This window comes from Citricoccus sp. NPDC079358, assembly GCF_040702545.1.
Classification (GTDB): Bacteria; Actinomycetota; Actinomycetes; order Actinomycetales; family Micrococcaceae; genus Citricoccus.
On the sequence record NZ_JBFBLI010000002.1, the window covers coordinates 1 to 57,141 of the forward strand.

A 57,141-nucleotide genomic window follows, 5' to 3' on the forward strand; every position below is an offset into this window, starting at 1 on the left:
GCATCTCTCATACACGCTTCAAAGGGTATGAGAGGGCCAGATGCGTAGCGTCCACTATGCGGTTGCGGAACAACAACCAACCGAACCACCACCCCCACCCGGGGCGATACCACACTCTTCGCGGAGTGCGTGTCCGTCCCTGGGTGGTACGGGGTGAAACTAAACTGAACAGTGCAACAAGGTAAGTTGTAACCCCTTGTAACCACACACCAGCATCCACCCCGGGCCCCGTCCCAGGAGAGGTACGGTGGTGTGGGGAGGGAACTGAGACTACCCCCGACCGAACACCAACCCCTCCCGGGGGTTGTAGGTGTCGACAGTGGTGGTAACAGGGTTACGGCGGTCATAGCGTGGGGGAAACGCCCGGTCCCATTCCGAACCCGGAAGCTAAGGCCCACTGCGCCGATGGTACTGCATCCGGGAGGATGTGGGAGAGTAGGACGCCGCCGGACAACCATTGAGGGAAGGGCCCCGCACACGAGTGCGGGGCCCTTCTTGTTTAACCCGGTCGGCTAGGATTGTGAAGCTGACCGTCGGCGTACGCCACGTCGTGCTGCCGCCGTCATCAAGACCGAGGAGAGGATCATCAGGATGTCCGAGAACGAGGAACATTCCGGCTCGTCTGACCGTCCGCGCCGTCACGGCGGTGGACGGCCTGAGCGGGGATCCGGTTCCGGGTCCCGTGGTGGTGACGGTGGATCCGGCCGCGGGGGCAGGTTCTCCGGCGGCGGGGAGCGGTCTTCCGGTCAGTCCTCCGGCCGCGATGATCGACGTGCTGGCACGGGCGCGGGTCGCCGGGAGGACGGCCGCACCGGACGGGGCGATGGGCCTCGCCGGGACGGTGTCCGTGGTGACGGCCCCCGCCGGGAAGGCCGGCCCGAGCGTGGGGGTGGGCGCCATGACCGCCGTGGCTCCCGCGACGGTGGCCCGCGTTCCGAGAATCGGGGTTCGACGCACAACCCGGGGGACCTGCGCAGTTCCAATCGCCCGGACCGCGCCAAATCCCCGGAGATCGATGAGGACGTGACCGGCAAGGAGCTCGATCGCGCGACGAGCCGTGAGCTGGACACCCTCGACGAACGCAATCGTCCGTGGGTGGCGCGCCACCTGGTGATGGCCGGCCGGCTGCTCGACATCGATCCGCAACTGGCCTTTGAGCACGCCCTGGCCGCTAGCCGGCGCGGCGGGCGCCTCGGCTGCGTCCGGGAGGCCGTTGGCCTGACCGCCTATGGAGCTGGTCAGTACGCGGAGGCGCTGCGGGAGTTCCGGACCTACCGCCGCATCACCGGGGACAACACCCACCTGCCCGAGATGGTGGACAGTGAACGTGCCCTCGGTCGGCATGACAAGGCGCTGGAACTCGCGGGCGATGTCGACCACACGACTCTGGAGAAGTCCATCCGGGCAGAGTTGGCCATGGTGCTCTCTGGAATCCATCGCGACGTGGGAGACATCGATTCTGCTCTGACCGTGCTGCAGATTCCCGAGCTCGATCGACGTCGCGGTTTCTCGTTCAGCCCCCGACTGTTCCGTGCGTATGCGGAGGTGCTGACCGAGGCCGGTCGTGGTGAAGAGGCCACGGCCTGGCGCCGGCAGGCCAGTGTGGCCGAACGGGCGCTGGGCATCGGTGACTTCGAGGATCCGGAGATCATCGACTTCGGACTGGACGATGACGGCTCCGAAGACCGGCCCCGTGCCCGCGACCTGGTGCCCCCGGGGGCATCCACGGACGGCCAGGAGAACGGCCTGGAGAACGACCAGGCGACGAGCGGACAGCTGGACGACGAGGATCTCGGCTCCATGGTGACTTCTGATCGGGGAGAGAACCAGGATCCGGAGGGGGAGGCCGAAGGGCCGCCGGCGTCACAGGACCTCGAGGCTGACGCCGCCGAGGATCAGGGCAGCGGAGACCGCTGACCCATGACGGACGCGGTGTTCTTCGGAGGCCATGACGCCGTCCTGTGTGACCTGGACGGCGTCGTGTACGCCGGGACTGAGGCCATCGACGGTGCCGTGCCGACCCTGCGTGAACTGGGGCGGCGCGGGGTTCCCGTCGTATACGTGACCAACAATGCGTCGAGGTCTCCGGAGTCTGTGGCCGATCATCTGCGTGGTTTCGGTCTCGAGGTCACCGGGGACCAGGTCTTCGGATCGGCGGCGGCGGGGGTGACCCTGCTGAACCGGGAACTGGCCCGGGCCGGAACGCGTCCGACGTCGGAGGTGGCGTCCTCCGGTGGTCCTCCGACCCCGGCGAAGGTGCTGGTCGTCGGCTCGGATTATCTGCGTGACCTGGTGTCCGAGGCCGGACATCAGGTGGTGGCGACGGCGGCCGAGCGCCCCGACGCGGTGATCCAGGGATTCGATCCCTCGGTGTCCTGGATCGACTTGGCGCAGGCATCCTATGCCCTCCACGCAGGCGCCCTCTGGATTGCGACCAATACGGACCTGACCATTCCCCGTGCGGAGGGGATCGCCCCCGGCAACGGCGCCCTGATCGACGCGGTGTCCCAGGCAACGGGGGCCCGGCCCCTGGCGGCGGGCAAGCCCGAGCCCCTGCTGTTCCGTCTGGCCGCCCACGCTGTCGGCGCCCGGCGTCCACTGGTGGTCGGCGACCGGCTGGACACGGACATCCTCGGAGGCAATCGGGCTGGTTTCGACACCGCCCTCGTGCTGACCGGCGTGGACACCGAAGCCACTGCAGCAGCTGCGCCAGCGGACCACCAGCCCACGTTGATCATCCCCTCGCTGCCAACGCTCCTGGCCGAACCCGCCGTGGGAGCGACCGCCCTCCAACCCAGGAGGAGCGGCAGCCATGACCGAGTCGTCTGAACCGTTCGAGCCATCCCAACCGGCCGAGTGGACTCCGGCCAGCACCGGTGACCCGGCCGCCGACCAGATCCTTTCTGGCCTGATCGGAGCCGGGGAGCTGAGCCCCGACGAGGAGATCGCGGCGTACCGTGAGGCCCTGGACGCCTTGGCGCAACTGCTGGAGGAACAACCTCGGCTCCCTGGACTGTCATGAGCAGCCCGAGGACCACGGGCAGCGGTGACCGAACCCGCCTCGACATCGCCTTGGCGGATCGGGGCCTGGCCCGTTCCCGCAGCGAGGCGGCCGGCCTCATCAGCGCGGGCGAGGTGATCGTCAACGGCGTCGTCGCCACCAAGGCGTCCCTGCGGTGCGCGCCCGATGATGTGGTGGCACTGCGCCCCCACGGACCACGATACGTCTCCCGGGCCGGACACAAACTGGCTGGAGCGTTGGAGTTGTTCGCCGACGTCACTGCAGCAGGTCGGAGGTGCCTGGACGCCGGGGCGTCCACGGGCGGGTTCACGGATGTCCTGCTCCGGGCGGGGGCCCAGCAGGTGGTCGCAGTGGATGTCGGGCATGACCAACTGGTCGAGACGCTGCGTGTCGATCACCGCGTCGACGTCCACGAGGGGTGCAACGTCCGCGACCTCACGCCGGAGCACCTCGGCGGAACGGTGGACCTGGTGGTCTCGGATCTCTCCTTCATCTCCCTGCGCCTGGTGATGTCACCGCTGGCCGGGGTGTGCCGGCCGGGCGCCGACCTGGTCCTCATGGTCAAACCGCAGTTCGAGGTCGGACGGCGAGCCCTGCCCAAGACCGGCGTCGTGCTTGATCCGGAACAGCGACGCCGGGCGGTCACCGCAGTGCTGGACACCGCTCTGGACGCAGGGCTGCGGCCCCGCGGCATCGCCCGGTCTCCGCTGCCGGGGCAGGACGGCAATGTGGAGTTCTTCCTGTGGCTCGACCACCCCGGAGGGACAGTGGAGGCGATCACCGACGCGACGGCAACCGGCACCGGTGACGAGTGGCTCGGCTCGCAGACGGTCGACTGGGCCTGAAGTAGCCGCCCTTGTCCCCAGCCCGGCAGGTGCGGCCGGGCCCCCGGCCTGGACGTGGGTATCCTTGGGGCCATGCCCCGTTCAATCCTGGTCCTTGCCCATACCGGCCGCGAGGACGCCATCCGGGCAGCCGTCCACACCTGCGCCAAACTGCAGGAGGCCGGGCTGGTCCCGGTGCTCATGGCCCGTGACGTGACGGCGATCCGCGAGGCCGAACGGGCCGGCGTCGTGCCCCCGCTGGTGTCCGTCCCGCGGACCCTGGACGTGGACTGTTCCCTGAGCGAGGTCTCCCTGGGTGTGGTCCTCGGCGGGGACGGCTCCGTGCTGCGCGCTGCGGAGCTCGTCCGTGATTCCGGCCTGCCGCTGCTCGCCGTCAACCTGGGCCACGTGGGCTTCCTGGCCGAATCCGAGCGCACCGATCTCTCCCGCACCGTCGAGGCCGTGGTGGCGCAGGACTACAGCGTCGAGGAGCGGATGGCGATCGACGTCAGGGTCTTCCAGGGGGAGGAACTCGTGGCCCGCACCTGGGCGTTGAACGAGGCCAGCGTGGAGAAGTCCAACCGTGAGCGCATGCTCGAGGTCGTGACCGCCGTGGACGGCAGCCCCATCTCCACGTACGGCTGCGACGGTGTGGTGATGGCCACGCCCACGGGGTCCACGGCGTACGCCTTCTCGGCCGGCGGCCCCGTGGTGTGGCCGGAGGTCCAGGCCATGCTCATGGTGCCCATCAGTGCCCACGCCCTGTTCGCCAAGCCCCTCGTCGTGTCTCCGGACTCGGTGCTCACCGTCGAGGTGCTGCCGCGCACCAACGAGCCGGGCGTGCTCTGGTGCGACGGCCGCCGCACGGTGGACCTGCCCCTCGGCTCCCGCGTCGAGGTCACCCGCTCACCGCAACCGGTGCGGATCGCCCGGTTGTCCCGCACTCCCTTCACCGAGCGGCTGGTGCGCAAGTTCAACCTGCCCACCAAGGGATGGCGCGGTCCCGTCACCGAACAGGACCGCGCCGAGGCCGCCGCCCGAGAGGCCCGGACCGCGTCCCGCCGGCCCGAGGGGGATCCCACCTCCCGCGGAGTCTCCATCGTGGAACCCCATCACCTGGCGCCCCGCCCCGGAGTCGTGCCGCCGGCCACGGCCGCCCTGCCCGTCGTGTCGACACGGGACGAGCGCCTGGGGATCGCGCGGTCGGGGATCACCCCGGACGAGGGCAGCGGCGAGCCGGACACGCACAGCGGAGGAGCCGACCAGGCATGATCGAATACCTGTCCATCAACGGTCTGGGCGTCATCGGCGACGCCGCCGTCGAGCTGGATCCCGGCTTCACCGTGGTGACCGGCGAGACCGGTGCCGGCAAGACCATGGTCGTCACGGCCCTCAACCTCTTGCTGGGCGCCCGCGCGGATGCCGGCGCCGTCCGGCACGGGGCCTCCCGGGCCACCGTGGAGGCCGGCTTCCTGCTGGACGCCGGCCATGCCGCCGTCGGGATCGCGACCGAGGCCGGAGCCGTGCTGGACGAAGAAGCTCCAGAACTGGGCGCCGGCGCGGCGGCCTCACCCGGCGTCGGCGCACCGGCAGGGGACCGCGGGGACGTGGCACTCGTGGTCACGCGGTCCGTGGGGGCCGCCGGATCCTCGGGACGCTCGCGTGCCTCGGCCGGAGGGCGCGGCGTGCCCGTAGCCCTGCTGGGCGAGCTCGGAGAACATCTCGTCGCCGTCCATGGCCAGACCGACCAGCTGAGGTTGAAGTCCCCGGCCGCCCAGCGCCATGCCCTGGATTCGTTCGCCGGGCCGGACCTGGCTGGGGCCCTGGCCACCTACCAGCAGGACTTCGAGGCCTGGAGGAGGGCGGCCGCGGAGCTCGACGAGATCACCAGCAACGAGCAGGACCGTGCCCGGGAGGCCGAGAACCTGCAGCGCTCCCTCGAGGAGATCGACAACGCCGCGGTCCGGGAGGGGGAGGACGAGGAGGTCAGGGCCCTCATCCAACGACTGGAGAACGTCGAGGAGCTGCGCACGGCCTCCCTGGGTGCCCACACCCACCTGGCTGGCGGGGATGCGGCCGACGCGGTGGAGATCCCGTCGGCGGAGGCCCTCATCGAGGCCGCCCGCCAGTCCCTGGTGCAAGCCCCGGGCCAGGATGACGAACTCACCGGGCTGTCCCAGCGCCTCGCCGAGGTGGGGATCCTGCTGGCCGATGTCTCCGGGGACCTCGCCGGCTATGCGGCCCGCCTGGATGACGACGCCGCCTCCGACCTGGACAGCGCCCAGTCCCGGCTGGCCGAACTGATCCGGTTGATGCGCCTCTACGGACCCGAGCTCTCCGATGTGATCCGGTGGGCGGAGAGCCACCGGCCGCGCCTCGACGCCCTGCAGGGGGACTCCGGGCGCATCGAGGAGCTCACCGCCGAGGTCGCACGCCTCGAACAACGCGTCATGGCCGGCGCGAGTGAACTGACCCGGCTGCGGACGGCCGGCGCGGCCACCCTTTCCGGGCTGGTCAGCGAGGAACTGCACGCCCTGTCGATGCCGGACGCCATGTTCCACACCACCGTCACCGCCGGGGGCCGGCCGGGGCCCCACGGGGTTGACGAGGTCCAACTGCTCCTCCAGCCCCATGCCGGCGCCGATCCGCGGCCCCTGGGCAAGGGCGCCTCCGGCGGTGAGCTCTCCCGCGTCATGCTGGCGCTGGAGGTGGTCCTGGCCGCCACGGACCCGGTCCCCACCTTCGTGTTCGACGAGGTCGACGCCGGCGTCGGCGGCGAGGCCGCCGTCCAGATCGGCCGGCGGCTGGCCCGGTTGGCCCGGCACGTCCAGGTCATCGTGGTCACCCACCTGCCGCAGGTGGCGGCGTTCGCGGATCGGCACCTGAAGGTCACGAAGAACTCGGACGGCGATGCCGGGTTCACCACCTCGGACGTCGCGACTCTCGAGGGCGAGAAGCGGGTGGGGGAGCTGGCCAGGATGCTGGCCGGCCGCGCCGACTCCGGGGCAGCCCGCGATCACGCCCGCGAACTCCTCGATGCCTCGCACGCCTGAACGGGTGCTACGATCGAACTCCGTGGTGCATAAATCTTCTCGATTCCAGAAAACGCCCAACGCGACCCGCCAGATCTTCGTGACCGGTGGCGTGGCCTCTTCCCTCGGAAAGGGGCTCACGGCGTCCTCCCTGGGTCATCTCCTGAGGGCACGAGGCCTCTCCGTGACCATGCAGAAGCTGGATCCGTACCTGAACGTCGATCCCGGCACCATGAACCCCTTCCAGCACGGCGAGGTCTTCGTCACGGAGGACGGGGCCGAGACCGACTTGGACATCGGCCACTACGAGCGGTTCCTGGATGAGAACCTCGACGGCCTGAACAACGTCACCACCGGACAGGTGTACTCGACCGTCATCGAGAAGGAACGCCGCGGGGACTATCTCGGGGACACCGTCCAGGTCATCCCGCACATCACGGACGAGATCAAGCGCCGCATGCGCCTGCCCGCGACCGAGGACGCCACCGTGGGCGGGGGCCCGCAGGATCGGGCCGCCACGGACCGTCCGGCACCGGACGTGATCATCACGGAGATCGGAGGGACGGTCGGCGATATCGAGTCGCAGCCGTTCCTGGAGGCCGCACGCCAGGTCCGCCAGGACATCGGACGGGACAACGTGTTCTTCGTGCACGTGTCCCTGGTGCCCTACATCGGTCCCTCCCATGAGCTGAAGACCAAGCCCACCCAGCACTCGGTGGCGGCGCTGCGCTCTATCGGCATCCAGCCGGACGCCATCGTCATCCGGTCGGACCGTGAGGTCCCGGCCGACGTGCGGGACAAGATCGCCCGCATGTGCGACGTGGACACGGATGCGGTCATCAACTGCGCCGATGCCCCCTCCATCTATGACATCCCCAAGGTCATCCACGCCCAGGGCCTCGACGCCTACGTGGTCCAGGCCCTGGACCTGAAGTTCAAGGATGTCGACTGGTCCACCTGGGACCGTCTGATCGGCGTGGTCCACCACCCACGGCATGCGCTGGAGATCGCCCTGGTCGGCAAGTACATCGACCTGCCCGACTCCTACCTCTCCGTCACGGAGGCCCTGCGGGCCGGCGGCTTCGGCAATGACGCGACGGTCTCCATCCGCTGGGTGCCCTCGGACGACTGCCAGACCGAGGCCGGCGCACGGCGGGCCCTGGACGGCGTCGACGCCATCTGTGTCCCGGGGGGCTTCGGGGTCCGCGGTCTCGACGGCAAGATCGGCGCGCTGCGCCATGCCCGCGAGAACGGCATCCCGACCCTCGGTTTGTGCCTGGGGCTGCAGACCATGGTCATGGAGTACGCCCGCAACGTGCTGGGACTCGCCCAGGCCTCCTCCACGGAGTTCGAACCGGACACCGAGCACCCCGTGATCGCCACGATGGCGGAGCAGGAGCAATTCATCTCCGGGGGCGGCGACCTCGGCGGCACCATGCGCCTGGGCTCCTACCCCGCCACCCTGAGGGAGGGCTCGGCCGTCGCCCGGGCCTACGGTGCCACCGAGGTCACCGAGCGGCACCGCCACCGCTACGAGGTCAACAACGAGTACCGCGACCGCTTGGAGGAGGCGGGACTGGTCATCTCCGGCACCTCCCCGGACGGCACGCTCGTGGAGTTCGTGGAGCTGCCGGCGGACGTCCACCCGTACTACGTCTCCACCCAGGCCCATCCGGAGTTCAAGTCCCGGCCGACCCGCCCGCATCCGCTGTTCGCCGGGCTCGTGGCCGCAGGCCTGGAACGCCGGAACGCCCGCGCCGCGGGCTGATCAGCAGGGACACCGCCACCCATGACACACCTGACTCCTCCTCCCGCCCCGTACGCCGAGCACGACGGCGGCCCGCTCGCGGACGTGCCAGCCGCGCGGCCCGCGATCCGCACCGAGACGGCCTTCGCGGGTGCGGTGTGGGACGTCACCCGCGAAGCCTTCCTGATGGCGCCGGGCGCGGCACCGGGGGAGGACACCGCAGGGCCGGACGTCGGTGGCCCGGACCTGCTGGTCCGGGAGTTCGTCCGTCACCCCGGGGCCGTGGCGGTGGTGGCCCTGGACGATCATGGCCGGGTCCGGATGATCCGCCAGTACCGGCACCCCGTGGGCGAGGAGCTGTGGGAGATCCCCGCCGGACTGCTCGACGTCCCGGGGGAGCCCCTGATCGAGGCCGCCCGCCGCGAACTTGCCGAGGAAGCCGACCTGCGCGCGGACCGGTGGGAGGTCCTCGCCGACTTCTACACCACCCCCGGGTCCTCCTCGGAGGGCATCCGGGTCTTCCTGGCGCGCGAGCTGTCCCCCGTCCCGGTGGGGGAACGCCACGAACGCACCGGTGAGGAGGCCGGCATGCCGCTGGCCTGCGTGCCCGTGGCGGACGCCGTTCAAGCCGTGCTGGCCGGCCGGCTGCGCAACCCCTCCTCCGTGGTGGGACTCCTCGCCCTCGTCGCGCACCGGGACGGCGGCTTCACCGACCTGCGCCCCGCGGACGCGCCCTGGCACGGCCGTCCCCTCGGCGCGTGAGCGACCAGCCATGAGTGACCGGTCATGAGTGCCGAGGCCGCGGAGGGCCCGCCGCGCACGCTCGCCCGTCCGGCTGAGGCATACCTGGACCACCTGACCGTAGAGCGGGGGATGTCCCCCCATACCCTGGCAGCCTACCGCCGTGACGTGAGCCGTTACTTGGCGTGGCTGCAGGCACAGGGGGTGGATGAGCCCCGCCAGGTGGAGCGCCGGCACGTGACCGGCTTCCTCCAGGCCCTGGCCACCGGTGCCGATGGCGGACACCCGCTCGCCCCGCGGTCCGCCGCTCGGACCATCGTCGCCATCCGTGGCCTGCACCGCTTCTGGACCCTGGAACAGGTCACCGAGACGGACCCGGCACAGGATGTCACCCCGCCCCGCCCCGCCCAGGAGCTGCCCAAGGCGATCCGGGTGGACCAGGTGACCGCCCTGCTGGAGGCCATGCCCACGGACACCCCGGCCGGCCTGCGGGACCGGGCGCTGCTCGAGTTCCTCTATGCGACGGGCGCCCGCATCTCCGAGGCGGTCGGACTCGACGTCGACGACGTGGTCGGAGCCGTCCGCGGTCCTCGGGATGGCGCCGGCCTCCAGGGGAACCGAGCCGAGACCGGGGCGACGGATCCGGAGGAGCCCGGCACCGCCGTCGTACGCCTGTTCGGGAAGGGCTCCAAGGAGCGCATCGTCCCGCTGGGTTCCTACGCCGCCGCCGCCCTGGAAGCCTGGTTGGTCCGCGGTCGTCCCACGCTGGTCGGCCAGTCCGGGGCCGGGGGCCCCGCGCTGTTCCTCAACCAGCGCGGTGGACGGCTCTCCCGCCAGTCGGCGTGGACGATCCTCAAGAAGGCGGCGGAACGGGCCCACATCGAGGGCGAAGTCTCCCCGCACACGCTGCGGCACTCGTTCGCCACCCACCTGCTGGAGGGCGGGGCGGACGTGCGCGTGGTGCAGGAGTTGCTCGGGCACGCCTCCGTCACCACCACGCAGGTCTACACCCTGGTCACGGCGGACACGTTGCGCGAGGTCTACGCCGCGGCGCACCCCCGCGCGCTCCACTAAGTCGGGCCAAGAGGCATCACGATCCCACAACGTCGGGCCGGACGGTCATGACATTGATCACGCGGTGATGGTCAGATGGTGAGAGCCGGACGACGTCCCACCGGACGGACCACGGCCGGACCACCACGGGACGACCACCGGTCCACCACCCGCCGAAGCGGTGCCGAACGGAGCACCTCGAGGCAGACGAGGGGATCATGATGACCAGCAACGCCGAGCGGCCCTTCCCGGCCGGGCGACGTGCCCCAGCAACAGCCCGAAAGCGGCGCCTGGCAGCCGCCGTGGGACTCGGGCTCAGTGCCGGGCTGGTGCTGAGCGCCTGCGGCACCGGTGACGGGCCCGCGGAATCGCCCGCCGCCACGACCGATCCCAACTCGAGCCCGGTCGAGACCGTCACGGAGACCGCGAGTCCGAGGGACACGGCGACCGCGAGCGCCACCGTCACCGAGACGGCCTCCGCCGCACCGACCGCCAGCGGGTCCGGAGAGCAGGCCACGGGGCTCCCCCAGACCTACACCTCCGAGTCGGGGGCCTTCACGTGGAGGTTCCCGGAGACCTGGAGTGCGAGCCAGGAGGACTACAACGAGGATCTGCTGGACTATCTGGGCGTGCCCTACGAGGTGGTGCTCTTCCAGAACCCCGAGGGCACCGTGGAGTACCGGACCACCACCGGGGTCGGCCCCACGGACAACGACGGTCCCAAGCTGGACGTGGTGGAGGTCCTGGAGGCCGAGGAACTGCCGGACGTCCCGGTCAACGAGTCGCCGGAATCCGCAGGCTCCGGGACCGTCTGGTACCGGGCCTCCCTCTACCGGGCCAGCGAGGACTGGCTGGACCCTCAGAGCTTCGAGGGCGGGGAATTCCTGCTGTCGGTGCAGGTGGTCAACGTGGCCGAGGACCTCGACCCCGAGGCGAGCGATGACTCCTACTGGTCCTCGTGGTTCTACGAGCAGCCCCCGGCCGAGGGCTTCGAGGCCGGGGCCGCCGCGATCCTGTCCGGCAGCGTCACCCAGGACACGGCGGAGGAGGTCACCGGCCTCGAAGGCGAGGAGGCCATGAGGGCGTTCCTCGAGACCGAGGAGTACGGCCAGCTGCGATCCGTGGCGACCTCCATGGAGGTGACCGCACCCTGATCCGGATGCCGGTACCACCGGCGCTGGACAACGAGCCGGGCGGGGAGGGAACGTGAGTGTTCCTTCCCCGCCCGGGTCGTCGTCGTGCGGTGCAGTCAGGCTCAGGCGCCCGGCACGTGCCGTTCGTCCGGGCCGTTGTAGGCGGACAGCGGACGGATCAGCGAATTGCTGGCGCGCTGCTCCATGATGTGCGCGGTCCACCCGGTGATGCGGGCGGCGATGAACAACGGGGTGAACAGCTCGGTGTCGAAGCCCATCAGGTGATACGTGGGACCGGCGGGGTAGTCGAGGTTCGGCTTGATGGCCTTGGCCTCGTCCATGGCCTGCTCGAGCCCGTTGTACAGCCCCAGGACCTCGTGGCGGCCGAAGTGCTCGATCATCGCGTCGAGTGCCTTCTTCATCGTCGGCACGCGCGAGTCACCGTGCTTGTACACGCGGTGGCCGAATCCCATGACCTTCTTCTTCTGGGTCAGGGCCTCCTCCATCCAGGCCTTGGCGCGGTCCTTGGCCTCCTCCTCGGACTCGTCCGGCCGGATCCCGATCTCGTCGAAGGTGTGCATGACGGCCTCGTTGGCCCCGCCGTGCAGGGAACCCTTGAGCGCGCCGATGGCACCGGTGACCGCCGAATGCAGATCGGACAGGGTGGAGGTGATGACGCGTGCGGTGAAAGTGGAGGCATTGAAGGAATGCTCCGCATAGAGCACCATCGAGACGCGGAACGCATCGACGACAGCGGGATCCGCCTCCTCGCCGAAGGTCATCCACAGAAAGTTCTGCGAGTAGTCGAGGTCTTCCCGGGGCGCCACGGGCTCGGTGGGGCCACCGGCGGTGCGCCGGCGCTGCTCATAGGCGACGACGGCGGGCAGCTGGGCGAACAGGGTCGTCGCCTTCTCCATCTCGGCCTCCGGGGAGGAGTCCTCCGACTTGGGGTGCTGGGCACCCAGGATGGACACGGCAGTCCGGACGGAGTCCATCGGGTGGCAGTCCACCGGCAGCATGTCCAGGGCGGCCTTGACATCCGGGGAGAGGGCCCGGGTGGAGCGCTCGTGGTCCGTGAACGCGGCCAGCTGGGCATCCGTGGGCAGCTCACCGTTCCACAGCAGGTAGGCCACGGCCTCGAACGGCAACGACGCGGCGAGCTCCTGCACGGGATAGCCACGGTAGAGCAGAGAATTGGTGTCCGGGTTGACCTTGGAGATGGCGGTGTAGTCCGCCACCACCCCGGCGAGGCCCTTCTTGATCTCAGTGTCAGTCATGGGAGTGTCCTTTCGGGACGGGGTTCGGGTCGGGTTCAGGCGTCTGTGCCGGAGTCCGTCCGGGTCTCCAGCCCCGGAACCGGGAAGTTGAAGACGGAGGAATCGAAGCCGTTGTAGCCCTCGTAGTCCACGAGCTCGTAGAGGCGTGCCCTGGTCAGCATCTCACTGACCGCGCCCTGCTGGGTACCCTCCGAGCGGATGGTGGACAAGGTTCGTTCCATGGCGCCGAGCGCCGAGCGCAGCAGCGTCACGGGGTAGATCACCAGGGCCACGCCGGCGGAGGCCAACTGTTCGCGGGTGAACAGCTCCGACTTGCCGAACTCGGTCATGTTGGCCAGAACGGGCACATCCACGGCGTTGCAGACCGCCTCGAACTCGGACAGGTCCTTCAGGGCCTCCGGGAAGATGGAATCCGCGCCGGCGTCCGCCAACGCCTTGGCCCGGTCGATGGCCCCGTTCAGCCCGCCGGCGCCGTCCACCCCACGGATATCGGTGCGGGCCATGATCAGGAAGTTCTCATCCCGGCGGGCGCTCGCGGCCGCCGCCACCCGCTGGGTGGCCGTGGCCAGGTCCACCACGGCCTTGTTGTCCAGGTGGCCGCAGCGCTTGGGGTTGATCTGGTCCTCGATGTGACATCCGGCGAGCCCGGCGTTCTCCAGTTCCTGGACGGTCCGGGCCACGTTCATCGGCTCTCCGAAGCCGGTGTCCGCGTCCACGATGGCCGGCAGGTCCGTGACGCGGGCGATCTGCCCGGCCCGCTGGGCCACCTCCGTCAGCGTGGTCAGGCCGATGTCCGGCAGGGCCAACTCGTTGGCCAGCACCGCACCGGAGATGTACAGCCCCTGGAACCCCTGCTCCTCCACCAGTTTGCCGGAGAGGGGCGTGTAGGCCCCGGGGAATTGCACGGCGGCGCCGGGCTGCAGCAGTTGCCGCAGGCGGACTCGCTTCTCGGCGGCGGTCAGTGACGAATACAGCATCAGAAGAGTCCCTTCGGGGCAGCGGCCAGGTCGATGACTCCGGGTGCCGCGGTGATGTTCAGCTGGTCCAGCTCACCGGCGCCGAGGGACGCGGTGCGCTGGGCGGCGTCGAGGAAGCGCTCGATCTCCTCCGGGGACACGAGGCCTTCGGCCAGGGTGCGGAACTTGTGGATGTACTGCTCCCGGGCGAACGGGCGGGCGCCCAGCGGGTGGGCATCGGCCACCGCGATCTCGTCCGTGATGGTCTCGCCGGAGGCGGTGGTGATGACGACCCGGCCGCCGAAGGCCTTCTCCGAGATGTCCAGGGAGTGGTACCGACGGGTCCACTCCTGGTCCTCCTCCGTGGTGACCTTGTGCCACAGCTCCACGGTGTCCGGCCGTCCGGCCCGCTCCGGGGAGTAGGAGTCCACGTGGTGCCACGCGCCGTCCTGCAGGGCCACCGTGAAGATGTAAGGGATGGAGTGGTCGAGGGTCTCGCGGGAGGCCTTCGGGTCATACTTCTGCGGGTCGTTCGCGCCGGAGCCGATCACGTAGTGCGTGTGGTGCGAGGTGTGGATGACGATCGAGGCGACGTTGGCGGGATCGGCCAGCTCGGGATGCTCGCCGTGCAGCTTGCGCGCGAGGTCGATCCAGGCCTGGGCCTGGTACTCGGCGGAGTGCTCCTTCGTGTAGGTGTCCAGGATGGCGCGCTTGGCCTCGCCGGGCGCCGGCAGGGGCACCGTGTACTGCGCGTCCGGTCCGTCCAGCATCCAGGCGATGACCCCGTCCTCGCCCTCGTAGATCGGCACGGGCGAGGTCTGGCCGCGCATGGCGCGGTCGGCGGATTCGACGGCCATCTTGCCGGCGAAGGCCGGGGCGTGGGCCTTCCACGTGGAGATCTCGCCCTTGCGGGACTGGCGGGTCGCCGTCGTCGTGTGCAGGCCCTGGCCGATGGCCTGGAAGATCGTCTCGGTGTCCAGGCCCAGCAGGGTCCCGATGCCGGCCGAGGCGGAGGGGCCGAGGTGGGCCACATGGTCGATCTTGTGGGCGTGCAGGCAGATGGCCTTGACCAGGTCCACCTGGAGCTCGTAGCCGGTGGCGATGCCCCGGATCAGGGCGGCGCCGCTGGCACCGCTGTGCTGGGCGACCGCCAGGATCGGCGGGATGTTGTCCCCGGGGTGGGAGTACTCGGCGGCCAGGAAGGTGTCATGGTAGTCCAGCTCGCGTACGGCCACGCCGTTGGCCCAGGCGGCCCATTCCGGGGAGGCCTTCTCGGTGATGCCGAAGACGGAGGCTCCCTGTCCGCCGGACGTGGGCGCGTGGGTCAGGGCCTGGGCGCGGGCGGCAACGATCGGTCCGCGGTTCAGGGAGGCGATGGCCACCGAGGCGTTGTCGATGATCCGGTTGATGACCATCTCCTCCACCTCGGGGTCGATGGCCACGGTGTCGGTGGCGACCTCGGCCATCTTCCAGGCGAGCTGGTCCTGGCGCTGCAGGTTTTCTTCGGAACGGTAGACGCGGACGTCGTGGTTGATCATGGGGTCCTCTCCAAGGTGGATGTGTGGTGGTCGGGGGTGGTTCCGGCCGGTCCGGTCTGGCGGTTCTGGTGGGCCTGGTGTGTCTGGGTGCCGGTGGGCTGGTGTGACTGCAGGTGTGCCAGGGCGTGGTGCAGGTGCAGGGTGGTGGTCGCGGCGGCCAGTTCGGGGTTCCGATCGGCCAGGGCCCGGGCGATGGAGGCATGCTCCGTGGCCGAGGCCGCCAGCCGCGCCGGGTCGTTCCGGGAGAAGCGGCGCAGCCGCGCGAGGTGAACGCGCAGGGACCGCAGGTGCTGGGCCAGGTAGGCGTTGGCACAGGCGGCATCCACTGCAGCGTCCAGCTCCGTGGTCAACTCGTAGTAGGACTCCGGATCCTCTCCGCGGCGCAGTGGTTCCACGGCGGACTCGAAGCGTGCGGCCAGTTGGGCGAAGACCTCCGGGTCGGCGTGCACGGCGGCCCGACGCGCGGCCAGCCCCTCGAGCACCGTGCGCAGGTCGAACAGGTCGTCGGCCTCATCCAGGGAGACCTCCGTGACCACGGTCCCGCGCCCGCTGGAGGGGGCCGCCAGGCCTTCGGAGACCAGGCGTCCGATGGCCTCGCGCAACGGCGTGCGGGACAGGCCCAGGCGGGCCGACTGCTCGACCTCGCCCAGGATCGACCCGGGAGGCAGCTGACCTTCGATGATCTCCTGCCGCAGCGTCCGGTATGCACGTTCACTGGCTCTCACAGGTCCTAGCGTATACACAAGTATCTGAATATGGGCGATTCGGGGGAGAATCTGACCAAATGCGGCCCAACTTTCGGCCTTGAACCTCTTTTGCGTATACACAGGGTGGACGTGGCGTGACTCACGTTCTAGATTGGCCCCATGTCCTCAACGTCCTCAATGCGTGAGCCCACCCCGCCCTCCGAGCCCTCTGCACCCTCAGAGTCGTACGAGTCCATCTACCGCAGGTCCATCGAGGACCCGGAAGGATTCTGGCTGGAGGCCGCCGGCGCCATCGACTGGACCGAGCCGCCCACCCGAGCCCTGGACGACGCGGCGGCCCCGATCTACCGGTGGTTCCCAGGGGCCCGGTTGAACACGGCGGTGAACTGTCTGGACCGGCACGTGGCGGCCGGCCACGGCGAGCGCACCGCGATCATCTACGACTCGGCGGTGCTCGGCACCGTGGAGCACATCAGCTACGCGGACCTGACCGACCGGGTGTCCCGCTTCGCGGGGGTACTGGTGTCCCTGGGCGTCGGCCGGGGGGACCGTGTGGTCATCTACCTGCCGATGACGCCGGAGGCGCACGTCGCCATACTGGCCTGCGCCCGGATCGGTGCGGTGCACTCCGTGGTGTTCGGCGGATTCGCCGCCCGGGAGCTGGCAGCGCGCATCGACGACGCGAAGCCGACGGCGATCGTGACCTCCTCCGGGGGCATCGAGCCGAGTCGGCGGGTGGAGTACCTGCCCGCGGTGGCCGAGGCCGTGGCCCTGGCGCAGCATCGGGTCGAGGCTGTGGTGGCCAAGCACCGCGAGGGTTTCGAGACCAGCTTGGAGTGGGCGCGGGCCAGTGTGCGGGACGGCGTCGGGAATGAGGCCGGGAACGCATCCGAGGCTGGAACCCGGTGGATCGACTGGGACGAGGCCGTGGCCGAGGCCGAGCCGGCGGCGCCCGTGGACGTGGCCGCCACGGATCCGCTGTACATCCTCTACACGTCAGGGACCACCGGCTCGCCCAAGGGCGTGGTCCGGGACCATGGCGGGCATGCGGTCGCCTTGGCCTGGACCATGGCGAACATCTACGACGTCGGTCCCGGGCAGACGATGTTCACCGCCTCGGACGTCGGCTGGGTGGTGGGGCATTCCTATATCGTCTACGCGCCGCTGCTGGTCGGGGCCACCACCGTGCTCTACGAGGGCAAGCCCGTAGGGACCCCGGACGCCGGGGCGTTCTGGCGGGTGGCCGCCCAGCACGGGGTGCGCTCACTGTTCACGGCACCGACCGCCCTGCGGGCCATCCGCAAGGTGGACCCGGAAGGAGCCCTGGCCGGGGACCATGATTTGTCGGCCCTCCAGACGCTGTTCGCGGCGGGGGAACGTCTGGATCCGGAGACCCAGGGCTGGATCGGTGACCTGCTGGGGGTGCCGATCGTGGACAACTGGTGGCAGACCGAGACGGGCTGGCCGATCGGCGCCAACCCGGTGGGACTGGAGTCGCTGCCCGTCAAGACCGGCTCCTGCACCCGGCCCACTCCGGGCTACGCGGTGGAGATCCTGGACGGGAGCGGGCAACCCGTGGAGGCCGGGATCGAGGGCAACATCTGTCTCCGGTTGCCCCTGCCGCCGGGGACCCTGACCACGTTGTGGGGCAACGACCAGCGCTTCATCGACTCCTACCTCAGCGCCTTCGAGGGGTACTACGCCACGGGCGACTCGGGGCTGGTGGACGAGGAGGGCTACCTCTTCGTGATGGGCCGGACGGACGACGTCATCAACGTGGCCGGCCACCGGCTCTCCGCGGGCGCCCTCGAGCAGGCGCTCGCCGCCCACCCGGCGGTGGCCGAGTGCGCGGTGATCGGATTGGCGGACCCGCTCAAAGGCCAGCGGGCCTCCGGCTACGTGGTGCTCAAATCCGGGGTGGAGGTCGAGGGTGCCGCCGGGATGGAGGAGCTGCTGGCCGAGCTGCGCGCCACCGTCCGCACCTCGGTGGGCGCCGTGGCCGACTTCAAGCAGGTGGCCGTGGTGGACGCGCTGCCGAAGACCCGGTCCGGGAAGATCCTGCGCAAGACCATGCGGCAGATGGCCGATGGCGAGGAGTACGTGGTGCCCTCCACCATCGAGGACCGTTCCGTGCTCGACGCCCTCGCGTCGACCCTCCGCACCGGCCCGTAGGCTATCCGGGCGTGGAGCCGCGGCCGGACCAGCGGTACTCGTTCTCCGGCCGTCCCGGCGTGCCGTAGCGGGGCGAGCGGTCCACCAGTCCCTGCCGGAAGAGGTGCTCCAGGTAGCGCCGTGCCGTCACCCGGGACGTCCCGACGGCGGCCCCCACCTCACCGGCGCTGCGTCCGGCCGCCGGGCCGGCCTCGGAGGGCCCGCTGCCTGAGCTGTTGCCGGAGCTGCTGCCGGAGTCCGGGGCAGGCCCGGTGACCGCAGCCGGGGCGGAGCGGAGCAGATCCACGATGGCGTCGAGGGTGCCCTCGGTCAGCCCCTTGGGCAGGGCGGCCGGGCCGGTGCTGCCGCGATGGCGGAACGCCCGGTCCACTTCCGCCTGGCTGCGGACCGACCCGGTTCCGGCGAGGCCGGTGGACAACTCCCGTGCCGCTCGCAGGCGTTCGGCGAATTCGGGATAGCCGAAGGGCTTCACCAGGTACTGGACCACGCCCAGGGCCATGGCCTGGCGGATGGTGGGTACGTCGGTGGCCGCGGTCATGGCCACCACTGCCCCGGCGAATCCCGCCGATCGCATCCGGCGGAGCACCTCCAAGCCGTGTCCGTCCGGAAGGTTCATGTCCAGCAGCACCAGGTCCACGCCGAAAGAGCCGTGTTCGCGCCACTGGGTGGACAGGAACCGCACCGCGTCGGCCAGGGTGGGGGAGAGATGCACCTGCCGGTAGCCGCCGGCCTGGGCCAGGTACTCCCCGTAGGTGTCTGCCGCCAGGACCTCGTCCTCCACGATCAGCACGCGCTCACCGGTCATGATGGTCTCCTTCCGTCCTCGTGGGTGGCGTGTTGTCCGCCGGCCGCCGTGGTGGGTGGACGACGTCCGCCGGCAGGGGCAGCTCCACGGTGAACACGGTGCCGGAATCCAGGGCCAGCTCCACGTCCCCGCCCAGCGAGAGCGCCGTCTGCCGGACCAGGGCGAGGCCGATGCCCCGGCCGGCGGAACCTGCGGGCTTGGTGGAGAAACCCAGGTCGAACACGTGTCCGCGGTCCTCCGGGGAGGGGCCGGAGCCGCCGTCGGCCACCTGCAGGACCAGCCAGCCGGCGTCGGTGTGGGCCTCCGCCTCCACCCAGCGGTCCTCCGCCGGCCGTGCTGGCTCCGCTGCCGCGTCGATCGCGTTGTCCACCAGGTTGCCGAGGATCGTCACCAGATCCTGTGCGGAGAATCCGGTGGGGGAGTCCACCTCGATCCGGTAGTCCATCCGCACCCCGCGCTCGCGGGCCTGGGCGGCCTTGGCCGCCAGCAGGGCCTGTACCGCCGGTTCGCCGGTGGGATCCAGCGGGCCCGGTTGGGCGGTGCCGGCCGCCACACCGGAGGCCAACAGGTCGCGAGCCTGATCGATTCGGCCCAGTTCCACGAGGGACAGCACCGTGTGCAACCGGTTGCCGTGCTCATGTGTCTGGGCACGCAGGGCATCGGTCAGGGACCGGGTGCTCTCCAGCTCTCGGTTCATCTCCTGCACCTCCGTGCGGTCGTACAACGTCACCACCGTGCCCCCGTCGGTGCCGGCCGGGGCCGGCTGTCTCCGTCCACGCCGCCACGCAACCGGTGTCCGGAGCCGCGCCGGTGGGCCGGCCGGGCGGGTGCGGTGCTGGTTGACCACCAGGATGCGGCCGGGGACGGCGAACAGCTCGTCCTGGGTATCCCGGCCGGACTCCAGCAGTCCGGCCAGTGGGCGTGGCAGGTCGAGATCCGTGAGCGAGACGGTCCCCGGTGTGTGGTCTGGCCGGTGGCCGAAGGGCGGGAGGCCGAGCAGGACGGCCGCGCGGTCGTTGTACAGGCTCAGCTCGCCGGTGCCGGAGACCAGCACCATGCCCTCGTTGATGTTGTGCAGGGCGGTGTCCAGCACAGTGAACCGATGGGCCAGCTCCTCCGGGCCGAGCCCGTGGGTGGTCCGGCGGATATAGCGGCCCAGGGCGATGGAGCCGGCCAGCCCGAGGGCGGCGACGAGTCCCATGCCCAGCAGGATGCGCGGGATCTGGGCGGTCGCCGCGATGTCCAGTTCGGAGACGCGGTGGCCCACGCCGACAATGCCGACCACCTCGGCCCCGGGGGTATCCGAGGACAGGACGGGGACCAGGGCGCGGAGGGAGAGGCCGGCGGGCCCGGTGGCCACCGTGTCGACCTGGTCCCGGCCAACCAGGACGGCAGAGAGGTCGTCCGGGTACCGGGTGCCGTTCTGGGCCGGGTCCCGGTGGGCGACCCGGGCGTAGTCGGTGCCGAAGAACGTCACCCAGTCCACCTGGGCCTGTGCGGCCAACTCCGTGGTGAGCGGTTGGAGTGCCGTGCTGGGGTCGGCAGACAGGAAGCCGTCACGGATCCGCTCCTCGTCCGCGATCAGGCGCGCCGTGGAGAGCACATTGTCCCGCTCCAGCCCGTAGACGGTCCGCTTGGTCTGCTGGTAGCTGACGGCCACCAGGGCGACGGTGAGCACCAGGAGGCCGAGCAACTGGGCCACCGCCAGCCGACGGGCGATGCTCCACGGACGCCGGGAGGCTCTGGACGTGTCGTGGCGGGAGCGCAGGCGTCGCTCGTCCACTCCGCCTCCCGTCGTCGATCCCGCCGTCCTGCCCACCGTGATTCCTCGCTCTTCGCCATGAACTTTATGACCGCAAGGGTGATGTGACGCACATCCCACGGTGATGATCGTCCCAACGAAGAGACCGTGCGTCACCGGCCACCACTGTAGAGGACACCCCCATGACGAACCCATCTGACCAGGCCGCGACGCGGCACGCCCCCGTCGGCCCACCGGCGTCGGGTCCCGCAGCAGACCGGATGCCGGCCAAGCCGGCGAAGAAGAAGGACCGCACACACTGGCTCTACATCCTGGTGATCGCCTCGGTGATCCTGGGGGCCGCCGTCGGGCTGATGTTCCCGGAGTTCGGCAAGTCCCTCAAGCCGCTGGGCGACGGCTTCGTCTCGCTCATCAAGATGATGATCGGCCCGGTCATCTTCTGCACCATCGTGCTCGGCATCGGGTCCATCGCGAAGGCCGCCACCGTGGGCAAGGTGGGCGGCCTGGCGCTGCTGTACTTCATGGCCATGTCCACCTTCGCCCTGGGCCTCGGACTCGTGGTCGGCAACCTCGTCCACCCGGGTGAGGGCCTGGCCCTGACCCCCTACGATCCTGACGCCGCCCAGGCGGACCTGGATCCGACCGTCGCGTTCCTGCTGGACATCATCCCAGGGTCGGTGCCGGTGCTGCCGGTGCTGTTCGTCGCCCTGCTGGTGGGCTTTGCCCTCCAGGGCATGGGTGAGTCCGGAAAGCCGCTGCTCAAGGGCCTCACCCTGATCCAGGGTGTGGTGTTCCGCATCCTGATGATGATCATGTGGATCGCGCCGGTCGGCGCCTTCGGTGCCATCGCCGCCGTCGTGGGCTCCACCGGTTGGTCCGCCATCGGTGCCATGGCCCTGCTGATGGGTGCCTTCTACGCCACCTGCATCGTGTTCATCGTGGTGGTGCTCGGCACCCTGCTCCGTCTCGTCACCGGCGTGAGCATCTTCAAGCTGATGAAGTACCTGGGCCGCGAGTACCTGCTCATCTTCGCGACCTCCTCCTCTGAGTCCGCCCTGCCGCGCCTGATCGCCAAGATGGAGCACGCCGGAGTGCACAAGTCCGTGGTGGGTGTCACCGTGCCCACCGGGTACTCCTTCAACCTGGACGGGACGGCCATCTATCTCACCATGGCGGCCCTGTTCGTCTCCAACGCCATGGGCCTGGAGATGAGCCTCGGCGAGCAGATCGGCCTGCTGGTGTTCATGATCATCGCTTCCAAGGGCGCCGCCGGTGTCACCGGCGCCGGCCTGGCCACCCTGGCTGCAGGTCTCCAGGCACACCAGCCGCAGCTGCTCGGCGGCATGGGCGTGATCGTGGGCATCGACAAGTTCATGTCCGAGGCCCGCGCCCTGACCAACTTCACCGGCAATGCCGTGGCCACCATGCTCATCGGCAAGTGGGTCGGAGAATTCGACCCGGTCAAGGCTGACAACGTGCTTTCCGGGCGGGACAAGTTCGACGAGGAGATGGTGGTCGGGCATGGCCTGGGCGACTACTCCGACGATCGTTCTGCCGAGCGCTCCGCGGAACGTGGGCAGCCAGGCGCCGGTCAGGGTGCACCCGAGTCCGGGAACCAGGGGCGCCCCTTCGACCCGCTCGAGTCGCCGACCGCTGCCGAGCAGGCCTTCGAGGGCCACCCGGAGTCCAGCCTCAACGTGGTCGGCTCGGCCCCGCAGCGTTGAGACCCCGGCGACATATCACCTTCAGGCTTCGGTTGAACGTCAAGGCTCGCCGTCAAGGACGGGGAATTTTCCGGGCGGACGCCGATCCGGACTAGGGTGTATCCATGCCGCAGCAGCTTACGTTGTTCAGCGTGGGCGACCTCACAGCACGGCGGACACATGGACCTACGGCAGGAGACGGCAGCATCGTGAACCAGGAAGAGCCCACGCCAGTCCTCATGATCACCGGTGACCCGGTCATCGGACCCACGGGACGGCCCAAGCATGGATTCCCGGAGCCGGTGCAGTTGGAAACCCACGGTCCAGCGCGCGTGATCTCCATGGTCAACCAGAAGGGCGGGGTCGGCAAGACGACCTCCACCATCAACCTCGGTGCCGCTTTGGCCAGCTACGGCCGGCGAGTGCTCATGGTCGACTTCGACCCCCAGGGAGCCCTCTCCGCCGGCCTCGGGGTCAGCCCTCATGAACTCGACACCACCGTGTACAACGTCATGATGGAACGGTCCGTCACCGCCCGGGATGCCATCGTGGAGACCGAGTTCGAGGGCATCGACCTCCTGCCGGCCAACATCGATCTCTCGGCGGCGGAGGTCCAGCTCGTGAACGAGGTGGCCCGGGAACAGGTCCTGGAACGGTCCCTGCGCCAGGTCCGAGACGACTATGACGTCATCCTCGTGGACTGCCAGCCGTCCCTGGGCCTGCTGACCGTCAACGCCCTGACCGCCTCCCACGGCGTGATCATCCCGCTGACAGCCGAGTTCTTCGCCCTGCGCGCCGTGGCGCTGCTCGTGGAGACGATCGAGAAGATCCAGGACCGCATCAACCCGGACCTCGAGATCGACGGCGTGCTGGCCACCATGTTCGATGCCCGGACCCTCCACTCGAAAGAGGTCGTCAGCCGCCTCGTCGAGGCCTTCGGTGACCGGGTCTTCGAGACCGTGATCAAACGCTCCATCAAGTTCGCCGATGCCACCGTGGCCGCCGAACCCATGACCACGTTCGCCCAGAACCATGAGGGCGCCAAGGCCTACCGCACACTGGCCCGCGAACTGATCTGGCGCGGCGGGGCGCCGTGACCCCAGGCGCCGGGGCAGCCGCCCCGGACGTCGCCAGGAACCTGGCCGGCGGCCTGTCCGAGAACCTGGACGCCGAGGACGGTGTCCCCTCCGGGTTCTCCGTCACCCTGACCAACTTCGCCGGACCCTTTGACCTGCTGCTCTCCCTCATCGCCCGCCGGCAGATGGACATCACCGAGGTGGCGCTGGCCGAGGTGACGGACGAGTTCATCGCCTACGTGAGGACCCTCCGGCATGACGCCGGTGCCGGGCTGGACCCCGAGCTGGATCCCGGCCGGGCCGAAGGGCAACGAGGCCGGCCGGACCTGGCCGCCTTGGATGCCTCCAGCGCCTTCCTCGTGGTCGCGGCCACCCTGCTCGACCTGAAGACGGCTCGGCTGCTTCCTGCCGGCACCACGGACGCGGAGGAGGACGTGGCCCTGCTCGAGGCCCGCGACCTGCTGTTCGCCCGACTGCTGCAGTACAAGGCCTTCCGCGACATCTCCACGCTCCTGAGCGAGAAGATGCGGGCCGAGGCCCGTCGCTTCCCGCGCCAGGCCACGCTGGATCCACGTTTCGCGTCCCTGCTGCCGGAGTTGGTGTGGACGCTGAGCCCCGAGCAATTCGGCGCGCTGGCCGAGGACGTCCTCGCCCGGACCCCGAAGCCGGCGGAACAGGTGAGCCTGGAGCACCTGCACGCCCCAGCCGTCTCGGTCCGCGAACAGACAGGCCTGCTGGCCGCCCGGTTACGCGAGGCCGGCCGGCTCGCCTTCCGCGAGTTGGTGTCCGACGCCGGCTCCACCCTCGTGATCGTCGCCCGTTTCCTCGCGCTGTTGGAGATGTTCCGGGATCGCGCCATCACCTTCGACCAGGAGGTCCCGTTGGGGGAACTGGTGGTCCGGTGGGACCCGGATGCCCCCGACGAGAGGCCGGAACCCGGTCCCGATGACGACGAGGAGTGGTCATGAGCGAGCTCGAGGATGTGCGCGGACAACTCGAGGCCGTGCTGATGGTCGTGGACGAGCCCGTCACCGTGGCTCAACTGGCCGAGGCGACCGGTGCAGACGCCCGGCAGGTGGCCGATGTGCTCTCAGCCCTCGCCAGCGACTATGATGGACTGTCTGGCTCCCCACGGCGCGGCTTCGAGTTGCGCGAACTTGCCGGCGGCTGGCGCATCTACTCCCGTCCGGCCCATGCAGAGGTGGTGGAGCGGTTCATCGTCGAAGGCCAGACGGCACGGTTGACCCAGGCCGCCCTGGAGACCCTGGCCGTGGTCGCCTACCTGCAGCCGGTCACGCGATCCCGCGTGGCGGGAATCCGCGGGGTGAACTCCGATTCGGTCATGAGAACCCTCGTCAGCAGGGGCCTCGTGGCGGAGGCCGGCAGCGACCCGCACTCCGGGGCGGTGCTGTACGAGACCACGGGCTACCTGCTGGAGACGCTGGGGGTGGGCAGCCTCCAGGAGCTGCCCAAGCTCTCGAACCACCTGCCCGGCCTGTCGGAACTGGCCGGTATGGACCAGACTGAATTCAACACCTGACCGCCGTCCAGCAAGACGGCACACCACTCCGATCAATTGAACACAACGAAGAGGACAGAACACTGATGAATGACCGCAAGCCGGGAGGCTCCGGAAAGAAGAACAACAGCTACCGCGGCAAACCGCAGCCGAGCAACCCACAGCAGGGCAAGCCCGGCAAGGGCCAGTCCTCCCCGGGGCAGCCGCGCAAATCCTGGGGCACCCCGGGACCCGGGCAGAGGGGCGGACCGTTCCGCGACGACTCCAAGAAGGGGTACGACCGCAACCTCGGGGCGGCCAAGAAACCCACCCGCCCCAACCGTGCTCAGCGGGAGCAGAACTTCTCCTCGGTCCACACCCCCGAGGGTGTGCGCCTGCAGAAGGTTATGGCCTCCGCCGGGGTGGCTTCCCGCCGGGTCTGTGAGGACCTGATCGCCGAGGGACGCGTGGAGGTGGACGGCAAGGTCGTCACCGAGACAGGTATCCGTGTGGATCCGGACACGGCCGTCATACACGTGGACGGTCTCCGCCTGCAGTTGGACACCACCCTGCGGTACTTCGCGTTCAACAAGCCCCGCGGCGTCGTCTCCACCATGGACGACCCCGATGGCCGGCCGTGCATCTCCGACTACCTCAGGAAGGGCAAGTACGACTCCACGCGCCTCTTCCACGTGGGCCGCCTGGACACCGAGACCGAGGGCCTGCTGTTGCTGACCAACGACGGTGAACTGGCCAACCGGCTGACCCACCCGAGCTTCGAGATCCCCAAGACCTACCTCGTCCAGGTCCACGGTCCGATGGCCAAGGGCGTCGGCGCGCAGCTCAAGGAGGGCATGCAGCTCGAGGACGGCTTCGCCCAGGTGGACTCGTTCAAGCTGGTGGACTCCACGCCGGGCCACGTGCTGGTGGAGGTCGTCATGCACTCCGGCAAGAACCGGATCGTGCGCCGCATGTTCAAGGAGGTCGGGTACCCGGTCGAGCGCCTCGTCCGGGTGAAGTTCGGCCCCATCAGCCTCGGCGACCAGAAGCAGGGCACCATCCGCCAGATGGGCCGCCAGGAACAGGGCCACCTCATGGCCGCCGTGAACCTGTGATGGCGCCACGGGGTATCCCCGAACCGGTGCTGATCCGCGGAACCGGGCTGCTGGGCACCTCCATCGGCCTCGGCCTGCGGTCCGCCGGAGCGGACACGTACCTCTCCGACCCCTCCCCGTCGGCCCAGGCGGTCGCCGTGGACATCGGTGCCGGCCAGGCCTTCCCGGGTGACCTCACGGCAGCCCCGTCGCCTGGCGTCGTCGTGGTGGCTGCACCACCGGATGTCGCCGGACAGGTCGTCATCGATTCGCTCGTGCGGTTCCCGGGCGCCGTCGTGCTGGACATCGCCTCCGTCAAGGGGACGATCCGGCGTGAGGTGGACGCCGCCGTCGTGGGCGGGCAGCTGACGCCGGCGCAGGCCGCACGGTACGTGGGCACCCACCCCATGGCCGGGCGCGAACGCTCCGGTCCGGTGGCCGCTCGCGGTGCCCTGTTCACCGCCGCCCCCTGGGTGGTCTGCTCGGGCGGGGACACCTCGCCGGAGGCCGTGTCCGTCGCGGAGGAGATCGCCCGGGTGCTCGGGGCCACCGTGCACCGGATGTCCGCCGAGGACCATGATGCCTCGGTGGCCCTGATCTCCCACTTGCCGCAGATCGCCGCCTCACTGGTGTCATCGCGGCTGCAGGAGACCCCGGCCCAGTCCCTGGCCCTGTCCGGCAACGGGCTGCGGGACACCACCCGCATCGCGGCGTCGGATCCGCAGCTGTGGGTTCAGATCCTGGCGGCCAACGCGCCGGACATCCTGCAGATCCTCTACGGGGTGCGCGAGGACTTGGACCGGCTGATCACCACCATGGAGGAACCCCTGGCCCCTGGAGCCCGGCTGGACATCGCCCAGCTGATCGCCGAGGGCAACGCCGGCCACGCCCGGATCCCGGGCAAGCACGGCGCCCCGCCGCAGGCCTTCGCCGTGGTCACCGTGATTGTGGACGACACCCCGGGGCAGATCTCAGCCGTCCTGCAGGATGTGGGGGAGGCTGGCGTCAACGTGGAGGACCTGCGCATGGACCACTCCGCGGGCTACGAGGTCGGGATGCTGGAGATCTCCGTGCTGCCCGGGCGCAAACAGGATCTGACGGACGCGCTGACTGCGCAGGGATGGAAGGTGGTCTGAATGACCGAGACGACAACCCCAACCGGGCTCCGGCCCCCGAGCCAGCGCCTCGTCGTGGCCGTGGACGGGCCCTCCGGCTCCGGCAAGTCCTCGGTCTCCCGGGCCATCGCCCGCCGGCTCGATGCCGCCTACCTGGACACCGGCGCCATGTACCGGGCCGTCGCGTGGCACTGCCACCATCAGGGCGTCCTCGACGACCCTGACGCGGTCGTCGCCGCGGTCCAGGACATGGACCTGGTCCTGTCCGTGGATCCGGACCACGAACGAGTGGTGGTGGGCACCGACGACATCACTGAGGCCATCCGCGAACCCGGCATCTCCGCCGTCGTGTCCGTGGTGGCCACCAACCGTGCCGTGCGCGAGCTGCTCGTGGCCCGTCAGCGCGCCGAGATCGACGCGCACCGCAAGATCGTGGCCGAGGGGCGGGACATCACCACCGTGGTGGCTCCCGACGCCGACGCGCGGATCCTGCTCACCGCGTCCGCCGAGGCACGCACGGCCCGCCGCGCCGCCCAGCTGGGAGGCACCGTGGAGGCGAAGGATCTGGCCGAGCAGGTGTCCGGCCGGGATGCCAAGGACTCCACCGTGGTGGACTTCATGACCCCCTCCGACGGGGTGGGCCTGGTGGACTCCACCGAACTCGATTTCGAGGCGACCATCGAGGCCATGCTGGCCGAGATCACCCGCCAACAGTCCAACCGGACAACACAACAGACGACCAACCCGGAAGGGGACCGCGCATGAGCACCGAGAACAGTGCGTCACGCGACGCCGGAGCATCAACGCCGGACGACGGCACCGAGTACCAGCCGATCGGCAGTGACCAGATCGAGGAGAAGCTGGCCGCCCTCTCCGACGAGGAGGCCCATCAGCGGGCCGAGGCCCTCCGAGCCGGGCTCGAGGACTACGACCTCGACGAGGAGGACACGGCACTGCTGCGCGGCTGGGAGGACGGTGACCCCGAGCCCGAGGAGGCGCCGGCACCCCCGGTGCTCGCCGTCGTCGGGCGCCCCAACGTGGGCAAGTCCACCCTCGTCAACCGCATCATCGGCCGCCGGGAGGCCGTGGTGGAGGACGTGCCCGGGGTGACCCGGGACCGCGTCAGCTACGAGTCCGAATGGGGCGGCAAGACCTTCACGGTGGTGGACACCGGCGGTTGGGAGCATGACGCCAAGGGAATCCACCAGCGCGTGGCCGAGCAGGCCGAACGCGCTGTGGACGTGGCCGACGCCGTCCTGTTCGTGGTGGACGCCACGGTGGGCGCCACCTCCACCGACGAGGCCGTTGTCAAGCTGTTGCGCCGCAAGGGCCGCCCCGTGCTGCTCGTGGCCAACAAGGTGGACGACATCTCCCAGGAGGCCGATGCGGCCTCGCTGTGGGGCCTGGGCTTGGGCCAGCCGTTCCCGGTCTCCGCCGTGCACGGCCGGGGGACCGGCGACCTGCTGGACGCTGCCATGGATGCCCTGCCCGAGGTGACCGCCTACGGTGGGCTCATCCCGCGCGGGGGCCCCCGTCGAGTGGCGCTGCTGGGCCGGCCGAACGTGGGCAAGTCCTCGCTGCTGAACCAGCTCGCCGGTTCGGACCGCGTGGTGGTGGACGAGACCGCCGGGACCACGCGTGACCCGGTGGACGAGCTCGTCGAGCTGGGCGGCCGCATGTGGCGCTTCGTGGACACCGCCGGCATCCGCCGCCGGCAGCACATGGCCCACGGCTCCGACTACTACGCCTCGCTGCGGACCCAGTCTGCCCTCGACAAGGCCGAGGTGGCCGTGGTGCTGCTGGAGGCCTCGGAGGTGCTCTCCGAACAGGACGTGCGCATCCTGCAGCTCGTGCTGGACTCCGGCCGGGCCGTGGTCCTGGCGTTCAACAAGTGGGACCTCATGGACGAGGACCGCCGCACCTACCTGGAACGGGAGATCGACCGGGACCTGGCCCACGTGGCCTGGGCGCCACGCGTCAACCTGTCGGCCAAGACCGGCTGGCACAAGGACCGCCTCGTGCCCGCTCTGGACACGGCGCTGGACTCCTGGGACACCCGTATCCCGACGGGCAAGCTCAATGCCTTCCTCGGTGAGCTCGTGGCGGCTCACCCGCACCCCGTGCGTGGCGGCAAGCAGCCCCGCATCCTGTTCGCCACCCAGCCCTCCACCCAGCCGCCGCGGATCGTGCTGTTCACCACCGGGTTCCTGGAGCCCGGCTACCGCCGGTTCATCATCCGGCGCCTGCGTGAGACGTTCGGTTTCGAGGGAAGCCCGATCGAGCTGGGCATGCGCGTACGCGAGAAGCGGACCAGGAAGCGCTGAGGCACGGGGCGTAGGGTCGGTCCCAGGAGACGACCGACCTGAAGGAGTGTGCATGTCCCCGTTCACCAGTTCCGAGATCCGCTTGACCTCCCGCCCCGAGGGGAAGCCGACGCCCGAGGACTTCTCGATCGACCAGGTCGCCCACGGCGAGCTGGAGCCCGGCCAGGTACGGGTGTCCAACGAGTTCATCTCGGTTGATCCTTACATGCGTGGGCGGATGAATGCGGGCCGCAGCTACGTGAAGCCCTACGGCCTGGGGGAGACCATCACCGGTGGTGCCGTCGGCAGGGTGGTGCAGTCCGCGGCGGACGACCTGCCCGAGGGCACCGCGGTGCTGCACCAGCACGGCTGGACCGACGCGGTTCAGGATGACGCCTCCACGTTCCAAGCCGTGCCGGAACTCGACGATCTGCCCCTCTCGTTGTACCTGGGCCTGCTGGGCATGCCCGGACTGACCGCCTACGTGGGGCTGACGAGGGTCGCCGAGCTGCGCCCGGGGGACAGCCTGTTCGTCTCCGGTGCCGCGGGTGCGGTGGGCACCGCCGTCGGCCAGATGGCCCGGCAACTGGGTGCCGCCCGCCTGATCGGGTCCGCCGGGTCCGCTGAGAAGGTCGGTCTGCTGAAGGACAAGTACGGCTTTGACGTGGCGCTGAACTACCGGGACGCGCCGATCCGCGAGCAACTGGTGCGGGCGTTGGAGCACGAGGGTGTGGACGTGTTCTACGACAATGTGGGCGGCGACCATCTGGAGGCCGCCCTGGAGGTCATGAACGACTTCGGCCGGCTGGCACTGTGCGGGGCGATCTCCAGCTACAACGCCACTGAACGCCCGGCCGGACCGGACAACATGGGCAACATGGTCACCCGACGCCTGCGGATGCAGGGATTCATCGTGGCCGAGGTGGCCTCCGAGCATCCGGAGGTCACCGAGGAGTTCCGGGAACGTATGACGGGGTGGTTGTCGGCCGGAGACGTCACCGCTGAGGAGACCGTCGTGGAGGGCCTCGAGCACACCGTGGACGCATTCCTGGACATGATGCGCGGGGGCAACACCGGCAAGATGGTGGTGAGGGTCGGCTGATCCGTGCTGCGGTCACGACCGACGGCATCGCCGCGGCCGTCACCGTCCCGCTGGTCCGGGACCATGCTGACGGTGGTGTACAGTTGACTGGTGGATTGATCCGGTGAGGATCAGTTCCACGGGCTATGGCGCAGCTTGGTAGCGCGCTTCACTGGGGGTGAAGAGGTCGTGGGTTCAAATCCCGCTAGCCCGACCATATGATCTCTCAGGAGATCGGCGAAAGCCCGGACCCCAGATGGGGTCCGGGCTTTTCGCTTGCCTGGGTTTGCTGGGTTTGCGTGAGTTTGCCTGGAGGTGGTCAGGGTGGCCACTGGGCCACGGCGGGGCGGGTAGGCGCCGTCAGTCTCCAGCCGGGACGACCGCCCGGAGGTGAGCACGTTCTCCCTGGCGGCCGACGAGACAGAGGTACTCGACAGGTCCGGCACTGGTGGCGCCGAACCAGTGCGGGGTGCGGGTGTCGAATTCGGCGGCCTCCCCGGCCTTCAGGCGGAGGTCTTGGTCTCCGAGGACCAGGCGCAGGGTCCCATTGAGGACGTACACCCAGTCATGACCTTCATGGGTTCGTGGATCGGGGACGAGATCGTCGCTTCCGGTGGGGCGGACGAACTTGTACGCCTGGACGCCTCCGGGCCTGCGGCTCAGCGGGATGATCACCGACCCGTCAGGGCAGGACATCGGCCGAAGGTCAAGCCGGGGGTCCGCGGTGCGCGGGGCGTCCACGAGGGAGTCGATGGTGACGCCGTAGTAGCGGGCCAGGGGCAGCAGCTGTTCCAGGGTCGGCCGACGCAGTCCGGCCTCCAGCCGAGAGAGGGTGCTGGCCGAGATCCGAGTTTCGGCCGCCAACTGGGTGAGCGTGACGTCGCGGCGCAGTCGCAGTTGCTTCAGGCGTGGCCCGACGGCGTCCAGGGTCTCTTCAAGAGTTTCGTTCATCCCACCAGTTTGCCATTCGGCACAAAGGTTTGCATTTCGGGATGGTGGCGGCGAGTCTGGAGAGAACACGACAACGACGACGGCACGAACACGCCACGGCACGAAGGGTAGCGGCATGCATACAGAGGACGATCCGCGAGGACAGCACCGTTTCGACCAGGAGTACTGGGAGCGGCATTGGACGCCCGACGCCGAGGCGGGGGAGGACGCCCGTCAGCCGATGCCGGTGAGTCCCTATCTCGAGGCTGAGATCGGACACCTGGCACCGGCCACCACGTTGGACGCGGGCTGCGGGACGGGGACCGAGGCGCTCTGGCTCGCCCACCGAGGCTGGCAGGTGACCGGTGCAGACATCTCCGCGACGGCGTTGACCGCCGCGGCTACCCGGGCCGAGGCCGAGGATATAGCCGGCCGCGTGTCCTGGATGGAGGCGGACCTGACCCAGTGGGAACCGGGCCGGACGTGGGACCTGGTGGTGACCCACTACGCACACCCCGATTCCGGGCAGCTGGCCTTCTACGAGCGCATCGCCTCCTGGGTGGCGCCCGGCGGCACCCTGCTGATCGTGGGGCACCTGCACGCGCCGCACGCCGGACACCACACGCACGGCGGCAACCATGGGCACGGCGAGCATGGTCAGCAGGACGGGCGTGATGGACATGACCGATCCGGGCACCCGGAGGGGTCCACGGCCACCCGGGCCGGGATCACCGGGCTGTTCTCGGCACCGGGCTGGACTGTGGAGCGCGCTGACGAGAGCACTCGCACCGTGGAGGCGGGGGAGCGCTCCGTCACCCTGCAGGACGTGGTCGTCCGCGTCACCCGGACCTGATCCACGAGCGCGGGTGCCGGTGCCCGCGAACGCCCCATGGCCGCCGTCACCCGCGCCTACCGCTGCGGTCCGGGCCGGGCCTACGCTCTACGGGTGGCTCAGCTCACGCGCCCCGCCCGAGAACGCTGGCGCACCTTTGCCCAGATCCTCGCGAACACGGCCGTGGCCAACCTGACCACCAGCTACCTCTGGTTCGGGCTGACGTTCTGGATCTACCTCGAGACCCGCAATGTCATCGCCACCGGCGTGACCGGCGGGGTCTACATGCTGCTGCTCGCCGGCTCCTCCATCAGCTTCGGCACGCTGGTGGACCGCTACCGCAAACTCGACCTGATGCGCCTGGCGGCCCTGTTCACCCTGGCGATGTTCCTGGCTGCAGGCGCCGTGTTCCTGCTGGCTCCGGCGGACCAGATCGCACGGCTGGAGGGCCCCTGGTTCTGGATTTTCGCCCTGCTGGTGCTCATCGGGGCCGTGGTGGAGAACCTGCGCAACGTCGCCCTGTCCACCACGGTCACCATCCTGATCGAGGATGAGCGCCGGGCGAACGCCAACGGTCTGGTCGGCATGGTGCAGGGCATCGCCTTCATGGTCACGTCCGTGCTCTCGGGGCTGTCCATCGGACTGCTCGGCATGGGGCCGACCGTGGTCATCGCGCTGGTGCTGACGGCTGCGGCGTACCTGCACCTGCTGACGGTTCGCCTTCCGGAGGAGACGGTCCCCGTACTCTCCGATGCCCATGGCGGGTTCGACCTGGCCGGGTCCTGGCGTGCGGTGATGGCCGTGTCCGGCCTCTTCGCCCTCATCCTGTTCAGCACCTTCAACAACTTCATCGGCGGCGTCTACATGGCCCTGATGGACCCCTACGGCCTCGAACTGTTCAGCGTGGAGGCATGGGGTCTGGTCTTCGCCCTGGCCTCCACCGGGTTCATCATCGGTGGTGCCGTGATCGGAAAGTTCGGCCTGGGTCGCAACCCTCTGCGCACCATGCTGGTGGTGGTCATGGTCATGGGCCTGATCGGGGCCACCTTCACCCTGCGCGAATGGGGGTGGTTGTACGTCGCGGGCATCTGGCTGTACATGTGCCTGATCCCGGCGGTGGAGGCCGCCGAGCAGACCGTCATCCAACGCGTGGTCCCGCTCGAGCGGCAGGGCCGGGTGTTCGGTTTCGCCCTGGCCTTCGAGGCGTCCGCCGCCCCAGTCACCGCGCTGGTGGTCGCCCCGCTCGCCGAGGTGTGGATCATCCCCTATGCCCGCAGTGAGGCCGGCGCCGCGGTCCTGGCCCCCTTGCTCGGCGACGGCACGGCCCGCGGTATCGCGCTGGTCTTCCTCCTGGCCGGGCTCGTCATGGTGGTGGCCGCCGCCCTGGCGTTCCTCACGCCCGTCTACCGGCGCGTCTCGGTCGAATACGCGCTGGCGGCGTCCGGTGAGGGTGCCGATCACCGGGCCGGATAGGTGACGTTCCCCTCTCCGGGGCCGACGACGGCGCCGGCCGTCATCTCGGCCGGCGTCACCTTCTCCGGTCCCATTAGGTGCAGGACCTGTTCCCCGCGGGCGAGTAGGTGGTCCGCGATCAATCGGCGGTGACACCGCCACCACACGGCCTCGGAACACATCACGGTGACCGTCTGCGCAGTACCCCACTCGCGGAGCGTGTCCAGGCCGTCCCGGAAGCCGTCGGTCAGCGCGTGGTCGGCGTAGTTGTGGAAGCTGCGGTTCTGCCAGAAGGCATTCACCTCGAAGGGGGTCTCGCGGGACACCGTCCGTCGCCCTGCGAGGGCCTCCAGCTTCCGGTAGCCGATGCCCGCTGCGGACAGCGAGTCGGCCAGGCCATCGTCGTTGAACTGCGGGTTCCGCCGTGACCCGGTCAACTTGCGCACGTCCACCACGAGGCCGACTCCGGCCGCTTCCAGGATGCCCAGGAACTCCTCCAGGGGACGGTTGGAGTGGCCGACGGTGTAGAAGGGCCTTGCTGCCGTGCCCAACGGCTCAACCGTCGTTCTTTGTCAGCTTTGTCAGCGCCCCGCCCTTGTGGGCGGCCACATGGTCGGTCTTGTCGCTACGGATCTCGTACTGGGGATCGTCCTTCGAGGCCCGGCGGGTGTGTCCCTTGTACTGGAAGTCCGCGGTATGCACCTTGGTGATCGTCCCGGAGACCTGTCCGGCCTCGGAGTTCCAGCTCACGTGGTCGCCCACGGAGAAGTTCTGCGTCATCACGGTCCTTTCGCATCGACAGCATGACTGGCGGCCCGGTTGAGAAGCCCCGCCCGGCGCGCCGTCAGGTTGACCCCACCGTACGCCCGGAATTGCTCGGACGTGCCGGGATTTGCAATGACGGGCAAACAGGAGCACGGTATACGGGTGAAAAAACCCCCTTCCCATGAGCCCCACGAGCTGGGCAAAACCGGCGACCCCGGCCTGACGCACGTCACCGAGACCCGGACCGGCGAGCCGAGCGCGGGGGACCGCAACCCATCGGGGCGAACCTTCCTCGGCCAGCCCGGCACCCTGGCCAACCTGTTCAGCGTCGAGATGTGGGAGAGGTTCTCCTTCTACGGCATGCAGGGCATCCTGCTGATCTACATGTACTTCCAGGCCACTGAGGGCGGTCTGGGGATCGACGAGGGCGTCGCCACGGGCATCGTGGGCGCCTACGGCGGCATGGTCTACGTCTTCTGCATCCTCGGCGGCTGGGTGGCGGACCGGTTGATCGGATCTGAGCGCGCGATGTTCTACAGCGCGCTGCTCATCATGGCCGGCCACATCGCGCTCGCCCTCGTGCCGGGCATCCCCGGTCTCGTGCTCGGACTGCTCCTGGTGGCGGTGGGCTCCGGCGGACTCAAGGCCAACGTCGCCAACCTCGTGGGACACCTCTACACCCGCGAGGACCCGCGCCGGGACGCCGGCTTCTCCATCTTCTACATGGGTGTGAACATCGGCGGGCTCTTCGGTCCGCTGGTGACCGGCTGGGTCCAGCAAAGCTGGGGCTTTCACCTCGGCTTCGGGCTCGCCGCGCTCGGCATGGGCATCGGCCTCCTCCAGTACTCGCTCCGCCGGAAGGACCTCCCTGAGGACGTGCACGCCGTTCCGGATCCGCTGCCGCGCCGCCAGTACCCTAAGTGGATCGCCATCGCCGCGGCCGCCCTGGTGGTCGTGGGCGTCCTGCTCGGGACCGGTGTGGTCCACGCCGGCAATCTGGCCGACGTCGTGGTGATCCTCGCGGCCGCGGCCGCGGTCGCCATCTTCGCCTACCTCCTGGCCTCCTCGAAGGTGACCGGGATGGAACGGTCCCGCGTGATCGCGTTCATCCCGCTGTTCATCGGCTCAGCGGCCTTCTTCGCGCTGTTCCAGCAGCAGTTCACCGTGATCACCCTGTACTCCGACACCCGGCTCGACCGCGAGATCCTCGGCTGGGAGATGCCCATCCCGTGGGTGCAGTCCATCAACCCCGTCTTCATCATCCTCTTCGCCCCGGTGTTCGCGTGGCTCTGGACCCGGCTGGGCAAGCGGCAGCCGAACACCCCGGTGAAGTTCGCCCTGGGCATCGCCCTGATGGGCTCGGCGTTCCTGCTGTTCCTGCCGATGGTGAGCACCGCAGCCGTCCCGGTGCTGTGGATCGCGCTGATCCTCTTCGCCGCGACCATGGGCGAGCTGCTGGTCTCCCCGGTGGGGCTGTCCCTGTCCACCAAGCTCGCACCGCTGAACTTCCCGGTGATGATGGTGGCCCTGTACAACCTGTCCGTTGCGCTGGGCACCGCGCTGGCCGGCTCGCTGGCCGGGTTCTACAGTGCCGAGAACGAGGGCACCTACTTCGGTGTCCTCGGGGCCGTGACCATCGGTATCGGCGTCGTCATGCTGTTGGTCTCCAAGCCGATCCACAAGGCCATGAAGGGCATCGACTGACACCCTCCCACGCGCCTGGGGGATCGGAGAGGCCCTGCAGCGGCTGACCGTTGACCGCGGGCCTCACCAGTCGTACGCCATCACGGCAGCGGACAGCCCAGCGGGCAGTCCGACGGACACCGCATCGGCCGAGAGCACGGCCGGTGCGGTGTTCAGCACCAGCACCACGCCGACGGCGCCCACCACCCAGGCGGCCGTGCTCGCACCATGCCGGGCGAACCAGGCATCCAGCCGCGCCAGCGGGCGCTCGACCAGGCGCCCGGCGCCGCACCGCGCAGCGAGCAGCACCAACGCGGGCAGGACCATCACCAGGCAGTAGCCCGCCAGCCACAACGGCGACGCCGGCCAGCCCGGTCCCTGGGCCGCGATCAGCCCGATGGCGGCCAGATACGGCAGCATGGAGGCCACTTCCACCAGTCCAGCCCCGAGGGCGAGACCCACCAGGGAGCCCAACCCGCCCGGCTCCTGCCCGGTGGCCCGCCGGCGCCACGCTGCCAGACGCCCGTTGCCGGACCGTGCCCGCTCCTTGGCGGCGGGGGAGTCCAGGCGGAAACTCCAGAGGAACAGCCCCACCCCGAGGATCATCCCGAACGCCATGGCGAGCCGGGATTCCATCAGTTGTCCCAGGTTCTCCACGATCCACCCGGCACCCAGCAGCACGGCGAGCCCGACGACGAAGTAGAACAGAGTGATCGTCCCCAGGTAGAGCAGCATCCGGCCGACCCTGACCCTGCCCGGAGCCATCAGGAGCCACACGGGGATGGCCAGGGTGCCGAAGCTGGTGCTGTCCACCAGGGCGAGGACGGCAAGGATGGCGAACAGCGGTCCGCCGGAGAACGGGTCAATGACGTTCAAGAAGTCCATGCCGTCCAGCCTTCCCGGGCCGGCCCGGGCTGTCGTCCGCCAAAGGACTGATCGGGGAGGTACCCCTTTCGGCTGACTCGCTCCCCATTCGGCGATGTCTAGCATGGAGACCGTGAACCGATCCCGACTGGCCGCCCTCTCGCCCCTGGTGTACCTCGCCGTCGGGCTGGCCCTGCTGGCATCCGGTTCCACCTGGGGCATGGCACCGCCGCTGGCCGGGGCCCGGACTGGATCCGAGGGGTGGCACGTGCTGCCCCTGCTGGTGGCCTGCGCGGCCATCCTCCTCCAACGCCGGCACGTGACGGCCGGCTTCACGCTAGCCTCCGCGGCCGCCGTCGCGGATGCAGCACTGGGGCTGCACGTGGGAGTCTTCCTCGCCTGGGCGGACACCGCGTACACCCTGGCCCGGCGCGCCGAACCACACCAGCGCCGGTGGTCCATCGGGCTGACCGGGATGGCCGTCGTCGCGCTCTGGGCGGTGGTGGCGGCCCTCCCGCACGGCGAGGACTATGCCTTGCCCGTGGCGTTGACCCTGACCGCGGGCGTCGCCATCCCGTTCTGGTGGGGCGCAGAGGTGCGCAATGGCGACGACCGGGCGGCCCGTGCCAGTGCCGCCACCTTCTGGGAACGCGAACGATCCGAGACCGCACGGCGCGAGGCGGAACGGGACCGGACCGAGGCGGTCCGCCGCGAACGCACCGCCATGGCCCGTGAACTCCACGACACCGTGTCCGCTCACCTGTCCGGCATCGCCCTGCACTCGACGGCGGCCCTGTCCGGTGCACCGGATGCCGAACTGGACCGCCGCGCCCTGCAGCACACCCGGAGTGCATCGCTGGCGGCCCTGGACGAGATGCGCACCATGATCGGATTGCTGCACCAACCCGGCGAACCACTGGACCTGCAGGTGAGGGACGGACTGGAAGCCCTCCCGGGGTTGCTCCAACGCACCGAGGCCGCCGGGGTGGAGGTGTCCGCCGAGTTGCAGCCGGTCGAGGTCGGACCCGCCGTGGGCCAAGCGCTGCTGCAGTTCGCCCAGGAGGGCCTGGCCAACGCCGCCAAGCATGGGACCGGCACCGTGCGGTTGCGCCTGTCCGGCCTCCCCACGGTGGTCCGCCTGGACATCGAGAATCCGACGCCGGCCCCGCCCGTCGAGCCACCGGCCTCCGGTGAGGCCGGTCCCGGCATCGGTCTGTCCTCCCTGCGTGAGCGCCTGCGGGCCGTGGGCGGCACGGTGCAGATCACGCGGGCCGACGGCCGATGGCGGATCCGCGCTGAGGTGCCCGTGGAATCGGCAGGGTCCTTGGAGTCTTCGGAGTCCGCGGCATGAGCATCAGGGTCGTGCTGGCCGATGACCACGGCACCGTGCGCTCCGGCCTGAAGGCCCTCCTCGAGCGGGCCGAGGGGATCGAGGTGGTGGGGGAGGCCTCCGATGGTGCGGCGGCAGTCGTCAACGCCCGGGCCTTGCGCCCGGACGTGGTGCTGATGGATGTCCGGATGCCGGTGGTGGACGGCGTGGCCGCCACCCGGGAGATCGTGTCCGAGGGCACCGCCGCCGTACTGGTCCTGACGACCTTCGACGAGGACGAGGTGGTTCTGTCCGCAATCCGTGCTGGCGCGGCCGGATTCCTCTTGAAGACGGCCGAGGCCGCGGAGCTGGTGTCCGCCGTGCGCCGGGTGGCCGCCGGGGAGGGGGTGGTGGCCCCCGAGGTGACCCGACGCGTGTTCCGGGAGCTCGTGACCGCCAGTGCCCGGAACAGCCCGGCAGACGACGGCCAGGCCACTGCGCAGCTGGAACGCCTCACGGTGCGGGAACGCGATGTCCTCACCCAGTTGGGGGCGGGAGTCTCCAACAGTCAACTGGCGCGTGAGCTGGGCATCTCCGAGGCCACGGCGAAGACCCACGTCTCCCGGGTGCTGGCCAAGCTCAGTGTCCAGTCGCGCACTCAGGCAGCACTCGTGGCCCGCGACGCCGGCTTGATGGACAGTACCTGAGCGTCGCCACGCGCTCGGGGACCGTCGGAGCCCGGTGCCCTCAGGAGGCCGAACGGAACGTCGCGGCGATCCTGGCGCCGTCGGGAAGGTCCGCCCCGCGGACCGCCTTGACCGTGCCGCCGGTGCGCAGGACGCGGGCCGCGACCTCGTCCGCCAACCCATAGGTGTGCGCGCTCGGCTCGTCCGCGGGGGTGACATTGCCGTACTCATCGATCGTGCCCTCGCGTTCCGCCGTGAGGTCGAACAGGAGGACGTCCACCTGGCCGGCCGTGGCGGCCTTGGCGATCTCGCGGAGCTTCGCACTGGCCCGGCCGTGGGCGCGGAGGGTGCCGAACTGTTCCCTCCAGTCCGCAAGCTGGGCGGCGTAGTTTCGATCCAGGACCTCGCGGCCCCGGCGGGCGAGGTCGTCCAGGCCCAGGGAGGCCGGATTGGCCGTGATGCCCTCGTCGACCAGACGCCGGTAGGTGTTGATCTCCCGGTACGCCGGTTCGAGATCGGGGCTGGCCGCCAGCACCAGCGGGTGGTTCGAGCCGTTGATCTGGCGCAGGACTGCCTCCTGCACCGTGGAGCAGTAGTCGCGGCGCTGGATCTTGGGCCGCAGGGAGCCGTCCGCCCGCTGGCGGTCCATCCGGCCCTCGTTGTCCGCGGTCTGCAACTCCAGGCCGAGGTCCTCGGGCAGCCCGGTCAGTTCCACCTCATGGCAGGAGGCGTCCGACTCCAGCACCAGCAGGCGGACCGAGCCCTTCGTCAGGGCGAGCACGAATCCACTGTGGGCAAAGGTGGTCGCCCGGATCAACGGCCCCGCGTCGAATCGGTCGCCGACGCCCGCATGGGTGCGGAGGTTATTCATGAGCCGGAACGCCCGCAGCCCGAGCGGTGAGACGAAGACGGCCAGCGAGCGGGCTTGGGTGGACCAGAAGTCGCGGTCGTCCACGAGCTGGTCCACGGCGCCAGTGATCCGGTCCAGGTCCTCGGCGGGGACCTCGGCGACCGCCAGCTGGGCGACGCCCTCACCCACGGCCGTGCGCAAGGACAACTGGGCTGCTTCGGGATTCCTGCCGATCGGCGATCGATTCTCGCTCGAACCGGACGGGGCAACATACACGGTCACGCTCGCGGGATGGCGGTGCTGCGTGAGTTCGGCGAAGTCTTCAGCGGAGGGTATGTCGATACTCATGGGGACACGCTACCCACGAGGCCACAAAAGTACACCAGCTGGGCCGTCCCCCGTTGGGGTCGTGCGCGCCGACAGGGGCGGTGGAGATGACGCAGGCGGAGGGTGCACACTGGGTCCATGAACTCGATCGCTGTGTTGCAGGAACTCGCCCGCCGCCCCCTCGATGAGCTGGACCTGGTCTGGGATCGCATCGGCACCGCCAACGTGAACGCCCACCCGGGCGGCCACCCCAATTCTATTGCCTGGCTGCTGTGGCACTCGGGCCGTGAGATCGACGCCCAGATCGCCCACCTGGGCGGGCATGACCAGCTGTGGACCGCCCAGGGCTGGGCCGGTCGGTTCGGCCCGGACGTACCGGCCGATGAGCATGGTTACGGTCAGCCGAAGGATGCGGCGCGGGCCGTCGTCGTGCGGGACCAGGACGTGCTGCGCGAGTACCTGGCGGCCGTGACCGAACAGTCCCTGGACTATCTCGAGACCCTGTCAGAGGAGGACCTCGCGGAGGTGATCGACCGGCAGTGGGACCCGCCGGTCACCCGTGCGGTGCGGCTGGTCAGTGTCTTTGCCGACGCCCTGCAGCACGTGGGCCAGGCGGCCTACGTGGCCGGGATGGACCCGGTGGACTGAGTACCCTGTCCACCGGGCCCGCCCCGTCAGGCTCAGCCCTGATCTACGCCCTGATTGAGCATGAACGCGGCAAAGAAGTCCGCCAACTCGGTGTGGGCTTCCAACGGGAGGACCTGGGCGATGTACTGGTCCGGGCGGACGACCACGAGGGCGCCCCGCTCACGGTCGATGCCACGCAGGTCGTAGATGTCCTGGGTGGCGTGTAGGCCGGGGACGTTCCCCAGGAGGCGGCCAGTGGTCCTCTCGGCGGAGAAGACCTTCTCATAGTCGCGGAGGCCGAACCTGCCCTTGGCCGGCAGGAGCAACGGCGGCAGGACGTTCAGGTCCACGGAATGGTGCTCCTGCTGGAAGATCGCCCGGACATCGAACACGGCGTCGTCCGCGGCCCCGGACGGAGTGAAGCGGCGGAGGGGAGACTGCTCGGAGGTGTCCAGGAAATCCAGCAGGGCGCCGAGGGCCGAGGCCTCGGATCCGGCGGCCGCGGCGTCGCCGAACGCGTACAGGCGCCAGCGGCCGTCCGCCTCGTGCACGTGGCCCAGCTGCGTCGGCTTCGCATCCGCCACGCGGACGACCGGTGCGGAGTGGAACCGGGCCCCGACCTCGAATCCGGGAGCCAGAGCCTGATACTCCGTTCCCCCCGTCAGGAGGGAGTGCTCGTACACCGTGGACAGCCCGGCTGTGAACTTTCCGCCGGCGACGAAGTGCGCCTCGACGTCGTTCGCGGCGACGCCCCCGGACTCCGGGTCGTTCGGGTCGGAGACCTTGGAGCCGATCATCTTGGACCAGCGCTTGTCGAAGTCGATGAGTTCCCGGGCGATCTTCTGCCGCTCGCCGGAGTAGGTGGCCAGCAACGACTTCGGTGAGCGGCCCTGCAGCACGGCGGAGAGCTTCCAGCCCAGGTTGTAGGTGTCCTGCATGGACACGTTCATGCCCTGCCCCGCCTTGGCGGAGTGCGTGTGACAGGCGTCCCCGGCGATGAACACCCGCGGGTCCAGGGATCCGACGCGTTCTGCCGGCACGTCATCGAAACCGTCCGTCACCCGCTGACCGACCTCGTACACACTCCACCAGGCCACATCCTTGGCCTCCAGCGTGTAGGGGTGCAGCGCCCGCTGGGCGGCAGCGAGGATGTCCTCGAAGGTCGTGCGCTCGCGGACGCTCCGGTCACCTTCGGGAAGGTCACCGAGGTCCACGTAGTAGCGCACCAGGTTCCCGCCCTCGCGGGGGATCTGGAGCAGGGAACCGGACGCGGACTGCATGACGGCCTTCTTGCGGACGTCCGGGAAGTCGGTGACCGGGAGGATGTCCATCACGCCCCAGGCATGATTCTGGGCGTCGCCGTGCAGAGACCGTCCGATCGAGGTCCGGATGACGGAGCGGGCACCGTCGCATCCGACGACGTAGCGGGCCCGGACGGTGCGGGTGGTTCCGGTGCCCTTGCCGTCCTGGTCCGTGACCTCCAGGTTGACCGTCACCGGTGCCTCGGGGTCCTCCGGGATGTCCACGCCGAGGGCCTTGAACCCGTAGTCGACCTCCAGCCGGGACGCGGACTTCGACGCCTTGGCCAACAGCATTTCCTGCATGCGGGCCTGGTTGACAATCACGTGCGGGAACTCGCTGAGACCGTCCGCGACGTCCTGGATCTGGCCGGTGCGCGTGATGCCCCCGCGGTCCTGGGAGGACGGGGACCAGAACGTGGTCTCGTTGACCCAGTACGCCTCGTCCAGCAACGAGGTGGCCAAGCCGAAGGCGTCGAACATCTCCACGGTGCGGCAGGAGACACCATCGGCCTGACCCACGGGCAGCGGACCCTGGCGCCGCTCCACCACGCGGGTGGTGATCTCCGGGAACTCGGCCAGCTGGGCGGCCAGAACGGTGCCGGCCGGGCCGGTGCCGACGATCAGGACATCGACCTCCTCCGGCAGGGGGCCCTGCCCGGCATCACGGCCGGGGGCGGCCGGCTCGATCGTGGGATCTCCGTAGCGGTAGCCGTCCAGGTGGTATTGCATGGGACTCCTTCTTCTCCAACATCGACTAGATCATCCGTGTACTGCATGATTCTGTCCTGATCCTAGCGCAAGCTGGTGATGTGAACCACAGTATGCTGGAAAAAGCTTTTCATCCGTGTACTGAACATTTGGGGGAGACCCGTATGGATTCGACGGTCCTCGTGGGGCATCAGCTGCGCCGGTGCCACCAGGTGCACCACGCGCTGTGGGCGGACGCCGTGGGCGGATTGCTGACATCGCCGCAGTACTCGGTGCTGTTCACCGTGGCCGCGGCCGAGGAACCCCTGGACCAGCTGTCCGTCGGGCGGGCCGCTGGGCTGGACCGGACCACGGTGGCCGGGGTGATCCGCCGTCTGGAGGGGCAAGGGTGGTTGCGGCGGGAGCGTGACCCCACCGATGCGCGGCGGCATGTCATCACCCTGCCCGTGCCCGCCGCGGTGGCTCTGGAGGGATTGACGCCAGCCGTCCGCACGGTGCAGGAGCGGCTGATGGCGCCCCTGTCCGCCGGTGACCGTGACTGGCTCCGGGGCCGGCTCGTGGACCTCGCCGGTCAGCCCGACGCGGCGGGCACGGCCGGCGCTCCGGGTGCGCCTGGGGTGCGCCCAACGGAGGGGGACCGGCGTCCCGGCCACCTGATCCGGCTGGCCCAGCAACGTCACACGGTGTTGTGGGCCGACGAGCTGGGCGGGCTCATCACCGGCCCACAGTTCGCCGTCCTGCTGGCCCTGGCCACGTCCGGCCCCGCCGGTCAGGGCACCGTGGGCGGACTGGCCGCCCTGGACCGGTCCAGTGCCTCCGATGTGCTGCGTCGCCTCGAGGCCCGGGGCTGGACGGCGCGCAGCCCCGATCCGGACGACCGGCGCTCGCGTCTGGTCTCCCTGACGGCGGCGGGTCGGTCACTCGTCGGCGAGCTCTGGCCGGCCGTGGAGCGGGTGCAGGAGCGGATCCTGGAACCGGTGTCCGCGCCCGAGCGCGGCCGGGTCGTCGAGGTGCTGGCCGCCGTCGGGAGCCCGCGTCCTGCGGCATTGGCACCCCGCTGCGGAGGCCAGTAGTGTCGTCGGTGTACCGCGAGGCCTGCACGGGCCGGACCTCACACCTGTGATCTGGAGGAACCATGAGCAATATCCCCGAGGGGCTTCGCTACAGCGCCGAACACGAATGGGTCACCGGGCCGGACGCCGACGGTGTCGTCCGCATCGGCATCACCGACTTCGCCCAGGATGCCCTCGGTGACGTCGTCTACGTGGACCTGCCCGAGGTGGGCGCGGAGATCACCGCTGGCTCCACGGTCGGCGAGGTGGAGTCCACCAAGTCCGTCAGTGACCTCTTCGCGCCGGTCTCCGGCACCGTCACGGCCCGTAACGAGACCCTGGACGCCGATCCGGCCACGGTGAACTCCGATCCGTACGGGGACGGCTGGCTCCTGGAGATGACCGTCTCGGACCCCGCACAGGTTGACGGCCTGCTCGATGCGGAGGGTTACCGCCAGCAGGTAGGCTAGTCAGGTCACGAAGCCACCACGACCATCCGGTTCGCCGCGATCGGTCGGACACATCCTCGGAGGAGCCATGTCACAGGACGGGACCCAGCAACCGGACGGCCGGAACACGGGTACCGAGCCGGAGGCGCTGACCACCAGCATCGGGCTGCCCGATCTGGGCTCGTCGCCCGACCGCTCGCTCGACGCAGAGGACCGCGCGGCCATCAACGCCCTGCCGATCGGCTCGGCCCTCCTGGTGGCCCATGCCGGGCCCAACCAGGGTGCACGGTTCCTCCTGGACCAGGACTCGACGATGGCCGGCCGCCACCCCAACGCCGACATCTTCCTCGATGACGTCACCGTCTCCCGGAAGCACGCCGAGTTCCGCCGCTCCGGCGAGGGGTTCGTGATCGTGGACTCCGGCTCCTTGAACGGGACCTACGTGAACCACGACCGGGTCGATTCCGTGGCCCTGCGGTCCGGGATGGAAGTGCAGATCGGCAAGTTCCGGCTCACGTTCTACGCCGGTACCCAGCGCCCCGCCGTCTGAGTCAACCGGCCTATGAGGGCCGGCCCGCCCTGACGACGACCGCCACTTCGACCAACGACCGAGGACATCCGTGAGCGCAGCAGCTTCCCGCCGCCCCCTTTCCGCCGCATCCGCCGCCGCGACCGGAGGCAACCGCGCCGTCATGAACATCGGTGAGGTCCTGGCGGAGTTGAAGGGGGACTTCCCGCAGGTCAGCGCCTCGAAGATCCGCTTCCTCGAGGAGAAGGGGCTCATCACGCCCCGCCGCACCGCGGCGGGCTACCGCAAGTACACCGACGCCGACGTGGACCGCTTGCGCTTCATCCTCGCCCTGCAGCGGGACCAGTACCTGCCGCTGAAGGTCATCAAGGACTACCTCGACGCCGTGGACCGCGGTGAGCACCCCGAATCCCTGCCCGGGGGGCTCACCCTGACCCCGCGGTCGGTGTCCGACCAGCTGGCCCAGGAGTTGGCCGGGCACACCCGCCCGCTCACCCGGGCCGAGTTGCAGGGGATCTCCGGGGCCACCAGCCAGCTGCTGGAGTCCCTGGAGCAGTTCGGCATGGTGTCGCCGGATGAGAACGGGCGCTATTCCGAGCACGCCCTCAAGGCGACGCGGTCCGCCGTCGTCCTGGCCGCCCACGGTCTGGAACCGCGCCATCTTCGTCCCTTCCGGGCCGCGGCCGACCGCGAGCTCGGCCTCATCGAACGGGCCACGGCCTCTCTGGCCACCCGCAAGGACGCCGCCGCCAATGCCCGGATGGCTGATGCCGCGCGGGAGCTCAGTGAGGCCTGCCTGGGGTTGCACAGCGCACTCGTGGCGGCAGCCGTGGCCGATCTGGACACGTGAGGGTGCCAGCATGAACCTGCCGGATGTCGAGATGACAGTCCTGGGCGTGCGAGTCGAGCTGCCCGGGAACCAGCCCCTGGTCCTCCTCCAGGATCCCGGCACGGGCACCCTGGTCCCCATCTGGATCGGGGCACCCGAGGCCAGTGCCATCGCCCTGTGGCAACAGGGGCTCACCCCACCTCGTCCCATGACGCACGACCTGTTGATCGAGGTCCTCTCGGCCACGGGCACCGCACTGGAGTCGGTGCGCATCGGCTCGGTCGAGGACGCCGTCTTCCATGCCGAGCTGATCCTGGACAACGGCGCGCGGGTGGACGCCCGCGCGTCGGACGCGATCGCCTGTGCGTTGCGCGCCGAGGCGCCGGTCCTCTGCGCGGCCGAGGTGCTGGAATCGGCCGGGGTGGACCCGGAACAGGCCGAAGACGGCGACGATGACCCCGAGGACTCCGACGACGGGGTGGACGAGGCTGTCACGGGGGTCACCGGCGCCGCGGAGCGTGATGCGGAGCTCAACCGGTTCCGGGAGTTCCTGGACAACGTGGACCCGGAGGACTTCGCCGACGGCGGCTCCGGCCAGTCCTGATCGCCGGGTCCGCCGCGGAGGCGTGCGGTCGCCGGAGGTGACCGGATGTCCCGAATCCCGCGCCTGACCACCGGCGGCCCGGCGACACGCACGGGGAAGAATGCACGAGGTCTTTGACCGTGGACCCGTCCGGGCATACCGTCGTGTTCAGAGGTTCCACATTGCCTATCGGTCCAATCGCACCGATCGGTGGTCGGGTGCCGGGCCGATGCCCGGCACTGATCGCCGATCCGGGCCGCCGGGCACTTCCTTCCCCAGTGTGGAACCATGACCAGGAGGGTTCCAGTGAGTCCGAAGGGCGAGGCCGGGCAGTCCCCGGATGCGCATCACGAGTCACCCCCGCGCACCCCTGCGCAGGGCATGCTGTTCACCGAAGACCTACCCGTCCTTGACGAGGGCGCCGGCTACCGCGGTCCGACCGCGTGCAAGGCCGCCGGCATCACCTACCGTCAGCTCGACTACTGGGCCCGCACCGGCCTGGTGGTCCCCACCGTCCGGGGCGCCAGCGGATCAGGCACCCAGCGGCTCTATTCGTTCCGTGACATCCTCGTGCTGAAGGTCGTCAAGCGTCTGCTGGACACCGGGGTCTCCCTGCAGCAGATCCGCTCGGCCGTGGAGCACCTGCGGGAGCGCGGCGTGGACGACCTGGCACAGATCACCCTCATGAGCGACGGCGCCTCGGTCTACGAATGCATGTCTGCCGATGAGGTCATCGACCTGGTCCAGGGCGGTCAGGGGGTGTTCGGCATCGCGGTGGGCCGCGTGTGGCGCGAGGTCGAGGGGTCGCTGGCCGAACTGCCGTCCGAGCAACTCCACGCGGGCACCCCCGAAGAATTCCCCGGTGACGAACTGTCCCAGCGGCGCACGCGCCGCAAGTCTGCCTCCTGAGCCTTCAGGCGACGCCCAGTCCTCTGCGCGCCGCGGGTCACCTCCACCGGTGGTGGTGACCCGCACCGGAGGGAACGACGACGGCCCCGCACCTCTCTCGGAGAGGCGCGGGGCCGTCGTCGTGTGTGGTCCTGCGCGTCAGTGGGTGCCGGTCCGCAGACGGCATCGTGAGGGCGTCAGCGGTGAACCAGCGACGGCCTGTCAGTGCCGGCGCTGGCTGCGGCGTCCCTGCGGCCGGTGCAGAGAAGCGAGCAACTCCTCGAAGAGTTCGGCGGATTGGGCCGCCGTTTCCCCGGGCCAGGCGTGGACGGGCCAGGCGGCGCCCTGGATCTGCTGCCAATTGCCCTGTTCGGGGATGGCGACGGGGAGCAGGCGGTCGCCATACATCCGCTCCATCTCACCCAGGCGGAACTGGTGCTCCGTGCTGGCCGGGCGCACGCGGTTGGCGACCACCCCGGTGGAACGGACCCCTTGGGCGTACTCCTTCCGGAACAGGTCGAGCGCCCGCAGGGTCCGCTCTGTGCCCGCCACGGAGAACAGGCTCGGCTCGGCCACCAGCAGGACGTCCGTGGAGGCCGCCCAGGCCATGCGGGTGACACCGTTCAGGGCGGGCGGGCAGTCGATCAGCACCAGGGCGTACTTGGTCACGGACTCCAGCAGCGTGCTCAGCCGCCGCAGTTCACGCAGTCGAGTGGTGGGTCGTTCGAAGAGGGACGTGCGGGACGAGCCGCGCACCACGTCGAGGACCTTGGTCCCACCGTGGACGCCGGCCTCGGCGGCCCCCGCCGTGAGGTCAGGCCAACCGGACGCGATGACGTGATCGGCCAGGCTCACGCGCCGGGGGCGGTCCAGCAGGGTGCCGATGTCGTCTCTGCCCTGGATATCCTGGCCCTGCTTGACGCCGAGCCCCGTGGTGGCATCGGCATGGGGGTCCATGTCCACCACCAGGGTGGGGATGCCCTGGGCCCGCGCCGCGGAGGCCAGTCCGAGGGTGACCGAAGTCTTGCCGACCCCGCCCTTGAGGCTGGAAATGGAGATGATCTGCACGGCGTGGGAATCCTGACTGTGGTGGGGCGCGGTCGGCGAAGGCGGGCCACGACCGATGAATGGCCGGAGGACCAGCCCCTAGTCTAGTGCTGGTCTTCATGTGACGGGCGTCATAGGGCCAGAGCTCCGGCGTGTGCAAAACTTGCGCGTGATGTGAGCCACAACGAGGTAGTTCACCTGAGCGCGACCAGCGCGATAACGTCGGCCGGCAGATCCGCCGGCCACCGAGGAGGTCCCATGTCCCCGAGGACGACCGATGGCATGTTCACCAAAGTGCTGGTGGCCAACCGCGGCGAGATTGCCGTGCGCGCCTTCCGCGCCTGTTATGAGCTGGGGGCCCGCACGGTGGCGGTGTTCCCCTACGAAGACCGGAACTCCATTCACCGGCAGAAGGCAGACGAGGCCTACCGCATCGGTGAGGAAGGGCACCCGATCCGTGCCTACCTGGATGTGGACGAGATCATCCGGGTGGCCACGGAGTCCGGCTGTGACGCCATCTACCCCGGGTACGGCTTCCTGTCGGAGAACGCCGGGCTGGCCCGCGCCTGCGAGGAGGCGGGCATCGCCTTCGTCGGTCCGCCGGCCGACGTCCTGGAGCTGACGGGCAACAAGGTTGAGGCCCTGCGAGCGGCCAAGGCCGCCGGGATCCCGACGCTGAAGTCCTCGGAGCCGAGTTCGGACGTGGACTGGCTCGTGTCCCAGGCCGAGGACATCGGCTTCCCGATCTTCGTCAAGGCCGTGGCCGGCGGTGGCGGCCGCGGCATGCGCCGGGTCGAGACCCCGGCCGACCTGCCGGACGCCCTGAACGCGGCCATGCGCGAGGCTGAGACCGCCTTCGGCGACCCCACCATGTTCCTCGAGCAGGCCGTCTTGCGGCCACGGCACATCGAGGTCCAGGTGCTGGCCGACTCGACGGGGGAGACGGTCCACCTCTTCGAACGTGACTGCTCCATGCAGCGGCGCCACCAGAAGGTCATCGAGATCGCCCCCGCCCCCAACCTGGACGACTCCATCCGTGAGGCGCTGTACGCCGACGCGGTGAAGTTCGCCCGCGCCATGAACTACGTCAACGCCGGCACGGTCGAGTTCCTCGTGGACACGGCCGGTGAGCGGGCCGGGCAGCACGTGTTCATCGAGATGAACCCGCGCATCCAGGTGGAGCACACGGTCACCGAGGAGATCACGGACGTGGACCTCGTGGCCTCCCAGCTGCGGATCGCGGCGGGGCACAGCCTGGACGAACTCGGCATCCATCAGGAGGATTTGCGGATCCGCGGGGCCGCGATGCAGTGCCGCATCACCACCGAGGATCCGTCGAACGGCTTCCGGCCGGATACCGGCACCATCACCGCCTACCGCTCGGCCGGTGGCTCCGGCGTCCGGCTCGACGGCGGCACCATCTACACCGGCGCCGAGATCAGTCCGCACTTCGACTCGATGCTGGTCAAGCTCAGCTGCCGCGGCCGCGATTACCCGACGGCGGTGCGCCGCACCCGGCGCGCCCTGGCCGAGTTCCGCGTGCGCGGCGTCGCCACCAACATCCCCTTCCTGATGAACGTGCTGGATGATCCGAGCTTCGTGGCCGGGGACGTGGCCACCGACTTCATCGACGCCCACCCGGAGCTGGCCCAGGTGAACCGCAGCCAGAACCGCGGTTCCAAGGCCCTGCAGTACTTGGCCGACGTCACCGTGAACCAGCCGCACGGTCCGCGGGTGGACGGGATCGATCCCCGGGACAAGCTGCCGCACTTCCCGGGGGACAAGTCCGAGGAGCCGGACCGCAGTCCCTTTGACGGCCCGTCGTCCATCCAGCCACCGGCCGGATGGCGCCAGGTGCTGCTGGATAAGGGGCCTGAGGGCTTCGCCGCGGAGCTACGTTCCCGCACCGAACTGGCCGTCACGGACACCACCTTCCGCGACGCCCACCAGTCGCTGTTGGCCACGAGGGTCCGTACGCGAGATCTGCTGGCTGCCGCGCCAGCCGTCGCCCACACCCTGCCGGGCCTGCTCTCCGTCGAGGCATGGGGCGGGGCCACCTATGACGTCGCGCTGCGCTTCCTGGCCGAGGACCCGTGGGCCCGGCTGCGGCTGCTGCGGGAGGAGCTGCCGAACATCCCGTTGCAGATGCTGCTGCGCGGCCGCAATACGGTGGGTTATACCCCGTACCCGGTCGAGGTGACCAACGCCTTCGTGCAGGAGGCCGCGGACACCGGCGTGGACATCTTCCGCATCTTCGACGCCCTGAACGACGTCAGCCAGATCGCGCCCGCCATCGAGGCGGTCCGGGCCACCGGGACCGCCGTCGCGGAGGCGGCCCTGTGCTACACGGGCAACCTGCTGGATCCGTCCGAGAAGCTGTACACGCTCGACTACTACCTGGGGCTCGCCCGGCAGATGGTGGATGCCGGCGCGCACGTCCTCGCCATCAAGGACATGGCCGGACTGCTGCGACCCCAGGCCGCCAAGGAACTGGTCGGTGCCCTGCGCAGCGAGTTCGACCTGCCGGTGCACCTGCACACGCACGACACGGCCGGCGGGCAGCTGGCGACGCTGCTGGCCGCGGCGGACGCCGGGGTCGACGCGGTGGACACCGCCGTGGCCTCCATGGCCGGCACCACCAGCCAAGTCCCGATGTCAGCCCTCGTCGCCGCCCTGGAGCATGGAGAACGGGACACCGGACTGGGATTGGACCACGCAGCGGGACTCGAGCCGTACTGGGAGACGATCCGGGAGATCTACCGACCCTTCGAATCCGGGCTCTCGGCCCCCACCGGCCGCGTGTACCGCCACGAGATTCCCGGCGGCCAGCTCTCCAACCTGCGCCAGCAGGCGATCGCCCTGGGACTGGGAGACCGGTTCGAACAGATCGAGAAGATGTACGAGGCGGCCAACGCCATGCTGGGGAACATCGTCAAGGTCACTCCCAGCTCCAAGGTGGTCGGCGACCTCGCCCTCCAGCTGGTCGGCATGGACGTGGACCCAGCCGCCTTCGCCGAGAACCCGCAGGACTTCGATGTGCCGGACTCCGTCATCGGCTTCCTCTCCGGTGAGCTGGGCGACCCGCCGGGAGGCTGGCCGGAACCGTTCCGCAGCCGGGCCCTGCAGAACCGGGGCCAGCGCCGCCCGGAGGCCGAGCTCTCGGCCGAGGACCGCGCGTCGTTGGCCGAGACCGGAGCCCCCCGTCAGGCGACGCTGAACCGGCTCCTGTTCCCGGGCCCCACGCAGGAGTTCGAGGCCAATCGGGACGAGTTCGGAGACACCTCGGTCCTTCACACCCGCGATTGGCTCTACGGCATGGTGACGGGGCAGGAACACGTCATCTCCCTGGGCAAGGGCGTCCGCCTGCTGGCGACGCTGCAGGCGATCGGCGAGCCCGATGCCAAGGGACTGCGGCCCGTCATGGTGACCCTGAACGGGCAGGCGCGCCAGATCACGGTCCGGGACCGGTCCGTGGAGTCGACGGCCCGCGCCGCCGAGAAGGCGGACCCCGCGTCCACCGGTCACGTCGCCGCACCGTTCGCCGGGGTCGTGACGGTCAACGTCGCCGAGGGCGATGCGGTGGAGGCCGGCGCCACCGTGGCCACCATCGAAGCCATGAAGATGGAGGCGGCCATCACGGCCCAGGCCGGCGGGACCGTGTCCCGCGTGGTGCTGGGCGGGACCACCCCCGTGGAGGGTGGGGACCTGCTCCTCGTCGTGGACTGACACCCGGGTCGTCCAGCGAGATCAGGCCAGGGACGGTGCCCATGGACCGTAGTCTGGGACCATGGGCACCGACACCACCTCAACGTTCGACCTGATCATCATCGGCTCCGGTTCCGGCAACTCGCTGGTCACCCCCTACTGGGACGGCCGGCGGGTGGCGATCATCGACGCCGGGGTCTTCGGTGGCACCTGCCTCAACGTCGGTTGCATCCCCACGAAGATGTTCGCCTACCCGGCCTCCCTGGCGGCCGTCCCGGCGGAGTCCGGACGGCTGGGCGTGGACTTGCAGTTCGGCGGGGCGGACTGGGCCGGGATCCGGGACCGGATCTTCTCCCGGATCGATGCGATCTCCGCGGGCGGCTTCCGGTACCGAGACCAGGAGCTGGACCACACCACCGTCATCACCGAGGAGTGCCGGTTCACCGGCACCCGCCAGCTGACGACGGCGAGCGGGCGGGTCCTGGAAGCCGAGACCATCGTGGTGGCCGCGGGTTCCCGGCCGGTGCTTCCTGACGTTCAGGGCATCGACCTGCCACAGGTGCACACCTCGGATTCGATCATGCGGCTGCCGACGCTGCCCGAGACGCTGGTGGTGCTCGGCGGAGGATTCATCGCCGCCGAATTCGCCGCCGTCTTCTCCGGCCTCGGTTCCTCGGTGGTCCAGGTCAACCGCTCCTCGCAGTTGCTGCGCAGCCATGACGAGACGATCTCGGAGCGGTTCACCGAACTCGCCTCCCGGCAGTGGCGGCTCGAGACCGGATGGACCGTGTCCCGGATCGAAGAGACGGAGTCTGGGTGGGTCGCGGTGCATCTGGAGGGGCTGGAGGGCGCCACGATGGTGATTGACGCCGAGGCGGTCCTCGTGGCCCAGGGGCGGACCCCGAACACCGACCGGCTGGACCCGGGCTCCGCCGGCCTGGACGTGCACGGTGACGGCCGGCTGGTGGTGGACGAGTACCAGCGGCTGCTCTCCGGAGGAGCACCGGTACCGGGGCTGTGGGCGCTGGGGGACATCTCCAGTGAGCACCAGCTCAAACACGTGGCCAACCACGATCAGCGGATCGTCTCCCACAATCTGGAACATCCGGAGGACCTGAGGGCCAATACGCTCGGACCGATTCCCTCCGCCGTGTTCACCAGGCCGCAGATCGGGTCGGCCGGACTGACCGAGGCTCAGGCAGTGGCCGAGTACGGCCGTGACCGGATCAGCGTCAAGGTCCAGGAGTACGGCGACGTGGCCTATGGCTGGGCCATGGAGGACACCTCGGGCCTGTGCAAGCTCATCGCCGACCGACAGAGCGGGCAGTTGATCGGGGCGCATCTCATCGGCCATGAAGCCCCGAACCTCATTCAGCTGCTGGTGCAGGCCATGAGTTTCGGCGTGGACGCCCATACGCTGGCCCGCGGCCAGTACTGGATCCACCCGGCCCTGAGTGAGGTCGTGGAGAACGCCCTGCTGGGCCTGGAGGTCCCGGACAGCGGACTCGTGTAGGTCCTACGCGGGTTTGGGCGCCCCGTAGATCTCCTCGACCAGGCCGCCGAAGTCCTCCAGTACCACGTTGCGCTTGATCTTCAGCGACGGGGTCAGCTGGCCGGACTCGATGGAGAAGTCCACCGGTGCGATCCGGAAGGCCCGGATGGACTCCGCCTGGGAGACCGACTGGTTGGACTTGTCCACCACGGACTGCACATGCTCCACCACCACCGGATGGGTGGCCAGTTCCTCCACCGGAGTGTCCGCCGCGATGCCGTGCTGCTGGAGCCAACCCGGCAGGATCTCCGCGTCCAGGGTCACCAGTGCCGCCACGAACGGGCGATTGTCGCCGACCACCACGCACTGCGAGACGAGGGCGTCCGCACGGACCTGGTCCTCCAGGACAGCCGGCACCACGTTCTTGCCGGAGGCCGTGACAATGATCTCCTTCTTGCGGCCGGTGATCGTCAGGTAGCCGTCGTCATCCAGGGAGCCGATGTCCCCGGTGTGGAACCAGCCGTCCACGATCTCCTTCTCGGTGACGTCCGGCCGGTTGTGGTAGGCACGCATCAGGCAGACGCCCTGGGCCAGGATCTCGCCGTCGTCGGCGATGCGGACGCCGTTGCCCGGCAGTGGTTTGCCGACCGTGCCGATCTTCACCGCGCTGGGCAGGTTCACGGTGACCGGGGCGGTGGTCTCCGTGAGGCCGTAGCCCTCCATGATGTTGACACCGATGCCGCGGAAGAAGTGTCCCAGGCGGGCGCCGAGGGGGCCGCCACCGGACACGGCATGCGCCACCTGCCCGCCCATGGCATCACGGATCTTGCCGTAGAGCAGTTTGCCGAAGAGTGCATGCTTGGCGCGCAGCATGAGGGGGACCTTGCCATCGGACAGGGCTTTCGAATAGTCGATGGCGGTCTGTGCCCCGGCGGCGAAGATCTTCCCCTTGCCGCCGGTCTCCGCCTTCAGCTGGGCCGAGTTGTAGACCTTCTCGAAGACGCGGGGGACGGCCAGCAGGAAGGTCGGCTTGAAGGACTGCAGGTCCGGGACCAGCTGCTTGATGTCCGAGGTGTGACCCACCTTGGCGCCAGCGGCCAGCGCCAGCACGGAGATGAAGCGGGCGAAGACGTGCGCCAGGGGAATGAACATGACGGTGCTGGAGCGGGGGTTGACGATCCCGGCCAGGTCGGTCCCGAGCGCCTGCAGGCTGAGCTCGGCGAAGTTGCCGTGGGTGAGCTCACAGCCCTTGGGCTTTCCGGTGGTGCCCGAGGTGTAGATGATGGTGGCCAGATCGGGCAGGTTGGCGGCGGTGCGGCGAGACTCCATGACGTCCTCGTCCGGCCCCCGGGCTGCCAGGGAGCGCAACTGGTCCAGTCCGTCAGCCTCGATCAGCCAGCTGTCCACCAGGGGGTCGAGCTGTTCCTGACGGATGGCCGTCTCCACCACGGCGCGGTGGCGGGCTGTCTCGCAGACGACGGCACGCACGTTGGCATCCGAGACGATCCAGGCCACCTGGCTGGGGGAGGAGGTCTCGTAGATGGGGACCGTCACCGCCCCGGCGTACCAGATGGCGAAGTCCACGAGGGTCCACTCGTAGCGCGTGGGGGACATGATCCCGATCCGGTCCCCGGCCTCGAGCCCGGCGGCGGCCAGGCCACGGGCTAAGGTGCGGACATCCTCATGGAAGGCGGAGGAACTGACATCGGTCCACTGGCCGGGTGAGGTCTGACGGGCGAACAGTGGCCGCTGGGGATCAGCGAGGACCTGCTGTTCGAGGAGATCGGTGATGTTCGTCTCCTGGGGGACCTGGACCGTGGGAGGGGTAATGTATTCCTTCAACGTGCGCTCCTGGTGCTTGGCGGTGCCGCTGTGTGGCGATGTGGCGCTCTTCGGTGCCGACCGGCCCGGGCGGGGGTGCCCGGGGCTTTTGACCTTACAGGACAAGCCCGGAACCGGTGTGGCCTGTACCACAATCGTGATCATACTACCCGTCGGTAACCGGCGGCGCGACGCCGCACCGTGTCGGTGGACCGGGAGCACCGGTTGGGCCGGGAGGCCGGGCGGGTGACCGAAGGGGGTCTGGACGTGGCTGACGAGGATCGAGCTGTCAGTACACCGGTCGCCGCGGCCATCGGCCTGGACGTGGGCGGGGGCGCCGTGAAGGCAGGAACGGTGGTGCTGACCGCCGGCGGGACACTGACCGGGACGGTCCTGCCGGGTGGCGGAGGCTCCGCGATCGAGGCCGCCGAGACCCGGGTCGAACACCAGGTCGAATCGGACGGAGACGCCTTGTCCGCCCTGTGTGCCGCCATCGCCCGGGACCAGTACGGCGGCCTCCGCTCCCGCTGGCCCGGCCTCCCCGTGGTGTGGGGCGTGTCCGCCGCGGCCTGGATCGATCCGCCCAGCGGTCGGTCGGTGTTCAGCCCGCACCTGGCCGGCTGGCGGGACCGTGCCCTGCCGCAGGACCTCTCCCGGGCGCTGTCCGGCCTCACCGGGCTTCCCCTGGCACCCGGAGAGTCGAGCGGTCACGCATCGACGACGGTACGGGTGCCTTCGGTGATCAACGACGCCGACGCGGCGGCCTGGGCCGAGGCCCGCTTGGCGCCGTCTGCCGCGGGCCCGGACCGGATGGTCCTGGTGGCCATCGGCACCGGGATCGGTGGTGCACTGGTCCGGGACGGCGCCGTGGACATCGGCGAGCACGGCATGGCCGGTGAGTTCGGGCATATGACCATGGACCCGGCCGGCCCACCGTGCCCGTGTGGCAATACCGGCTGCTGGGAACTGCTGGTCTCCGCCGATGCCCTGGCGGCCCGTGCCGGACGGGCCTCGGCGCGTGCCGCCATCGACGACGCCCTGGCCGGAGACCCGGTCTGCCGAGACGCCGTGGCCGTCACCGGCCGGTGGCTCGGCCGCGGCCTGGCCACACTGGCAGCCGTCCTGGATCCGGGACGGTTCGTCATCGGCGGGGGTGTGGCCGCCGCAGGGGAGTTCCTGCTGGGACCGGCGCGAGAGGAATTGGCCCGGCACCTTCCCGGCGGACGACGCCGTCCTCTGCCGTCGGTCTCGGTCGCGACCTTGGGCAATCGGTCCGGATGGGTGGGGGCAGCGGGCGTTTCGCTGGAACGCGCGGGCTGGCCCGTGTGGTCGCTGTCATCCGGGCCAGTCACCTCGCCGGCATGGTAGTCCGCCACCGCGGAACCCTGCCGGGACCCTAGACCTGGGCGCCGTCGTCGTTCCAGGGGTCACGGCGATCCTGGTCCCGGGGCAGGGACAGGAACAGGCCGACCGCCCCGGCCACGAAGGCGGCGATGAGGACCGTGACGATCACGCCGGGGATGCCGGGCCAGAAGAGTGCGGCCAGCAGCAGTGCCGCCGGGCCGCCGATCAGTCCGACCACGCTCAGGACCATGGCCGGGCGTCCCGTCGCCAGGGCAGGCGGGTCGGGCGGGACGAAGTCACCCTCGTCCTCATCGTCGACGGTGTAGTCCCGCGGCCCCCACGCCGGTGTCTCGGCGAAATATGAGGCGAGGTCGGGCCGCTCCGCCGTGGGCGGTTCGAGGGCGGGCCCGGACGGCTCGATCGGGCCGA

At 69.7% G+C, this 57,141-nt stretch carries 50 protein-coding genes, 1 tRNA gene and 1 rRNA gene (1 of these 52 only partly in view); 37 read left to right on the forward strand and 15 right to left on the reverse strand.

Features of this window, described 5'->3' with window-relative positions; genetic code table 11:
* Positions 1-335 precede the first annotated feature (335 nt).
* From rrf to AB0333_RS02530, 11 genes are all read left to right on the forward strand, one after another.
* Positions 336-452, forward strand: a 5S ribosomal RNA gene (gene rrf / locus AB0333_RS02480).
* Positions 453-591: 139 nt separating this feature from the next.
* Positions 592-1,917, forward strand: coding sequence for a hypothetical protein (locus tag AB0333_RS02485; protein WP_366217198.1), 1,326 nt, complete (start codon positions 592-594; stop codon positions 1,915-1,917).
* A gap of 3 nt (positions 1,918-1,920) precedes the next feature.
* Positions 1,921-2,829, forward strand: a complete 909-nt coding sequence (locus AB0333_RS02490) for an HAD-IIA family hydrolase (RefSeq protein ID WP_366217199.1) — start codon at positions 1,921-1,923, stop codon at positions 2,827-2,829.
* Complete coding sequence (locus AB0333_RS02495; protein WP_366217200.1) at positions 2,813-3,022, forward strand: hypothetical protein; 210 nt, start codon at positions 2,813-2,815, stop codon at positions 3,020-3,022. The genes AB0333_RS02490 and AB0333_RS02495 overlap by 17 nt, the downstream gene beginning before the upstream one ends.
* A complete protein-coding gene (locus tag AB0333_RS02500; RefSeq protein ID WP_366217201.1) occupies positions 3,019-3,867 on the forward strand; it encodes a TlyA family RNA methyltransferase in 849 nt (282 codons plus the stop codon). The genes AB0333_RS02495 and AB0333_RS02500 overlap by 4 nt, the downstream gene beginning before the upstream one ends.
* Before the next feature lie 72 nt (positions 3,868-3,939).
* A complete protein-coding gene (locus tag AB0333_RS02505) occupies positions 3,940-5,118 on the forward strand; it encodes an NAD kinase (protein ID WP_366217202.1) in 1,179 nt (392 codons plus the stop codon).
* Complete coding sequence (locus AB0333_RS02510; protein ID WP_366217203.1) at positions 5,115-6,899, forward strand: DNA repair protein RecN; 1,785 nt, start codon at positions 5,115-5,117, stop codon at positions 6,897-6,899. Before AB0333_RS02505 ends, AB0333_RS02510 begins: the two co-directional genes overlap by 4 nt.
* 4 nt (positions 6,900-6,903) lie before the next feature.
* A complete protein-coding gene (locus AB0333_RS02515; protein WP_366217204.1) occupies positions 6,904-8,646 on the forward strand; it encodes a CTP synthase in 1,743 nt (580 codons plus the stop codon).
* Between the two features lie 21 nt (positions 8,647-8,667).
* Positions 8,668-9,387, forward strand: coding sequence for an NUDIX hydrolase (locus AB0333_RS02520; protein ID WP_366217205.1), 720 nt, complete (start codon positions 8,668-8,670; stop codon positions 9,385-9,387).
* 24 nt (positions 9,388-9,411) lie between these two features.
* Positions 9,412-10,440, forward strand: coding sequence for a site-specific tyrosine recombinase XerD (xerD, locus tag AB0333_RS02525; RefSeq protein WP_366217206.1), 1,029 nt, complete (start codon positions 9,412-9,414; stop codon positions 10,438-10,440).
* Positions 10,441-10,637: 197 nt separating this feature from the next.
* A complete protein-coding gene (locus tag AB0333_RS02530) occupies positions 10,638-11,573 on the forward strand; it encodes a hypothetical protein (protein ID WP_366217207.1) in 936 nt (311 codons plus the stop codon).
* A 101-nt stretch (positions 11,574-11,674) separates the two neighbouring features.
* Here AB0333_RS02530 and AB0333_RS02535 read toward each other — a convergent pair whose 3' ends face one another.
* The 4 genes from AB0333_RS02535 to AB0333_RS02550 are packed head-to-tail and all read right to left on the reverse strand — an operon-like array spanning position 11,675 to position 16,048.
* On the reverse strand, positions 11,675-12,829 hold the full coding sequence (locus tag AB0333_RS02535) for a bifunctional 2-methylcitrate synthase/citrate synthase (RefSeq protein ID WP_366217208.1): 1,155 nt from the start codon (positions 12,827-12,829) through the stop codon (positions 11,675-11,677).
* A gap of 35 nt (positions 12,830-12,864) precedes the next feature.
* A complete protein-coding gene (gene prpB / locus AB0333_RS02540; RefSeq protein ID WP_366217209.1) occupies positions 12,865-13,806 on the reverse strand; it encodes a methylisocitrate lyase in 942 nt (313 codons plus the stop codon).
* On the reverse strand, positions 13,806-15,323 hold the full coding sequence (locus AB0333_RS02545) for an MmgE/PrpD family protein (protein WP_366217210.1): 1,518 nt from the start codon (positions 15,321-15,323) through the stop codon (positions 13,806-13,808). Before AB0333_RS02545 ends, prpB begins: the two co-directional genes overlap by 1 nt.
* The gene (locus AB0333_RS02550) at positions 15,320-16,048 is read right to left on the reverse strand and encodes a GntR family transcriptional regulator (protein WP_366217211.1); all 729 of its coding nucleotides are present in this window, start codon (positions 16,046-16,048) and stop codon (positions 15,320-15,322) included. The genes AB0333_RS02545 and AB0333_RS02550 overlap by 4 nt, the downstream gene beginning before the upstream one ends.
* Positions 16,049-16,189: 141 nt before the next feature.
* Here AB0333_RS02550 and AB0333_RS02555 point away from each other — a divergent pair, with 141 nt between their 5' ends.
* Entirely contained in the window at positions 16,190-18,202 is a 2,013-nt protein-coding gene (locus tag AB0333_RS02555; protein ID WP_366217212.1) for an AMP-binding protein, read from the forward strand.
* A 1-nt stretch (position 18,203) separates the two neighbouring features.
* Here the strand turns inward: AB0333_RS02555 and AB0333_RS02560 are convergent, their stop codons facing one another.
* Together AB0333_RS02560 and AB0333_RS02565 are read right to left on the reverse strand one after the other, a co-directional pair.
* Entirely contained in the window at positions 18,204-19,007 is an 804-nt protein-coding gene (locus tag AB0333_RS02560; protein ID WP_366217213.1) for a response regulator, read from the reverse strand.
* A complete protein-coding gene (locus AB0333_RS02565; protein ID WP_170144535.1) occupies positions 18,997-20,790 on the reverse strand; it encodes an ATP-binding protein in 1,794 nt (597 codons plus the stop codon). Before AB0333_RS02565 ends, AB0333_RS02560 begins: the two co-directional genes overlap by 11 nt.
* A 239-nt stretch (positions 20,791-21,029) precedes the next feature.
* On the opposite strand from AB0333_RS02565, the gene AB0333_RS02570 reads away from it, so the two are divergent.
* The 10 genes from AB0333_RS02570 to AB0333_RS02615 all read left to right on the forward strand — a co-directional run bounded on the left by AB0333_RS02570 (position 21,030) and on the right by AB0333_RS02615 (position 30,856).
* The gene (locus tag AB0333_RS02570) at positions 21,030-22,493 is read left to right on the forward strand and encodes a cation:dicarboxylase symporter family transporter (protein ID WP_366217548.1); all 1,464 of its coding nucleotides are present in this window, start codon (positions 21,030-21,032) and stop codon (positions 22,491-22,493) included.
* A 218-nt stretch (positions 22,494-22,711) separates the two neighbouring features.
* On the forward strand, positions 22,712-23,569 hold the full coding sequence (locus AB0333_RS02575; RefSeq protein ID WP_366217549.1) for an AAA family ATPase: 858 nt from the start codon (positions 22,712-22,714) through the stop codon (positions 23,567-23,569).
* Between the two features lie 41 nt (positions 23,570-23,610).
* Positions 23,611-24,516, forward strand: coding sequence for a ScpA family protein (locus AB0333_RS02580; RefSeq protein ID WP_245952448.1), 906 nt, complete (start codon positions 23,611-23,613; stop codon positions 24,514-24,516).
* Complete coding sequence (scpB, locus tag AB0333_RS02585) at positions 24,513-25,088, forward strand: SMC-Scp complex subunit ScpB (protein WP_115931528.1); 576 nt, start codon at positions 24,513-24,515, stop codon at positions 25,086-25,088. Before AB0333_RS02580 ends, scpB begins: the two co-directional genes overlap by 4 nt.
* A gap of 65 nt (positions 25,089-25,153) precedes the next feature.
* Positions 25,154-26,161, forward strand: a complete 1,008-nt coding sequence (locus tag AB0333_RS02590) for a pseudouridine synthase (protein WP_366217214.1) — start codon at positions 25,154-25,156, stop codon at positions 26,159-26,161.
* Positions 26,161-27,276 (forward strand): prephenate dehydrogenase, encoded by a 1,116-nt coding sequence (locus tag AB0333_RS02595; RefSeq protein ID WP_366217215.1) that lies wholly within the window; start codon positions 26,161-26,163, stop codon positions 27,274-27,276. Before AB0333_RS02590 ends, AB0333_RS02595 begins: the two co-directional genes overlap by 1 nt.
* The gene (cmk, locus tag AB0333_RS02600) at positions 27,277-28,020 is read left to right on the forward strand and encodes a (d)CMP kinase (RefSeq protein WP_115931525.1); all 744 of its coding nucleotides are present in this window, start codon (positions 27,277-27,279) and stop codon (positions 28,018-28,020) included. It abuts the gene before it with no gap.
* The gene (der, locus tag AB0333_RS02605) at positions 28,017-29,579 is read left to right on the forward strand and encodes a ribosome biogenesis GTPase Der (protein WP_115931524.1); all 1,563 of its coding nucleotides are present in this window, start codon (positions 28,017-28,019) and stop codon (positions 29,577-29,579) included. Before cmk ends, der begins: the two co-directional genes overlap by 4 nt.
* A gap of 52 nt (positions 29,580-29,631) precedes the next feature.
* Complete coding sequence (locus AB0333_RS02610; protein ID WP_366217216.1) at positions 29,632-30,660, forward strand: NADP-dependent oxidoreductase; 1,029 nt, start codon at positions 29,632-29,634, stop codon at positions 30,658-30,660.
* A 119-nt stretch (positions 30,661-30,779) separates the two neighbouring features.
* Positions 30,780-30,856 (forward strand) — tRNA-Pro (locus AB0333_RS02615).
* A 143-nt stretch (positions 30,857-30,999) separates the two neighbouring features.
* Here AB0333_RS02615 and AB0333_RS02620 read toward each other — a convergent pair.
* The gene (locus AB0333_RS02620; protein WP_366217217.1) at positions 31,000-31,590 is read right to left on the reverse strand and encodes an XRE family transcriptional regulator; all 591 of its coding nucleotides are present in this window, start codon (positions 31,588-31,590) and stop codon (positions 31,000-31,002) included.
* A 115-nt stretch (positions 31,591-31,705) separates the two neighbouring features.
* Between AB0333_RS02620 and AB0333_RS02625 the strand changes: the two genes are divergently transcribed.
* Both AB0333_RS02625 and AB0333_RS02630 read left to right on the forward strand, forming a co-directional pair.
* Positions 31,706-32,422: a class I SAM-dependent methyltransferase gene (locus tag AB0333_RS02625; protein ID WP_366217218.1), complete on the forward strand. Its 717-nt coding sequence runs from the start codon at positions 31,706-31,708 to the stop codon at positions 32,420-32,422.
* Positions 32,423-32,515: 93 nt separating this feature from the next.
* Positions 32,516-33,874 (forward strand): MFS transporter, encoded by a 1,359-nt coding sequence (locus AB0333_RS02630; protein ID WP_366217219.1) that lies wholly within the window; start codon positions 32,516-32,518, stop codon positions 33,872-33,874.
* Here the strand turns inward: AB0333_RS02630 and AB0333_RS02635 are convergent.
* Together AB0333_RS02635 and AB0333_RS02640 are read right to left on the reverse strand one after the other, a co-directional pair.
* The gene (locus AB0333_RS02635; RefSeq protein ID WP_366217220.1) at positions 33,859-34,404 is read right to left on the reverse strand and encodes a DUF488 domain-containing protein; all 546 of its coding nucleotides are present in this window, start codon (positions 34,402-34,404) and stop codon (positions 33,859-33,861) included. The two genes, AB0333_RS02630 and AB0333_RS02635, sit on opposite strands and share 16 nt — an antisense overlap.
* Positions 34,405-34,408: 4 nt before the next feature.
* Complete coding sequence (locus AB0333_RS02640; RefSeq protein ID WP_366217221.1) at positions 34,409-34,633, reverse strand: DUF2945 domain-containing protein; 225 nt, start codon at positions 34,631-34,633, stop codon at positions 34,409-34,411.
* Positions 34,634-34,837: 204 nt separating this feature from the next.
* On the opposite strand from AB0333_RS02640, the gene AB0333_RS02645 reads away from it, so the two are divergent.
* Positions 34,838-36,322, forward strand: a complete 1,485-nt coding sequence (locus AB0333_RS02645) for a peptide MFS transporter (RefSeq protein ID WP_366217550.1) — start codon at positions 34,838-34,840, stop codon at positions 36,320-36,322.
* Between the two features lie 63 nt (positions 36,323-36,385).
* Here the strand turns inward: AB0333_RS02645 and AB0333_RS02650 are convergent, their stop codons facing one another.
* Entirely contained in the window at positions 36,386-37,186 is an 801-nt protein-coding gene (locus AB0333_RS02650; protein ID WP_366217222.1) for a GAP family protein, read from the reverse strand.
* A gap of 112 nt (positions 37,187-37,298) precedes the next feature.
* Here AB0333_RS02650 and AB0333_RS02655 point away from each other — a divergent pair, with 112 nt between their 5' ends.
* Positions 37,299-38,516 carry a histidine kinase gene (locus AB0333_RS02655; protein WP_366217223.1) on the forward strand — a complete coding sequence of 406 codons (1,218 nt, stop codon included), beginning with the start codon at positions 37,299-37,301 and terminating at the stop codon, positions 38,514-38,516.
* On the forward strand, positions 38,513-39,181 hold the full coding sequence (locus AB0333_RS02660) for a response regulator transcription factor (RefSeq protein ID WP_366217224.1): 669 nt from the start codon (positions 38,513-38,515) through the stop codon (positions 39,179-39,181). The genes AB0333_RS02655 and AB0333_RS02660 overlap by 4 nt, the downstream gene beginning before the upstream one ends.
* 40 nt (positions 39,182-39,221) lie before the next feature.
* Here AB0333_RS02660 and AB0333_RS02665 read toward each other — a convergent pair whose 3' ends face one another.
* Positions 39,222-40,358, reverse strand: coding sequence for a hypothetical protein (locus AB0333_RS02665; RefSeq protein WP_366217225.1), 1,137 nt, complete (start codon positions 40,356-40,358; stop codon positions 39,222-39,224).
* Positions 40,359-40,475: 117 nt separating this feature from the next.
* Between AB0333_RS02665 and AB0333_RS02670 the strand changes: the two genes are divergently transcribed.
* Positions 40,476-40,985: a DUF664 domain-containing protein gene (locus AB0333_RS02670; protein WP_366217226.1), complete on the forward strand. Its 510-nt coding sequence runs from the start codon at positions 40,476-40,478 to the stop codon at positions 40,983-40,985.
* A 32-nt stretch (positions 40,986-41,017) separates the two neighbouring features.
* On the opposite strand, the gene AB0333_RS02675 is transcribed toward AB0333_RS02670, so the two are convergent.
* Positions 41,018-42,994 (reverse strand): FAD-dependent monooxygenase, encoded by a 1,977-nt coding sequence (locus tag AB0333_RS02675; protein ID WP_366217227.1) that lies wholly within the window; start codon positions 42,992-42,994, stop codon positions 41,018-41,020.
* A gap of 143 nt (positions 42,995-43,137) precedes the next feature.
* Between AB0333_RS02675 and AB0333_RS02680 the strand changes: the two genes are divergently transcribed.
* The 6 genes from AB0333_RS02680 to AB0333_RS02705 all read left to right on the forward strand — a co-directional run bounded on the left by AB0333_RS02680 (position 43,138) and on the right by AB0333_RS02705 (position 47,324).
* Positions 43,138-44,046, forward strand: a complete 909-nt coding sequence (locus tag AB0333_RS02680; protein ID WP_366217228.1) for a MarR family transcriptional regulator — start codon at positions 43,138-43,140, stop codon at positions 44,044-44,046.
* Positions 44,047-44,108: 62 nt separating this feature from the next.
* The gene (gene gcvH, locus AB0333_RS02685; RefSeq protein ID WP_366217229.1) at positions 44,109-44,495 is read left to right on the forward strand and encodes a glycine cleavage system protein GcvH; all 387 of its coding nucleotides are present in this window, start codon (positions 44,109-44,111) and stop codon (positions 44,493-44,495) included.
* Between the two features lie 67 nt (positions 44,496-44,562).
* Complete coding sequence (locus AB0333_RS02690; protein WP_366217230.1) at positions 44,563-45,024, forward strand: FHA domain-containing protein; 462 nt, start codon at positions 44,563-44,565, stop codon at positions 45,022-45,024.
* A gap of 142 nt (positions 45,025-45,166) precedes the next feature.
* Positions 45,167-45,853, forward strand: coding sequence for a MerR family transcriptional regulator (locus AB0333_RS02695; protein WP_366217551.1), 687 nt, complete (start codon positions 45,167-45,169; stop codon positions 45,851-45,853).
* Between the two features lie 10 nt (positions 45,854-45,863).
* Complete coding sequence (locus tag AB0333_RS02700) at positions 45,864-46,436, forward strand: bifunctional nuclease family protein (RefSeq protein ID WP_366217231.1); 573 nt, start codon at positions 45,864-45,866, stop codon at positions 46,434-46,436.
* A 285-nt stretch (positions 46,437-46,721) separates the two neighbouring features.
* A complete protein-coding gene (locus AB0333_RS02705) occupies positions 46,722-47,324 on the forward strand; it encodes a MerR family transcriptional regulator (protein WP_366217232.1) in 603 nt (200 codons plus the stop codon).
* 201 nt (positions 47,325-47,525) lie between these two features.
* On the opposite strand, the gene AB0333_RS02710 is transcribed toward AB0333_RS02705, so the two are convergent.
* Positions 47,526-48,371 (reverse strand): ParA family protein, encoded by an 846-nt coding sequence (locus tag AB0333_RS02710; RefSeq protein ID WP_366217233.1) that lies wholly within the window; start codon positions 48,369-48,371, stop codon positions 47,526-47,528.
* 261 nt (positions 48,372-48,632) lie between these two features.
* Between AB0333_RS02710 and AB0333_RS02715 the strand changes: the two genes are divergently transcribed.
* A complete protein-coding gene (locus AB0333_RS02715) occupies positions 48,633-52,076 on the forward strand; it encodes a pyruvate carboxylase (protein WP_366217552.1) in 3,444 nt (1,147 codons plus the stop codon).
* 61 nt (positions 52,077-52,137) lie between these two features.
* Positions 52,138-53,568, forward strand: coding sequence for a mycothione reductase (locus AB0333_RS02720; RefSeq protein WP_366217234.1), 1,431 nt, complete (start codon positions 52,138-52,140; stop codon positions 53,566-53,568).
* A gap of 3 nt (positions 53,569-53,571) precedes the next feature.
* Here AB0333_RS02720 and AB0333_RS02725 read toward each other — a convergent pair whose 3' ends face one another.
* Positions 53,572-55,389 carry an AMP-dependent synthetase/ligase gene (locus AB0333_RS02725; RefSeq protein ID WP_366217235.1) on the reverse strand — a complete coding sequence of 606 codons (1,818 nt, stop codon included), beginning with the start codon at positions 55,387-55,389 and terminating at the stop codon, positions 53,572-53,574.
* Positions 55,390-55,635: 246 nt separating this feature from the next.
* Between AB0333_RS02725 and AB0333_RS02730 the strand changes: the two genes are divergently transcribed.
* Positions 55,636-56,736: an ROK family protein gene (locus tag AB0333_RS02730; RefSeq protein WP_366217236.1), complete on the forward strand. Its 1,101-nt coding sequence runs from the start codon at positions 55,636-55,638 to the stop codon at positions 56,734-56,736.
* Positions 56,737-56,764: 28 nt separating this feature from the next.
* Here AB0333_RS02730 and AB0333_RS02735 read toward each other — a convergent pair whose 3' ends face one another.
* On the reverse strand, positions 56,765-57,141 hold the 3' portion of the coding sequence (locus tag AB0333_RS02735) for a hypothetical protein (protein ID WP_366217237.1). The gene runs 112 nt beyond the window's last position; only the last 377 of its 489 coding nucleotides appear in the window; the start codon falls outside the window, past its right edge; its stop codon occupies positions 56,765-56,767.

What these genes read in the sequence shown, in the direction of transcription:
- AB0333_RS02570 (WP_366217548.1), top strand. Translation starts at nt 21,030, where the DNA reads ATGCCGGCCAAGCCGGCGAAGAAGAAGGACCGCACACACTGGCTCTAC.
- AB0333_RS02715 (WP_366217552.1), top strand. Translation starts at nt 48,633, where the DNA reads ATGTTCACCAAAGTGCTGGTGGCCAACCGCGGCGAGATTGCCGTGCGC.
- AB0333_RS02640 (WP_366217221.1), bottom strand. Translation starts at nt 34,633, where the DNA reads ATGACGCAGAACTTCTCCGTGGGCGACCACGTGAGCTGGAACTCCGAG.
- AB0333_RS02720 (WP_366217234.1), top strand. Translation starts at nt 52,138, where the DNA reads ATGGGCACCGACACCACCTCAACGTTCGACCTGATCATCATCGGCTCC.
- AB0333_RS02700 (WP_366217231.1), top strand. Translation starts at nt 45,864, where the DNA reads ATGAACCTGCCGGATGTCGAGATGACAGTCCTGGGCGTGCGAGTCGAG.
- AB0333_RS02595 (WP_366217215.1), top strand. Translation starts at nt 26,161, where the DNA reads ATGGCGCCACGGGGTATCCCCGAACCGGTGCTGATCCGCGGAACCGGG.
- AB0333_RS02650 (WP_366217222.1), bottom strand. Translation starts at nt 37,186, where the DNA reads ATGGACTTCTTGAACGTCATTGACCCGTTCTCCGGCGGACCGCTGTTC.
- AB0333_RS02575 (WP_366217549.1), top strand. Translation starts at nt 22,712, where the DNA reads ATGATCACCGGTGACCCGGTCATCGGACCCACGGGACGGCCCAAGCAT.
- gcvH (WP_366217229.1), top strand. Translation starts at nt 44,109, where the DNA reads ATGAGCAATATCCCCGAGGGGCTTCGCTACAGCGCCGAACACGAATGG.
- scpB (WP_115931528.1), top strand. Translation starts at nt 24,513, where the DNA reads ATGAGCGAGCTCGAGGATGTGCGCGGACAACTCGAGGCCGTGCTGATG.
- AB0333_RS02620 (WP_366217217.1), bottom strand. Translation starts at nt 31,590, where the DNA reads ATGAACGAAACTCTTGAAGAGACCCTGGACGCCGTCGGGCCACGCCTG.
- AB0333_RS02485 (WP_366217198.1), top strand. Translation starts at nt 592, where the DNA reads ATGTCCGAGAACGAGGAACATTCCGGCTCGTCTGACCGTCCGCGCCGT.
- AB0333_RS02670 (WP_366217226.1), top strand. Translation starts at nt 40,476, where the DNA reads ATGAACTCGATCGCTGTGTTGCAGGAACTCGCCCGCCGCCCCCTCGAT.
- AB0333_RS02560 (WP_366217213.1), bottom strand. Translation starts at nt 19,007, where the DNA reads ATGACCGGTGAGCGCGTGCTGATCGTGGAGGACGAGGTCCTGGCGGCA.
- AB0333_RS02690 (WP_366217230.1), top strand. Translation starts at nt 44,563, where the DNA reads ATGTCACAGGACGGGACCCAGCAACCGGACGGCCGGAACACGGGTACC.
- AB0333_RS02545 (WP_366217210.1), bottom strand. Translation starts at nt 15,323, where the DNA reads ATGATCAACCACGACGTCCGCGTCTACCGTTCCGAAGAAAACCTGCAG.
- AB0333_RS02695 (WP_366217551.1), top strand. Translation starts at nt 45,167, where the DNA reads ATGAACATCGGTGAGGTCCTGGCGGAGTTGAAGGGGGACTTCCCGCAG.
- AB0333_RS02675 (WP_366217227.1), bottom strand. Translation starts at nt 42,994, where the DNA reads ATGCAATACCACCTGGACGGCTACCGCTACGGAGATCCCACGATCGAG.
- prpB (WP_366217209.1), bottom strand. Translation starts at nt 13,806, where the DNA reads ATGCTGTATTCGTCACTGACCGCCGCCGAGAAGCGAGTCCGCCTGCGG.
- AB0333_RS02590 (WP_366217214.1), top strand. Translation starts at nt 25,154, where the DNA reads ATGAATGACCGCAAGCCGGGAGGCTCCGGAAAGAAGAACAACAGCTAC.
- AB0333_RS02490 (WP_366217199.1), top strand. Translation starts at nt 1,921, where the DNA reads ATGACGGACGCGGTGTTCTTCGGAGGCCATGACGCCGTCCTGTGTGAC.
- AB0333_RS02520 (WP_366217205.1), top strand. Translation starts at nt 8,668, where the DNA reads ATGACACACCTGACTCCTCCTCCCGCCCCGTACGCCGAGCACGACGGC.
- AB0333_RS02610 (WP_366217216.1), top strand. Translation starts at nt 29,632, where the DNA reads ATGTCCCCGTTCACCAGTTCCGAGATCCGCTTGACCTCCCGCCCCGAG.
- AB0333_RS02510 (WP_366217203.1), top strand. Translation starts at nt 5,115, where the DNA reads ATGATCGAATACCTGTCCATCAACGGTCTGGGCGTCATCGGCGACGCC.
- der (WP_115931524.1), top strand. Translation starts at nt 28,017, where the DNA reads ATGAGCACCGAGAACAGTGCGTCACGCGACGCCGGAGCATCAACGCCG.
- AB0333_RS02500 (WP_366217201.1), top strand. Translation starts at nt 3,019, where the DNA reads ATGAGCAGCCCGAGGACCACGGGCAGCGGTGACCGAACCCGCCTCGAC.
- AB0333_RS02625 (WP_366217218.1), top strand. Translation starts at nt 31,706, where the DNA reads ATGCATACAGAGGACGATCCGCGAGGACAGCACCGTTTCGACCAGGAG.
- AB0333_RS02505 (WP_366217202.1), top strand. Translation starts at nt 3,940, where the DNA reads ATGCCCCGTTCAATCCTGGTCCTTGCCCATACCGGCCGCGAGGACGCC.
- cmk (WP_115931525.1), top strand. Translation starts at nt 27,277, where the DNA reads ATGACCGAGACGACAACCCCAACCGGGCTCCGGCCCCCGAGCCAGCGC.
- AB0333_RS02660 (WP_366217224.1), top strand. Translation starts at nt 38,513, where the DNA reads ATGAGCATCAGGGTCGTGCTGGCCGATGACCACGGCACCGTGCGCTCC.
- xerD (WP_366217206.1), top strand. Translation starts at nt 9,412, where the DNA reads ATGAGTGCCGAGGCCGCGGAGGGCCCGCCGCGCACGCTCGCCCGTCCG.
- AB0333_RS02555 (WP_366217212.1), top strand. Translation starts at nt 16,190, where the DNA reads ATGTCCTCAACGTCCTCAATGCGTGAGCCCACCCCGCCCTCCGAGCCC.
- AB0333_RS02530 (WP_366217207.1), top strand. Translation starts at nt 10,638, where the DNA reads ATGATGACCAGCAACGCCGAGCGGCCCTTCCCGGCCGGGCGACGTGCC.
- AB0333_RS02495 (WP_366217200.1), top strand. Translation starts at nt 2,813, where the DNA reads ATGACCGAGTCGTCTGAACCGTTCGAGCCATCCCAACCGGCCGAGTGG.
- AB0333_RS02665 (WP_366217225.1), bottom strand. Translation starts at nt 40,358, where the DNA reads ATGAGTATCGACATACCCTCCGCTGAAGACTTCGCCGAACTCACGCAG.
- AB0333_RS02680 (WP_366217228.1), top strand. Translation starts at nt 43,138, where the DNA reads ATGGATTCGACGGTCCTCGTGGGGCATCAGCTGCGCCGGTGCCACCAG.
- AB0333_RS02535 (WP_366217208.1), bottom strand. Translation starts at nt 12,829, where the DNA reads ATGACTGACACTGAGATCAAGAAGGGCCTCGCCGGGGTGGTGGCGGAC.